Annotated in this window: 53 protein-coding genes and 1 tRNA gene (2 of these 54 cut by a window edge); 37 read left to right on the top strand and 17 right to left on the bottom strand. The window is 69.6% G+C overall.

The window, feature by feature from the left end; all coding sequences use genetic code 11:
* A protein-coding gene (locus P0Y60_16975; GenBank protein WEK60972.1) for a hypothetical protein crosses the window boundary here: on the top strand, positions 1-587 show its 3' portion. The gene continues 400 nt to the left of window position 1, outside the view; 587 of the gene's 987 nt are visible here — the last part of the coding sequence; the start codon falls outside the window, past its left edge; the stop codon is at positions 585-587.
* A 234-nt stretch (positions 588-821) separates the two neighbouring features.
* Here P0Y60_16975 and P0Y60_16970 read toward each other — a convergent pair whose 3' ends face one another.
* Genes P0Y60_16970 through P0Y60_16960 form a run of 3 tightly spaced genes read right to left on the bottom strand, consistent with a single transcriptional unit; the run spans position 822 to position 3,065 of the window.
* Positions 822-1,169 carry a cupin domain-containing protein gene (locus P0Y60_16970; GenBank protein WEK60971.1) on the bottom strand — a complete coding sequence of 116 codons (348 nt, stop codon included), beginning with the start codon at positions 1,167-1,169 and terminating at the stop codon, positions 822-824.
* The gene (locus tag P0Y60_16965; GenBank protein WEK60970.1) at positions 1,166-2,569 is read right to left on the bottom strand and encodes an FAD-binding oxidoreductase; all 1,404 of its coding nucleotides are present in this window, start codon (positions 2,567-2,569) and stop codon (positions 1,166-1,168) included. Before P0Y60_16965 ends, P0Y60_16970 begins: the two co-directional genes overlap by 4 nt.
* A gap of 28 nt (positions 2,570-2,597) precedes the next feature.
* Positions 2,598-3,065 (bottom strand): Lrp/AsnC family transcriptional regulator, encoded by a 468-nt coding sequence (locus tag P0Y60_16960; GenBank protein WEK60969.1) that lies wholly within the window; start codon positions 3,063-3,065, stop codon positions 2,598-2,600.
* Positions 3,066-3,164: 99 nt separating this feature from the next.
* On the opposite strand from P0Y60_16960, the gene P0Y60_16955 reads away from it, so the two are divergent.
* The 4 genes from P0Y60_16955 to P0Y60_16940 all read left to right on the top strand — a co-directional run bounded on the left by P0Y60_16955 (position 3,165) and on the right by P0Y60_16940 (position 8,115).
* Positions 3,165-4,598 (top strand): gamma-aminobutyraldehyde dehydrogenase, encoded by a 1,434-nt coding sequence (locus P0Y60_16955; GenBank protein ID WEK60968.1) that lies wholly within the window; start codon positions 3,165-3,167, stop codon positions 4,596-4,598.
* 85 nt (positions 4,599-4,683) lie between these two features.
* Positions 4,684-5,850, top strand: a complete 1,167-nt coding sequence (locus tag P0Y60_16950; protein WEK60967.1) for an ROK family transcriptional regulator — start codon at positions 4,684-4,686, stop codon at positions 5,848-5,850.
* Between the two features lie 22 nt (positions 5,851-5,872).
* Positions 5,873-6,784: a polysaccharide deacetylase family protein gene (locus tag P0Y60_16945; protein WEK60966.1), complete on the top strand. Its 912-nt coding sequence runs from the start codon at positions 5,873-5,875 to the stop codon at positions 6,782-6,784.
* Entirely contained in the window at positions 6,781-8,115 is a 1,335-nt protein-coding gene (locus P0Y60_16940) for an MFS transporter (GenBank protein ID WEK60965.1), read from the top strand. The genes P0Y60_16945 and P0Y60_16940 overlap by 4 nt, the downstream gene beginning before the upstream one ends.
* Positions 8,116-8,124: 9 nt before the next feature.
* Here the strand turns inward: P0Y60_16940 and galE are convergent, their stop codons facing one another.
* The 3 genes from galE to galT form a co-directional block, all read right to left on the bottom strand.
* A complete protein-coding gene (gene galE, locus P0Y60_16935) occupies positions 8,125-9,102 on the bottom strand; it encodes a UDP-glucose 4-epimerase GalE (protein ID WEK60964.1) in 978 nt (325 codons plus the stop codon).
* A gap of 165 nt (positions 9,103-9,267) precedes the next feature.
* A complete protein-coding gene (galK, locus tag P0Y60_16930; protein WEK60963.1) occupies positions 9,268-10,446 on the bottom strand; it encodes a galactokinase in 1,179 nt (392 codons plus the stop codon).
* Entirely contained in the window at positions 10,443-11,627 is a 1,185-nt protein-coding gene (gene galT, locus P0Y60_16925) for a galactose-1-phosphate uridylyltransferase (GenBank protein ID WEK60962.1), read from the bottom strand. Before galT ends, galK begins: the two co-directional genes overlap by 4 nt.
* A 193-nt stretch (positions 11,628-11,820) precedes the next feature.
* Here galT and P0Y60_16920 point away from each other — a divergent pair, with 193 nt between their 5' ends.
* From P0Y60_16920 to P0Y60_16895, 6 genes are all read left to right on the top strand, one after another.
* A complete protein-coding gene (locus P0Y60_16920) occupies positions 11,821-12,783 on the top strand; it encodes a LacI family DNA-binding transcriptional regulator (GenBank protein WEK62937.1) in 963 nt (320 codons plus the stop codon).
* A gap of 131 nt (positions 12,784-12,914) precedes the next feature.
* Positions 12,915-14,078 (top strand): Gfo/Idh/MocA family oxidoreductase, encoded by a 1,164-nt coding sequence (locus P0Y60_16915; GenBank protein ID WEK60961.1) that lies wholly within the window; start codon positions 12,915-12,917, stop codon positions 14,076-14,078.
* Positions 14,079-14,085: 7 nt separating this feature from the next.
* Positions 14,086-15,273 carry a dihydrodipicolinate synthase family protein gene (locus P0Y60_16910; GenBank protein WEK60960.1) on the top strand — a complete coding sequence of 396 codons (1,188 nt, stop codon included), beginning with the start codon at positions 14,086-14,088 and terminating at the stop codon, positions 15,271-15,273.
* Positions 15,270-16,163: a sugar phosphate isomerase/epimerase gene (locus P0Y60_16905; protein ID WEK60959.1), complete on the top strand. Its 894-nt coding sequence runs from the start codon at positions 15,270-15,272 to the stop codon at positions 16,161-16,163. The genes P0Y60_16910 and P0Y60_16905 overlap by 4 nt, the downstream gene beginning before the upstream one ends.
* A 9-nt stretch (positions 16,164-16,172) precedes the next feature.
* Positions 16,173-17,237: a LacI family DNA-binding transcriptional regulator gene (locus P0Y60_16900; GenBank protein ID WEK60958.1), complete on the top strand. Its 1,065-nt coding sequence runs from the start codon at positions 16,173-16,175 to the stop codon at positions 17,235-17,237.
* Positions 17,234-18,334: a glycerate kinase gene (locus tag P0Y60_16895; GenBank protein WEK60957.1), complete on the top strand. Its 1,101-nt coding sequence runs from the start codon at positions 17,234-17,236 to the stop codon at positions 18,332-18,334. Before P0Y60_16900 ends, P0Y60_16895 begins: the two co-directional genes overlap by 4 nt.
* Before the next feature lie 25 nt (positions 18,335-18,359).
* Here P0Y60_16895 and P0Y60_16890 read toward each other — a convergent pair whose 3' ends face one another.
* Positions 18,360-19,082 carry an AraC family transcriptional regulator gene (locus tag P0Y60_16890; GenBank protein WEK60956.1) on the bottom strand — a complete coding sequence of 241 codons (723 nt, stop codon included), beginning with the start codon at positions 19,080-19,082 and terminating at the stop codon, positions 18,360-18,362.
* Positions 19,083-19,140: 58 nt separating this feature from the next.
* Here P0Y60_16890 and P0Y60_16885 point away from each other — a divergent pair, with 58 nt between their 5' ends.
* Genes P0Y60_16885 through P0Y60_16865 form a run of 5 tightly spaced genes read left to right on the top strand, consistent with a single transcriptional unit; the run spans position 19,141 to position 24,930 of the window.
* Positions 19,141-20,220, top strand: coding sequence for an iron ABC transporter permease (locus P0Y60_16885; GenBank protein WEK60955.1), 1,080 nt, complete (start codon positions 19,141-19,143; stop codon positions 20,218-20,220).
* Between the two features lie 59 nt (positions 20,221-20,279).
* Positions 20,280-21,251: an iron ABC transporter permease gene (locus P0Y60_16880; protein WEK60954.1), complete on the top strand. Its 972-nt coding sequence runs from the start codon at positions 20,280-20,282 to the stop codon at positions 21,249-21,251.
* Positions 21,248-22,102 (top strand): ABC transporter ATP-binding protein, encoded by an 855-nt coding sequence (locus P0Y60_16875; GenBank protein ID WEK60953.1) that lies wholly within the window; start codon positions 21,248-21,250, stop codon positions 22,100-22,102. Before P0Y60_16880 ends, P0Y60_16875 begins: the two co-directional genes overlap by 4 nt.
* The gene (locus P0Y60_16870; GenBank protein ID WEK60952.1) at positions 22,099-23,079 is read left to right on the top strand and encodes an ABC transporter substrate-binding protein; all 981 of its coding nucleotides are present in this window, start codon (positions 22,099-22,101) and stop codon (positions 23,077-23,079) included. The genes P0Y60_16875 and P0Y60_16870 overlap by 4 nt, the downstream gene beginning before the upstream one ends.
* A 12-nt stretch (positions 23,080-23,091) precedes the next feature.
* Positions 23,092-24,930 carry a siderophore-interacting protein gene (locus P0Y60_16865; protein WEK60951.1) on the top strand — a complete coding sequence of 613 codons (1,839 nt, stop codon included), beginning with the start codon at positions 23,092-23,094 and terminating at the stop codon, positions 24,928-24,930.
* Between the two features lie 18 nt (positions 24,931-24,948).
* Here the strand turns inward: P0Y60_16865 and pgm are convergent, their stop codons facing one another.
* Positions 24,949-26,592 carry a phosphoglucomutase (alpha-D-glucose-1,6-bisphosphate-dependent) gene (pgm, locus tag P0Y60_16860; protein WEK60950.1) on the bottom strand — a complete coding sequence of 548 codons (1,644 nt, stop codon included), beginning with the start codon at positions 26,590-26,592 and terminating at the stop codon, positions 24,949-24,951.
* A 67-nt stretch (positions 26,593-26,659) separates the two neighbouring features.
* On the opposite strand from pgm, the gene pheA reads away from it, so the two are divergent.
* Positions 26,660-27,610, top strand: a complete 951-nt coding sequence (gene pheA / locus P0Y60_16855; GenBank protein WEK60949.1) for a prephenate dehydratase — start codon at positions 26,660-26,662, stop codon at positions 27,608-27,610.
* A 22-nt stretch (positions 27,611-27,632) separates the two neighbouring features.
* Here pheA and P0Y60_16850 read toward each other — a convergent pair whose 3' ends face one another.
* On the bottom strand, positions 27,633-27,842 hold the full coding sequence (locus tag P0Y60_16850) for a methyltransferase (GenBank protein WEK60948.1): 210 nt from the start codon (positions 27,840-27,842) through the stop codon (positions 27,633-27,635).
* Positions 27,843-27,937: 95 nt separating this feature from the next.
* Positions 27,938-28,987 (bottom strand): LLM class flavin-dependent oxidoreductase, encoded by a 1,050-nt coding sequence (locus tag P0Y60_16845; GenBank protein WEK60947.1) that lies wholly within the window; start codon positions 28,985-28,987, stop codon positions 27,938-27,940.
* 54 nt (positions 28,988-29,041) lie between these two features.
* On the opposite strand from P0Y60_16845, the gene P0Y60_16840 reads away from it, so the two are divergent.
* Both P0Y60_16840 and P0Y60_16835 read left to right on the top strand, forming a co-directional pair.
* Complete coding sequence (locus P0Y60_16840) at positions 29,042-30,775, top strand: sodium:proton antiporter (GenBank protein ID WEK60946.1); 1,734 nt, start codon at positions 29,042-29,044, stop codon at positions 30,773-30,775.
* A gap of 196 nt (positions 30,776-30,971) precedes the next feature.
* The gene (locus P0Y60_16835; protein ID WEK60945.1) at positions 30,972-31,328 is read left to right on the top strand and encodes a YbjQ family protein; all 357 of its coding nucleotides are present in this window, start codon (positions 30,972-30,974) and stop codon (positions 31,326-31,328) included.
* Between the two features lie 13 nt (positions 31,329-31,341).
* Here the strand turns inward: P0Y60_16835 and P0Y60_16830 are convergent, their stop codons facing one another.
* The 3 genes from P0Y60_16830 to P0Y60_16820 are packed head-to-tail and all read right to left on the bottom strand — an operon-like array spanning position 31,342 to position 32,944.
* Positions 31,342-31,578, bottom strand: coding sequence for a helix-turn-helix transcriptional regulator (locus tag P0Y60_16830; protein WEK60944.1), 237 nt, complete (start codon positions 31,576-31,578; stop codon positions 31,342-31,344).
* A complete protein-coding gene (locus P0Y60_16825; GenBank protein WEK60943.1) occupies positions 31,575-32,324 on the bottom strand; it encodes a hypothetical protein in 750 nt (249 codons plus the stop codon). The genes P0Y60_16830 and P0Y60_16825 overlap by 4 nt, the downstream gene beginning before the upstream one ends.
* Positions 32,324-32,944, bottom strand: coding sequence for a hypothetical protein (locus tag P0Y60_16820; protein WEK60942.1), 621 nt, complete (start codon positions 32,942-32,944; stop codon positions 32,324-32,326). The genes P0Y60_16825 and P0Y60_16820 overlap by 1 nt, the downstream gene beginning before the upstream one ends.
* A gap of 206 nt (positions 32,945-33,150) precedes the next feature.
* On the opposite strand from P0Y60_16820, the gene P0Y60_16815 reads away from it, so the two are divergent.
* The 4 genes from P0Y60_16815 (at position 33,151) to P0Y60_16800 (ending at position 37,671) form a co-directional block, all read left to right on the top strand.
* Complete coding sequence (locus P0Y60_16815) at positions 33,151-35,679, top strand: ATP-dependent Clp protease ATP-binding subunit (protein ID WEK60941.1); 2,529 nt, start codon at positions 33,151-33,153, stop codon at positions 35,677-35,679.
* A gap of 80 nt (positions 35,680-35,759) precedes the next feature.
* A complete protein-coding gene (locus P0Y60_16810) occupies positions 35,760-36,263 on the top strand; it encodes an amino-acid N-acetyltransferase (protein WEK60940.1) in 504 nt (167 codons plus the stop codon).
* Positions 36,264-36,272: 9 nt separating this feature from the next.
* Entirely contained in the window at positions 36,273-36,917 is a 645-nt protein-coding gene (locus P0Y60_16805) for a hypothetical protein (protein WEK60939.1), read from the top strand.
* A gap of 346 nt (positions 36,918-37,263) precedes the next feature.
* Complete coding sequence (locus tag P0Y60_16800) at positions 37,264-37,671, top strand: dehydrogenase (protein ID WEK60938.1); 408 nt, start codon at positions 37,264-37,266, stop codon at positions 37,669-37,671.
* Between the two features lie 36 nt (positions 37,672-37,707).
* Here P0Y60_16800 and radA read toward each other — a convergent pair whose 3' ends face one another.
* Positions 37,708-39,075, bottom strand: a complete 1,368-nt coding sequence (gene radA / locus P0Y60_16795; GenBank protein ID WEK60937.1) for a DNA repair protein RadA — start codon at positions 39,073-39,075, stop codon at positions 37,708-37,710.
* Between the two features lie 100 nt (positions 39,076-39,175).
* On the opposite strand from radA, the gene P0Y60_16790 reads away from it, so the two are divergent.
* The 5 genes from P0Y60_16790 to cydC all read left to right on the top strand — a co-directional run bounded on the left by P0Y60_16790 (position 39,176) and on the right by cydC (position 45,750).
* Positions 39,176-39,802 carry an ArsR family transcriptional regulator gene (locus P0Y60_16790; protein WEK60936.1) on the top strand — a complete coding sequence of 209 codons (627 nt, stop codon included), beginning with the start codon at positions 39,176-39,178 and terminating at the stop codon, positions 39,800-39,802.
* A 107-nt stretch (positions 39,803-39,909) separates the two neighbouring features.
* Positions 39,910-41,325: a cytochrome ubiquinol oxidase subunit I gene (locus tag P0Y60_16785; protein WEK60935.1), complete on the top strand. Its 1,416-nt coding sequence runs from the start codon at positions 39,910-39,912 to the stop codon at positions 41,323-41,325.
* A gap of 14 nt (positions 41,326-41,339) precedes the next feature.
* Complete coding sequence (gene cydB / locus P0Y60_16780; protein WEK60934.1) at positions 41,340-42,368, top strand: cytochrome d ubiquinol oxidase subunit II; 1,029 nt, start codon at positions 41,340-41,342, stop codon at positions 42,366-42,368.
* A complete protein-coding gene (gene cydD, locus P0Y60_16775) occupies positions 42,365-44,074 on the top strand; it encodes a thiol reductant ABC exporter subunit CydD (protein WEK60933.1) in 1,710 nt (569 codons plus the stop codon). The genes cydB and cydD overlap by 4 nt, the downstream gene beginning before the upstream one ends.
* Positions 44,071-45,750 carry a thiol reductant ABC exporter subunit CydC gene (gene cydC / locus P0Y60_16770; protein ID WEK60932.1) on the top strand — a complete coding sequence of 560 codons (1,680 nt, stop codon included), beginning with the start codon at positions 44,071-44,073 and terminating at the stop codon, positions 45,748-45,750. The genes cydD and cydC overlap by 4 nt, the downstream gene beginning before the upstream one ends.
* 187 nt (positions 45,751-45,937) lie before the next feature.
* Here the strand turns inward: cydC and P0Y60_16765 are convergent, their stop codons facing one another.
* A complete protein-coding gene (locus tag P0Y60_16765; GenBank protein WEK60931.1) occupies positions 45,938-46,714 on the bottom strand; it encodes a hypothetical protein in 777 nt (258 codons plus the stop codon).
* Between the two features lie 153 nt (positions 46,715-46,867).
* On the opposite strand from P0Y60_16765, the gene P0Y60_16760 reads away from it, so the two are divergent.
* From P0Y60_16760 to P0Y60_16740, 5 genes are all read left to right on the top strand, one after another.
* Positions 46,868-46,958 (top strand) — tRNA-Ser (locus P0Y60_16760).
* Between the two features lie 128 nt (positions 46,959-47,086).
* Complete coding sequence (locus P0Y60_16755; GenBank protein WEK60930.1) at positions 47,087-47,305, top strand: type II toxin-antitoxin system VapB family antitoxin; 219 nt, start codon at positions 47,087-47,089, stop codon at positions 47,303-47,305.
* On the top strand, positions 47,302-47,706 hold the full coding sequence (locus tag P0Y60_16750; protein ID WEK60929.1) for a VapC toxin family PIN domain ribonuclease: 405 nt from the start codon (positions 47,302-47,304) through the stop codon (positions 47,704-47,706). The genes P0Y60_16755 and P0Y60_16750 overlap by 4 nt, the downstream gene beginning before the upstream one ends.
* A gap of 71 nt (positions 47,707-47,777) precedes the next feature.
* Entirely contained in the window at positions 47,778-49,076 is a 1,299-nt protein-coding gene (locus P0Y60_16745; protein ID WEK60928.1) for an MFS transporter, read from the top strand.
* A 34-nt stretch (positions 49,077-49,110) separates the two neighbouring features.
* On the top strand, positions 49,111-49,617 hold the full coding sequence (locus P0Y60_16740) for a hypothetical protein (protein WEK60927.1): 507 nt from the start codon (positions 49,111-49,113) through the stop codon (positions 49,615-49,617).
* Positions 49,618-49,637: 20 nt separating this feature from the next.
* Here P0Y60_16740 and P0Y60_16735 read toward each other — a convergent pair whose 3' ends face one another.
* The gene (locus P0Y60_16735; GenBank protein WEK60926.1) at positions 49,638-50,531 is read right to left on the bottom strand and encodes a hypothetical protein; all 894 of its coding nucleotides are present in this window, start codon (positions 50,529-50,531) and stop codon (positions 49,638-49,640) included.
* Between the two features lie 103 nt (positions 50,532-50,634).
* On the opposite strand from P0Y60_16735, the gene arr reads away from it, so the two are divergent.
* The gene (gene arr / locus P0Y60_16730) at positions 50,635-51,045 is read left to right on the top strand and encodes an NAD(+)--rifampin ADP-ribosyltransferase (protein WEK60925.1); all 411 of its coding nucleotides are present in this window, start codon (positions 50,635-50,637) and stop codon (positions 51,043-51,045) included.
* A gap of 12 nt (positions 51,046-51,057) precedes the next feature.
* On the opposite strand, the gene P0Y60_16725 is transcribed toward arr, so the two are convergent.
* Complete coding sequence (locus P0Y60_16725; GenBank protein WEK60924.1) at positions 51,058-52,458, bottom strand: threonine/serine exporter family protein; 1,401 nt, start codon at positions 52,456-52,458, stop codon at positions 51,058-51,060.
* A 213-nt stretch (positions 52,459-52,671) separates the two neighbouring features.
* Between P0Y60_16725 and P0Y60_16720 the strand changes: the two genes are divergently transcribed.
* From P0Y60_16720 to P0Y60_16710, 3 genes are all read left to right on the top strand, one after another.
* A complete protein-coding gene (locus P0Y60_16720) occupies positions 52,672-54,774 on the top strand; it encodes a hypothetical protein (protein WEK60923.1) in 2,103 nt (700 codons plus the stop codon).
* Positions 54,775-54,879: 105 nt separating this feature from the next.
* Positions 54,880-55,368, top strand: a complete 489-nt coding sequence (locus P0Y60_16715; protein ID WEK60922.1) for a pyridoxamine 5'-phosphate oxidase family protein — start codon at positions 54,880-54,882, stop codon at positions 55,366-55,368.
* 52 nt (positions 55,369-55,420) lie between these two features.
* Positions 55,421-56,145: the 5' portion of an alkene reductase gene (locus P0Y60_16710; GenBank protein ID WEK60921.1), read on the top strand. It continues 364 nt past the right edge of the window; the window shows 725 of its 1,089 coding nt (coding positions 1-725); the start codon lies at positions 55,421-55,423; the stop codon falls past the right edge of the window.

Genomic DNA, 56,145 nt, shown 5'->3' with positions numbered 1-56,145 from the left:
TCACCGTGCGCGACAGGGACGGGCTCCGGCTGGCGAGTCCTGCATCGACGTGGGCGACTCTGGGCGATGAGCTGTCGGTTCGCGAGCTCGTCGTCGTGGGAGATGCCGCGGTGCACATCCCTCGTGATGCGAGCGCTCGCCGTCGACCCGATCGAGCGCTTGCGACGATCGAACAGCTGCAATCCGCTGCGGCGGCGGGAACCCGGCGCGGTGTGCACAGACTCCGCGCCGCGGTCGCGCAGGTGTGCACCGCGAGTGCCTCACCCTTGGAGACGGAATTCCGATTGGATGCTGCCGCCGCGGGACTCCCGATGCCGACGCTGGACATGGTGGTCCGCGATCGTCGAGGCGAGCTGATCGGTGTGACCGAAGTCGCCTACCCGGAGTGGAAGGTGCTCGTGGAGATCGAGGGCGACCACCACCGCACGTCACGCCGTCAATGGAACCGCGACATCGAGAAATATGCGGCGTATGTTGCGGAAGGGTACGAGGTCGTCCGACTCACTTCTGCGCATGTCCGCGGTGCTCGGCCCGTCGCGGTACGTGTGGTGAGAGAGGCTCTCGCGCGACACGGTTGGAGGGCCTGAGGGCTGGAGGGCCTGAGGGTCTGAGGGCCTGAGGACGTGAGGGCCCCAGGACGTGCGTGCGTGCGTGCGGATGTGGCACCTCATGTCGCTATCGGAGCTGCATAGCGGCAACAGGTGTCAACTCCGGGGATCAGTTGCGCGAGAAGTTGGCCCCTCATGTCGCCATCCGAGCGCCATAGCGGCAACAGGTGTCAACTTCACTGGGCCGCGGCGAGCTGGGGAGGCGAGTACGCCTCAGGCGATGTAGATCTTGCGCAGCGTCTCGGTGACCGTCCATGCGGTGCGCTGCCCCTCGGCCAGGCGTACGACCGAGCCGGGTCCGACTGTGAGTGCGGGCAGGGCCGGGTCGTCGAAGGCGATCGTGGCGTGCCCTGAGAGCACGACGAACACCTCGTCGACCTCGGTGTCGGTGGCCGTGCCTGGCGTCATCTCCCAGATGCCGATCTCGACCCCGCCCAGCGCCGCAAGCGCCTGCGTGCCCGTCGTCGGGTTGCCCTGACGCACTTCCTCGGCCGGGAGAGGTTCATGGGTGAGTGTGACGCCAGCGGCATCCACACCGGTGCCCGCGGCGAGTGCGCTCATGAGTCGAATCCCATGCCGAGGGCGTCGAGCGTCTTGAGGAACAGGTTGCGCTTGCCGTCGCGGTGGTCGGCCTGATTCATCGCCGCGCGCACCAGATTGATGCCGATCGCGGCGGCGGGCTCCGGCGGGAACGGCACCGGGCGTTCGCGCACCATCTTCAGCGCGGTGCGCTCGGTCTCGACCCCCGACAGCTTGTCGAGCATCACGTCGGCGGCGAACCGGGCCGCCCCGACGCCGAGCCCGGTGAAGCCGGTCGCGTACGCCACGCGCCCCTTGCGGGCGGTGCCGAAGAACGCGCAGAAGCGGCTCGACGAGTCGATCGCGCCCGCCCAACGGTGCGTGAAGGAGAGCCCTGCGAGCTGCGGGAACGTCGTGAAGAAGTGCGAGGCCAGGCGGCGGTGGCTCTCCATCCGATCCTCGTACTCCGGGCGCACCTTGCCGCCGTAGTGGTAGATCGCGTCGTATCCGCCGAACAGGATGCGGTTGTCGGCGGTGAGGCGGTAGTAGTGGAACTGGTTCGCGCTGTCGGCGAGGCCCTGGCGGTTCGACCAGCCGATGGATGCCAGTTGCGCGGTCGACAGCGGCTCGGTCATGAGCACGTAGTCGTAGACCGGCACGGTCATCAGGCGGTTTCTCTTGAGCAACGAGGGGAAAACGTTCGTGCCCAGTGCCACGGCATCCGCTGTCACGCGTCCGCCGTCGGTCACCAGGCTGATCGCCGAGCTGCCGTCGCCCTCGACGAATCGCACCATCGTGCGCTCGTGGATCTCGACACCGAGCTCGGTGGCGACGCGAGCGAGCTCCAGCCCGAGCTTGGCGGGGTGCACCATGGCGCACCCGTCGCGGTCCCAGGATCCGGCCAAGAAGGTCTCGGAGTGCACTTCGGCCTGCACGGCGGCGGCATCGAGGAACCCGTCCTCCTCGCGCAGCCAGTCGATCTGGTGGGGCTCGACGGCCACGGCCAGCTGGCCGGTCCGCTCGAAGTCGGTGTCCATGCCGTAGCGCGCGATCGTCTGCTCGATGCCGTCGAGGTTCTCGTGGCCGAGCTCCTCGAGCCGGTCGATCTCCTCGGGCCAGCGGTTCACCCCGTTCTCGTGCCCGTGCGTGAGGCTGGATTCGCAGAAGCCGCCGTTGCGACCAGACGCCGCCCACGCCACGCGCGAGGCCTCCAGCAGCACGACCCGCTGCTCGGGGTTGCGCTCCTTGGCGCGGATCGCCGTCCACAGCCCGGTGTACCCGCCGCCGACGATCACGAGGTCGGCGTGCACCGACCCCGACAGCGACGGATAGGTGGGCCGCTCCACATCATCGAGCCAGAACACCCCGAAGGTGGTGTCGCGCAGGGCCTCGTCGATGACGGACTGTGCGGGCTGCTGACGCTCGAAGACGGTGGTTCCCATGATCACTCCGATGTGCGAGAGGGCGCGCTCAGCGCGTGCCCCAGTTGTAGAGGTCTTTGTAGAGGCCGGCGTACAGCAGGCTCTCGGTGTGTGCGATGCCCGGGATCGTGCGGATGCGGGTCGCGATCAGCTCGATCAGGTGCTCATCGCTCTCGCACACCGCCTCGACGAGGATGTCGAAGGTGCCGAGGGTGACGACGACGTAGGCGAGTTCGGTGATCTTGGTGAGTTCCTCGGCGATCGCGCGCGGATCGCTGGACACGCGGATGCCGATCATCGACATGCGGTGGAAGCCGAGCTGCATCGGGTCGGTCACGGCGACGATCTGGATGATGCCCGCTTCGGTCATCCGCTGCACGCGCTGACGGGCCGCGGCCTCGCTGAGTCCGACCTCGCGACCGATCTCCGCGTAGGGGCGGCGACCGTCCTCTTGGAGCAGTTCGACGATCCGCTTGGAGATGTCGTCCAGGGCGGGCTGCTTCGGCGTGGTGCTCATGTGTCGATATTGACAGGTTGAGCATGCTCTGGCAACTGATTCAGTTGTTTGGAATGGAAAGTGCTTCAGAATTCGAAAGCACATCGCTACCATGAGGGCATGCCTTCAGAGACGTTGCAGAACTTCATCGGCGGTCGCTACGTTCCCGTGGCCGGATCGGGCGCTCTGCCGCTCGTCGATCCGTCCACCGAAGAGGAGTACGGATCACTCCCCGTGTCCGACGCCGGCGACGTCGACGCCGCCTACGCCGCGGCATCCGCAGCCTTCCCTCTGTGGCGCGACACCACGCCCGCCGACCGCCAGCTGGCGCTGTTCCGCATCGCCGACGAGATGCTCGCGCGGGCCGAGGAGTTCGCCGATCTGGAGTCGCGCGATACCGGCAAGCCGCGCGCGAGCCTGGTCGACGACGAGATCATGCAGTCCATCGACCAGCTGCGGTTCTTCGCCGGTGCGGCCCGCAGCCTGGAGGGACGCGCCGCGGGGGAGTACCTCGCCGGGCACACCTCGTTCGTGCGCCGCGAGCCGATCGGCGTGATCGGTCAGGTGACCCCCTGGAACTACCCGCTCAACATGGCCGTGTGGAAGATCGGCCCCGCGCTCGCCGCCGGCAACACCGTCGTGTTGAAGCCGGCGGAGTCCACGCCGCTGACGACGCTGTTGCTCGCCGAGATCGTCGCGCTGCACACGCCGGCCGGCACACTCAACGTCGTGCTCGGCGATCGCGACACCGGCGTGGCGCTGGTGGAGCATCCGACGCCGCAGATGGTGGCGATCACCGGTTCCGTGCGGGCGGGCATGGCTGTGGCACGGTCCGCCGCGAACGACGTCAAGCGCGTGCACCTGGAGCTGGGCGGCAAGGCGCCGGCGATCGTGTTCCCGGATGCCTCGATCGACAAGGCCGTGGAGGGCATCATCACGGGCGCCTTCTTCAATGCGGGCCAGGACTGCACCGCCGCGACCCGGGTGCTCGTGCACTCCTCGGTGCACGACGAGCTGGTGGCGGCGCTGGTCGCCCGGGCGCGCACTCATGCCCGCACCGGCGGGCCGCAGGAGGAGGGCGTGCTGTACGGGCCGTTGAGCAGCGCGGCGCAGCTCGCACAGGTCGCCGGATTCGTGGAGCGTCTTCCCGCCCACGCCACGATCGAGACCGGCGGAAAGCGCCAGGGCGACCGCGGCTACTTCTGGGAGGCCACGATCGTGTCGGGCCTGCACCAGGACGACGAGGCCGTGCAGGGCGAGATCTTCGGCCCCGTGCTCACGGTGCAGTCGTTCGAGACCGAGGAGCAGGCGCTCGAGATGGCGAACGACGTGCCGTATGCGCTGGCATCGTCGGTATGGACGACCGATCACGCCCGTGCGATGCGCTTCTCGCGCGACCTCGACTTCGGATGTGTGTGGATCAACACCCACATCCCGTTCGTGTCGGACATGCCCCACGGCGGATTCAAGCACTCCGGCTACGGCAAGGACCTCTCTCAGTACGGCTTCGACGACTACACCCGCATCAAGCACGTGATGACGGCCCTGGACTGAACCAGGCGGGTCCTAATCCGCCGGAACGGGCCCCCGGTGCGACGCGATGTGGCAAGCTGAGCGGAGCCGATCCCGGGGGACCTCCATGACCAGGCCACTCGCAGGGCCTCAGACTCTGCTCCGCACGCTCAACGGTCGAGCGATCCTCGAAGCGCTCGCCCGCAGCGGCCCGCACACCCGGGCGGAGCTGATGGCCGACACCGGTCTGTCCCGCACGGCGGTGACCCAGGTGCTCCGGATGCTGGAGGGCGCGGGTGCTGTCGCACCCGCCGGCGTCGACCGCGACACCCGGGGGCCTGCGGCCGGCCGGGTCGCGCTGCATCCACAGCTCGGATTCGCCGCGGCCGTCCATGCCGACCATCACACCGCCCACGTCGTGCTGGTCGATCCCTCCGGCGCGGTGCGTGCAGAGGCGCACGAGGACTTTCCCCGTGCCGACGACCGCGTCGGGCACATCGTGCGGCTGGTCGAGGGCTGTCGCCGCGTGCTCAAAGGTCCCGTGTACGCGGCCGTGGTCGGAGTGCCCGGCGTCGTGACAGCGGACGGCGGCATCCGCAATGATGAGGGTCCGGATGGCGGGGCCTTCCGCTCCGCGCTCGCCGCCGCCCTCGGTTGCGAGGTGCGCATCGAGAACGACGTGAACCTGGCCGCTCTCGCCGAGCTCACCGACGCGGCCGTCGCAGGACTCTCCAGCTTCGCCCTGTTGATGCTGGTCGACGACGGGCTCGGCGCGGGCATCGTGATCGACGGCGCCCTGCACCGCGGATCATCCGGCGTGGCCGGCGAGATCATGTACCTGCCGCAGAGCCCGCTGCCGATCGGCGCCCCGGTCGTGAACGACGCCGTGGTGAGCGATCTCGCGCTCACGCTCGGCGGCGACCCCGACGCCCTGCTCGGCGATCATCTCGACGCAGCCGCCGGTGGCGACGAGGTGGCCGCACAGATCGTCACCGAGGTCGCGCGCCGGCTCGTGCTGATCGCCGGCACGATCACGCTCGTGCTCGATCCCGAGGCCTTCGTGCTGAGCGGCAGTGCGTCCCACCCGGTGATGGTGGATGCCGTGGACCGCATCGCCGAGGAGTACTCCGCGCAGCTGCCCGTGCGGTTCGTGACGGCGTCCTTCGGCATCGAGGCCCCGCTGATCGGCGCGGTGGGCGAGGCGGCATCCGCGCTGCGCGCCGCACTGTTCACCCGCATCCTCTCGCCCGCACACAAGCTCGCACACAAGCCCGCCGGCAAGACCCTCCGCTGACCTGCCCCGACAGGAGTCGACGATGACTGCACCCTCCGATCTCACCGACCGCCTCGGGCTCGCCCCGGGTGCGAGGGCGATCATCCTCAACGCCGACGACTTCGGCATGTGCCACGCGGCCAACACCGCGATCGTGGAGCTGCTGGGCGCGGGGGCCATCGACTCCACGACCCTGATGGTGCCGTGCTCCTGGGCGCCGGAGGCGCTGGCGTTCGCGGCATCCCGCACCGATCTCGACGTCGGCGTGCATCTCGTGCTCACGAGCGAGTGGTCGCGCTATCGCTGGCGTCCGCTCACCGGGACCGGCACCACTCTGGTCGATGCGGACGGCTTCTTCCCCACCGAGGTCGTGGCGGTCGAGAGCCAGGCATCGACGGAGGATGTCGCGGCCGAGCTCGCCGCGCAGCTGCAGACCGCCCTCGACGCGGGTGTCGACGTCACCCATCTCGACAACCACATGGGCTCGGTCTACGGTCTCGCGACCGGACGCGACTTCCTCGGCGAGGTGTTCGCGCTCGCCGCCCGCCACGGCCTTCCGTTCCGGTTGCCGCGCAGCATGGACGGCGTGAGCGAGGCCACGCTCGCGCACGCCACCTCGGCCGCTGATGCGCTGGGTGTCGAGATCATCGACCGCCTGTGGTCGCATCCGTTCGAACTCGTCGGCGAGGGTACAGACGCCGTCGAGGACTACGAGCGCGTGCGTGACGGATTCATCGCCCTGTTGCGCGCCGTCCCCGCCGGGGTCACCGAGATCTACCTGCATCCGATGACCGACACCGAGGAGCTGCGGGCCGCCGTCGACTACGCCGCCACCAAACGCGGGTACGAAGCGCGACTGCTGGCCGATCCGCTGGTGGCACAGGCCATCGCCGACGAGGGCCTCGTGCGCATCGGCTGGCGGGCGCTCCGCGATCTGCAGCGGAGCACCCGATGACGTCCCTCGCCACGCGCCTGCGTGATCGGCGCCTCGACGCCGCCCCGACCGGGGCGCAGTCGATCGCGTTCGGTGCATCCGGGTTCCCCACCCAGCTCATGGCGCAGACGTTTTCGGCGTTCGTCGTCTACTTCTACGTCTCGCACCTCGCTGTTCCGGCCGGATGGGTGGCAGCGGCGATGATCGCCCACGGCATCATCAACGCCGTGCTGAACCCGGTGATCGGGGCCCTGTCGGACCGCATCCGCACCCCGTGGGGCCGTCGCATCCCCTGGATCGGCTTCGGCATCGTGCCACTGGTCGTCGGATTCGTGCTGATCTGGATGCCGCCCGCGCTGCCGACGGTGGGACTGATCGTCTGGTTCCTCATCGTCGTCGCGGTCTACGACATCGCCTTCGTGGTGGTGGTCCTGAACATCTCCGCGCTGTTCCCCGAGATCTTCCGCACCACCGACGAACGCGCCCGCGGCAACGTGCCGCGACAGATCTTCGCGATCCTCGGCATGGTGCTGGGTACGGCGGGGGCGCCGTTGCTGTACGAGTCGATCGGCTGGCCGGGCATGGCGCTCGTGCTTGGAGCGGTGTGCCTGGTGCTGCTGGTGTGGTCCTTCGCCGGGGGCATGATCGAGCGGCGGGTGCCGGAGGCATCCGAGACGGCCACCGAGACCATGCGCTTCCGCGACCAGCTGACCTACACCTTCGCGAACAGGGCCTTCGTGCCGTACGTGCTCGGGTCGCTGTTCGTGCAGACCTCGATCGCCGTCATCCTCGCCTCGGTGCCGTTCTACGTGCGGTACTCGCTGCACGCCGCCGAGGGGGAGAGCAGCCTGCTGCTGGGGGCGATCTTCGTCACCGCGATCCCCTCGATCGTGCTGTGGAGCGCGGTCGTGCGTCGTACCAGTCCACGCACCGCCGTGCTGTGGAGCGTCGCGGTGTTCGGCGTCGCCGTGCTCGGCTACCTGATCCCCACGTCCGTGCTCGGCGCGGCGCTGGTCGGGATCGGCGTGGGCGTGGGGGTGGGCGGTCTGCTGCAGCTGCTCGAGGTGATGCTCGCGCAGATCATCGATGAGGATGCCGTGCGCACCGGGCTCCGCCGCGAGGGGGCCTACTTCGGCGTGAACGGCTTCGTCGTGCGCGGATCCGTCATCCTGCAGGCGATCGTCGCGGCCGTGGTGCTCACCTCATCCGGGTTCGACGCCACGCTCGACGACGCCCAGCCCGACACGGTCGAGGGCGCGATCAGGGTCATGCTCGCGGTGATCCCGCTCGGGTTCACCGCTCTGGCGTGGGTGTGCTTCTGGCTTTACCCGATCCGCGCGCGCGACCTCTGAGTATCGGCATCAGCCGGCGTTGCGTCGGGCCTCCCAGCCCGTGCGCACCATCTCGTCGACGGTGTAGCGCATGGTCCAGTCGAGGTCGCGGGCGGCGAGCTCTCCGGTCGCGACGATCCGGTCAGGGTCGCCGGGACGACGCGGACCGATCTCGGGCGTGAAGTCGATGCCGGTCACGCGGGCGACGGCATCCATGATCTGCTTCACGCTCAGCCCGTCGCCCGAGCCGAGGTTGTATGCGGGCTCGATGGGCTCGCCCGCCGACAGGCGCTTCGCGGCGGCGACGTGGGCCGCGGCGATGTCGCCGACGTGCACGTAGTCGCGCACGTTCGTGCCGTCGTCGGTGGCGTAGTCGTCACCGAAGATCTTGGGCGTCTTGTCGGCGATCAGGGCCTCGAACACGATCGGGAAGAGGTTGTGCGGGCTGACGTCGTAGACCGTGGGGTCGGCGGATCCGACGACGTTGAAGTAGCGCAGCGAGGTGTGCCGCAGCGGGGTCTCGGAATCGGCGGTCGCGATCGCCTGGTCGCGCAGCAGCCACTCGCCGATGAGCTTCGACTCGCCGTAGGGGCTGGCCGGCTTCTTCGCGGTGTCTTCGACCACGAGCGCGACATCCGGGGTGCCGAACACCGCGGCGGAGGACGAGAACACGATGTTCGCGACGCCCGCGGCCTGCATGGCCTCGAGGATCACGCGGGTGCCCTCGACGTTCTGCGCGTAGGTGTGCAGCGGGCGCTGCATCGAGACGCCGGCGTACTTGTAGCCGGCGACGTGGATCACGCCCTCGGCGTCGTGATCGCGGAGGGTCTTCTCCACGAGCTCGCGATCGAGGATGCTGCCCTGCACGAACGCCACGCCCTCCGGCACGAACGACGCGACACCGCTGGAGAGGTCATCGAGCACGACGGGGGTGAGTCCGGCATCCGCGAGAGCACGTACGACGTGTGCTCCGATGTAACCGGCGCCGCCGGTGACGATCCAGGACATTGCGTTCCTCTCCTGCCGCTCGTGCGGCGGTTCTCATGGTGTCAGCTCGGGGATTGGTGGGGCCCCGGTGCGGAGTTGACACCTGGTGTCGGTGTCGCGGGCGAATTCCGACGTGAGGTGTCAAGTTCTTGGGCGGGGTGCCCCGAACGGGGCCCGTCTATTGTCTCAGGCGTCGCGGTGCGCGCCCGCGGACGGGACGACCGTGAACAGGTGCGGGGCGGCGAAGCCGGCGTCGGCGAAGGCCGCGTCGACCGCGGCCGAGACCGACTCCACGGCATCCTGCTCGATCAGCGCGATCGCGGCTCCGCCGAAGCCTCCGCCGGTCATGCGGGCGCCGATCGCACCCGCGGCCAGTGCGGCTTCGACCGCGGTGTCGAGCTCGGGCACCGAGATCTCGAAGTCGTCGCGCATCGAGGCGTGCGAGGCGACGAGGAGCTCGCCGATCGCCCGGGCGTCCTGTTCGCGCATGACCTGCACGGTGTCGAGCACCCGCTGATTCTCGGTGACGACGTGCCGCACACGGCGGAACGTGACGTCGTCCATGAGCTCCTCGGCCCGCGGGAGGTCGGCCACCGATACGTCGCGCAGGCTCGAGACGCCCATGATCGCGGCGCCCCGCTCGCACGCCGCCCGGCGCTCGCCGTAACCGCCGGTGGAGTGCGCGTGCTTGACGCGGGTGTCCATCACGAGGATCGCGAGCCCCGCAGCTGCGGCGCCCACCGGCACCGGGAGCGCTTCCAACGACCGGCAGTCGAGGAAGATCGCGGAATCGGGCTCGCCGAGCATCGACGCCATCTGGTCCATGATCCCGGTCGGGGCCCCGACGGCCTCGTTCTCGGCGCGGCGGCCGATGCGGGCCAGGGCGACGCGGTCGAACCCGGCATCCCACAGGTCGTTCAGGGCGGATGCCGCGGCCCCCTCGATCGCGGCCGACGACGAGAGCCCGGCGCCCACCGGCACATCGGAGGCGATGGCGATGTCGACGCCGACCCCGGCGACCCCGGCCTGCCGGAGCGCCCAGGCGACGCCCAGCGGGTACGCGGCCCATTCGGGCACGGCCGGCTCGGCGCCGGACGGTGTCGGGAAGATCGTGTCGAGCTCGTCGAGTGCGACCTCCACAGGGTCGTCGGCGAACGTCGAGGCCACGCGGATGCGGCTGTCATCGCGCGTGCCGACCGCCGCGACCGTGCGGTGCGGGATCGCGAACGGGAGCACGAAGCCCTCGTTGTAGTCGGTGTGCTCGCCGATCAGGTTGACGCGGCCGGGGGCGGACCAGATGCCGGCGGGCTCCCGCCCGGTGAGTTCGGTGAAGAGCGCGCGGGCGGTGTTCTGGGCGGCGGTCATGCGGAGGCCTCCTCGGCGCGGGCGATGGCCTCGCGGATGCGGGCGGCGCCCTGCTCCGGTGGCACTTCGGCGGCCCACGCCCACATCGCGGCCTCGGAGCCGGCGAGGAACTTGAGCTTGTCGGCGGCGCGGCGCGGGCTCGTGAGCTGCAGGTGCAGGCGCACGGTGTCACGGCCCACGTTGACCGGAGCCTGATGCCATGCCGCGATGTAGGGCGTCGGGGTGTCGTAGAGCGCGTCGACCCCGCGCAGCAGGCGCAGGTAGAGCGGCGCGAGCTCGTCGCGCTCGGCCTGGCTGGTGGCGGCGAAGTCGGGCACGTGACGGTGCGGCATCAGGTGCACCTCCAGGGGCCAGCGGGCGGCGAAGGGCACGAAGGCGGTCCAGTGCTCGCCGCGGAACACGACGCGCTCGGAGGCCTGCTCGAACTCCAGCACGCGCGCGAAGAGATCCGGCGCCGTGCGATCGATCGACTCGAGCAGGCGGGCGGTGCGCGGGGTCACGTAGGGGTACGCGTAGAGCTGGCCGTGCGGATGCGGCAGCGTGACGCCGATCGCCTCGCCGCGGTTCTCGAACGGGAACACCTGCTCGATGCCGGGCAGCTGCGACAGCGCGGCGGTGCGGTCGGCCCACGCCTCGATCACGGTGCGCGCGCGGGTGACGCTCTGCGTGCCGAACGAGCCGGAGTGCTCGGGGCTGAAGCACACGACCTCGCAGCGTCCGACCGAGGTGCGGGTGCGTCCGAGTCCGAGGGCGGCGAGATCGTCGAGGCCGCGCGGGGGATTGGTGGCCTGCGGGGCGGTGCCCAGGGCCTCGGCCAGTGCGGGGCCGAACGCCGGCGAGCGGTTCTCGAACACGGCGACGTCGTACAGCGACGGCACCTCCGAGGGGTTGGTCTGCGTCTGCGGAGCGAGTGGATCGGCGTCGGCGCCGGGCATCATCACGCGGTTCTGGCGGTTCGCGGCGACCGTGATCCAGTCGCCCGTCAGCACGTCGAGCCGCATCGTCGCGGTGTCGGGTCGGGGGTCGAGGGTGCGCGCATCGACCGCGCGCTCCGGTCCGAGCGTCGTGTCGGGGTCGTCGTAGTAGATGATGTCGCGGCCATCGGCCAGCACGGTCGCGCGCTTCACGACGCCGGCACCGAGGTTCTCGGTCCGCAACTCAGGAGATTCATGCGTGTTCACGTAAACATGGTACGACGGAGGTCGTGGTAACGTCAACATTCCGGAGTTGTGAACGGCGGAGTTTCTGAACGTCGGAGTTTGTGAACAGCGGAGTTGTGAACGGGGGATGCCGGTGACCGACGACAGTGTCGACAGGGAGCTCGGCCTCGCCCGCGCGCCACGCCGCCGCCGCGCCTCGACCGGACGCGTCTCGATGGCCTCGGTCGCGGCTCGGGCCGGGGTGTCGGGTCAGACCGTCTCGCGGGTGGTGAACGACAGCCCGCGGGTCGATCCCGCCACGCGCGCCCGCGTCGAACAGGCCATGGCCGAGCTCGGCTACCGCCCGCACCGCGCGGCGCGAGCCCTGCGCACCGGCCGTTCGCAGACGATCGGACTGGTCGTCACCACTCTCGCCACGGTCGGCAACTCCCGCATGCTCCAGGCGACGGCCGAGGCTGCAGCCGAACGCGGCTACGCACTGACCCTCGTCACCGCGGGGGCGAGTGTGGCGGAGGCGTTCGGGCGGCTCGCCGAGCAGGAGGTCGACGGGGCCATCGTGCTCAACGAGGCGTCGGCGTTGGTGCCAGCAGCGGATCGCCCCGACGGGCTGCGTCTGGTCGTCGTCGATGCGCTGGCCGACGCCGGCTTCCAGGCCGTGCACAGCGACCATGCCGGCGGCGCGGCTGCGGCGACCGCGCACCTCCTCGCGCGCGGCCATGAGGTCGTTCATCATCTCGCCGGCCCCGCCGGGTCGTTCGCCGCGGCCGAGCGGGAGCGCGGGTGGCGCGACGCTCTCGCCGACGCCGGGATCGCCGCCCCCGAGGTGGTGCGAGGCGACTGGAGTGCGAGCTCGGGGTTCGCCGCGGCATCCGATCTCTCCGACGTGTCGGCGGTCTTCTGCGCGAACGACCAGATGGCGCTCGGACTGCTGCGGGCGCTCGCGGAGAGCGGTCGCCGCGTGCCGGACGACGTGAGCGTGATCGGTTTCGACGACGTTCCGGATGCCGCGAACTACCGCCCGCCGCTCACCACGATCCGTCAGGACTTCACCGCTCTCGCGCACCGTGCCGTCGAGGCGCTCGTCGCCGACATCGAGGGGCGCGACCGCGGTGCCGAGGCTTCGGCATCCATCGTCTCCACCGCGCTGATCGAGCGCGCCAGCACCGCCCGCAGCTAGCCGCCCGCTGCTGTCGGCTGCCCGCCGCCCAGGCGATGCGCGCTGTTGCGGAACCGCCCTGCCTCGTGTCATGATCTCGGAAAGCGCTTACCCACGAAGGGCGCGGCGACTTCACAGAGAACGGACGATCGATGTCACAGGCGAGCACCCGCGAGATCGGGATCATCATGAACGGCGTCTCCGGGCGCATGGGCTACCGGCAGCACCTCGTGCGGTCGATCCTCGCGATCCGCGAGCAGGGCGGCATCGAGCTGCCCGACGGCACCCGTGTCACGGTCAAGCCGATCCTCGTCGGCCGCAGCGAGCAGAAGCTCGCCGAGCTCGCAGCTCTCCACGGCATCGATGACTGGACGACCGACCTCGATGCCGCCCTCGCCGACCCGCAGTGGGAGGTCTACGCCGACTTCCTCGTGTCGAAGGCCCGCGCCACCGCCATCCGCAAGGCCATCGCGGCCGGCAAGGCGATCTACACCGAGAAGCCCACCGCCGAGAGCCTCGACGAGGCGCTCGAGCTCGCGCGCCTCGCGCAAAGCGCCGGGGTCAAGACGGGCGTGGTGCACGACAAGCTGTACCTGCCCGGCCTCCAGAAGCTCAAGCGCCTGATCGACTCTGGCTTCTTCGGTCGCATCCTGTCGGTGCGCGGCGAGTTCGGCTACTGGGTGTTCGAGGGCGACTGGCAGCCCGCTCAGCGTCCGAGCTGGAACTACCGTACGGAAGACGGCGGCGGCATCATCTCCGACATGTTCCCGCACTGGAACTACGTGCTGGAGAACCTGTTCGGCGAGGTCACCAGCGTCTATGCACAGGCGGCGACGCACATTCCCGAGAGGTGGGACGAGAACGGCGATAAGTACACCGCGACCGCGGAGGACGCCGCCTACGGCATCTTCGAGATCGCGGGCGGGATCGTCGCCGAGATCAACTCGAGCTGGACCGTGCGGGTCAACCGTGACGAGCTCGTGGAGTTCCAGGTCGACGGCACTCACGGGTCGGCCGTGGTCGGGCTCTTCGGTGCGAAGATCCAGCCCCGCAACGCCACGCCGAAGCCGGTGTGGAACCCCGACCTGGAAGACACCCGCGACTACGACGCGGACTGGCAGAACGTGCCGACCAACGACGTGTTCCTCAACGGCTTCCGCCAGCAGTGGGAGGAGTACCTCACCTCCTACGTGCTGGGCACGCACTACCCGTTCGATCTGCTCGCGGGAGCCCGCGGCGTGCAGTTCGCCGAGGCCGGTCTCACCTCGAGCGCCGAGGGTCGCAAGATCGCCCTCGAGCCGCTGACCCTGGGTTGAGGCGCGCATGAGCACCCTCCGCCTGCTGGACGCCTCGGGTGAGACCCGCGACGTCGCGCTGAACGACTCGGGCGCCTCTGCGCGCCCGGCATCGCCCCTGCGCAGCCGCATCGCGTACGCCGCCGCCCACGTGGTGCCGCGCGTCTCGGCCGACAACACCCCGGGGCAGCCCGCCGACATCGACTGGGATGCGACGCTCGCGTTCCGTCGACACGTGTACTCGTGGGGGCTCGGCGTCGCCGACGCCATGGACACCGCCCAGCGGAACATGGGCCTCGACGCCGCGGCGACGCGCGAGCTGATCGCGCGCAGCGCCGAGGTCGCCCGGGAAGAGGGCGGCTCGGTCGTGGTCGGGGTCAACACCGACCACGTCGGCGAATCCCACCTCTCGCTCGACCAGGTGATCGACGCGTACAAGGAGCAGCTGCACTTCACCGAGGAGCAGGGTGCGGGCCCGGTCCTCATGGCCTCCCGGCATCTGGCCCGGGTCGCGACGAGTGCTGACGACTATCGGCGCGTGTACCGCGAGGTGCTCGCGTCGGCCACGACTCCGGTCGTGCTGCACTGGCTCGGCACGGCCTTCGATCCGGAGCTCGCCGGATACTTCGGTGCCTCGGATTGGCAGACCGCGTCCGCCGTGCTGCTGGAGATCATCGCCGAGAACCCCGGAGCGGTCGCGGGTGTGAAGATGAGCCTGCTCGACGCCGCATCCGAGATCTCGGTGCGCGAGCGCCTGCACTCGCTCGAATCGACCCGCGGCGTGCGCATGTTCACCGGTGACGACTTCAACTACGTCGGCCTGATCGGCGGCGACGAGGTCGGTCAGGGCGACGGCCACTCCGACGCCCTGCTCGGCGCCTTCGCCGCGATCGCCCCCGTGGCGTCGGTGGCGATCCAGGCACTCGACGCCGGAGACGCCCAGGGGTACCTGCGCATCCTCGGGCCGACCGAGGAGCTCAGCCGTCAGGTGTTCGCCGCACCGACGTTCTTCTACAAGACGGGTGTCGCGTTCCTCGCCTGGCTGAACGGGCACCAGCCCGCTTTCCAGATGGTCGCCGGCCTCCACTCCGCTCGGAGCCTGCCGCACCTGAGCCGGATCGTCGAGCTGGCGAACACGGCACTCGCACTCGAGCAGCCGGAACTCGCGCGCGAGCGCTGGCACGGGATGCTGCGACTGAACGGCATCGACGCATGACCGCCGTGGATCCGCGCCTGTCGATCAATCAGGCCACGATCAAGCACGCGAGTCTGGCCGAGGCACTGCGCGTCACGGCCGAGGCCGGGGTGTCGTCGATCGGGCTCTGGCGCGAGCCCGTCGGCGAGGTCGGACTCGACGTGGCCGCGCGCATGCTGAACGACTCCGGCCTGCGTTTCTCGACGCACTGCCGCGGAGGCTTCTTCACGCTCCCCGCGGGCCCGGAACGCGCTGCGGCGCTGGATGACAACCGGAGGGCGATCGAGGAGACCGCGACGCTCGCCGCCGCCGGTGCCGCGGGTTCGACAGCTGTGCTGGTGCTGGTCGCCGGCGGGCTGCCGGCCGGATCACGCGACCTCATCGGGGCGCGGGAGCGCGTGCGCGATGCGATCGGCGCGCTCGCCTCCGACGCCGAGGCCGCAGGGGTGACACTCGCGATCGAGCCGCTGCATCCGATGTACGCCGCCGATCGTGCCGTGGTGTCGACTCTCGGCCAGGCGCTCGACATCGCCGCGGACTTCGAGCCGCACGTGGTCGGAGCCGCGGTCGACACGTTCCACATCTGGTGGGACCCGCAGGTGTCGGAGCAGATCGCGCGCGCGGGTCGCGAGGGGCGCATCGCGACGTACCAGGTGTGCGACTGGAAGACCCCGCTGGCCGCCGATGTGCTGCTGTCGCGTCACTATCCCGGCGAGGGCGTGATCGATTTCGAGGCGCTCACCCGTGCTGTGATCGCCACGGGCTATGACCGCGACATCGAGGTGGAGATCTTCCACGCCGACGTCTGGGCGGATGACCCCGCCCACGTCGTGCGCCGAACGGTCGAGAGCTTCGCGGCGGCGGTGTCCCCGCATCTGCCCTCCGCGGGCCGGACGCGTGCTCCCCGATAGGCTCTGGGCATGGAAACGCCCGCGTCGCGCACGGATGGCCCTTCCCGACGCTCGCCCCGGTCTGCACGCAGTGCCGCGGCCACGCTGCATGACGTGGCGCATGCCGCCGGTGTCTCGCTCGCGACCGCGTCGCGGGTGCTGAACGGCTCGGAGCGCACGGTGGCCGAATCGTTCCGCGAGCGCGTGGAGCGTGCGGCATCCGAACTCGGCTACACGGCCAACGTCTCGGCGCAGGCGACGGCCCGCGGATCGTCACCCGTGATCGCCCTGCTGGTCGCCGACATCGCCGACCCCTACTTCGGCCTGATCGCCTCCGGGGTCGCCCGCGGCGCCGACGAGCAGGGCCTGGTCGTCACGATCGCGGTGACCGAACGCGACCCCGCCCGCGAGGCGCGCATCGTGCGCGCGCTGCGCGGACAGCGACCACGTGGACTCATTCTCGCCGCATCCCCGGTGCAGGCTCCGGCCGACGGCGACACCGCCAAGGAGCTCGCCGAGTTCGCCCGCGTGGGCGGTCGTATCGTCGACTTCGGCGCCACGGGGAACGGGCGCCACGTCGAGATCGACAACCGCGCGGGAGCCACGGACCTCGGCCGACGGATGGCCGCGCTCGGGTATCGGTCGGCGATCGCCCTCTGCGCGGCCGAGGGTGTGCGCACCTCGGATGAGCGTCTGGCCGGATTCCGCAGCGGGTTCGAAGCCGGCGGCGGGACGGTCGATCAGGTTCGCCGGGGCGACTTCCGCCGCGAGTCGGGGGATGCCGAGATGACCGACGCGCTCCGCGACGGCGTGCCGGCGGGAACCCTCGTCTTCGGCATCAGCGATGTCGTCGCTATCGGTGCGATGTCGGCGATCCGGGAGGCGGGCCGCGAGGTCGGCGCCGACATCGCGGTGTGCGGCTTCGACGACGTGCCCAGCGCCCGCGACGTGTCGCCCGCGCTGAGCACGGTGCGGGTGCCGCTGAGTGAGGTCGGCTACCAGGCCTTCCGCGCCACGGTCGATGCCGACTGGGCCCAGACTCCGCTGCCGCTCGACGTCATCGTGCGGGAGAGCACGCCGGGGGTGCGGTCATGACCCGCGTGGTGTTGGCGCCCGACAGCTTCAAGGGAACGATCACAGCCGCCGATGCGGCCGCCGCGCTCGCGCAGGGCTGGGCCTCGGTGGAACCGGAGGCGGAGTTCGTGCACCGCCCGATGGCAGACGGCGGAGAGGGGACCGTCGCGGCATTCGCGGCGGCCGTGCCCGGAGCCCGCCGCATGCCCGTGACCGTCGACGGACCCGCCGGAAGGCCGATCGAGTCGGCCTGGCTGCTGCTGCCGCCCACCGACGATGCGCCGCAGGGCACCGCGGTCGTCGACCTGGGTTCGACCTCGGGCATCGAGTTGCTGGACGAGCTGCGCCCCTGGGATGCCGACACGACCGGGTTCGGCCAGGCCATCGCCGCCGCTCTCGACCACGGCGTCTCGCGTCTCGTGGTCGGCATCGGCTCGAGCGCCTCGACCGACGGGGGCACCGGGATGCTCACCGCCCTCGGCGCACGATTCCTCGATCAGGCGGGCCGGCCCGTGCCGCGCGGAGCACGCGGACTCGACCACATCGCGTCGGTCGATCTGAGCGCTCTGCGCCCGGCGCCAGAGGTGCGCGTGCTCACCGATGTGACGAACCCGGTGACCGGGCCGCGGGGTGCCGCCGCCGTGTTCGGTCCGCAGAAGGGGCTCGTCGCCGAGGCGGACATCACGCGCGTCGACAGTGCTCTCGCCCGGCTCGCCGAACTGCTCGGGCTCGATGCCGCGCTTCCCGGCAGTGGCGCGGCCGGAGCGACCGGAGGCGCGCTCGTGGTCTGGGGTGGGGTGCTCGCGCCCGGAGCGGCCGAGGTCGCCGCACTCATCGGACTGGCCGAAGCGATCGCCGGGGCTGATGTCGTCATCACGGGGGAGGGCTCGTACGACGGTCAGTCCGGCGACGGCAAGGTGCCTTCATTCCTGGCGTCGCTCGCCGCGGAGTCCGGGGCCGTCGCCCTGCTCGCAGCCGGGCGCATCACCGCGGATGCCGACACGGCGCTGTTCGCGGCATCCGCCTCGCTCACCGACCTCGCAGGATCTTCTGCCGCCGCGCTCGCGGAGCCCGCGCGCTGGTTGCGCGACGCCGGCGCTGCGCTGGCACGCCGCTGACCTGAGATCGGCGCCGCGTGGCGGGTCAGCGACCGAGGGTCGCGCGGTACTCCGAGGGCGTCTGGCCGGTCCACCGGCGGAAGGCGAGTGTATAGCCGTTCGAGCTGAAGCCCATCGATCGCGCGACGGCGGCCACCGGCTCTCCTGCGCGCAGGGGCACGATCGACAACTCCAGTCGGAACAGCGTGGTCCACTCCGAGTACGGTGAGCCGGTCTCCGAGAGGAAGGCTCGGCGGATCGTGGCCACCGAGGCATGCAGCCGGCGTGACCACTCCGCGAGCGGGGGGACGACGGCGGGGGTGAGGCGAAGGTGTTCCATCACCGGTCGGGTCAATGACCCGGTGGGCAGTCGCAGGGGCCGGCGCAGCGCCGGGGAACTCCGCAGTGCGGTGGCGATCCGGGTCTCGCGGTCGCGGTTGCGTGCGCTGTCGTGATCGCGTGCCCAGGCCAACAGCAGCGATCGCAGATCGGCATCGATGGTGACCAGCCGCGTTTCCTGTGGCAGGGACGCGTCGTCGAGGTCGATGGCGAGCGGCAGCAGATCGGCGGCGAACTCGCCCGAGTGCAGCACGCGTGGCGGTACCCAGATCGCGGTCGCCGTGTCGAAGGTGCAGTCCTGCTCATCGATGCGCAGCACGCCGGAGCCGGTGATGGCCGTCACGAGCTGTCCGCACATGTGCAGATGCGGAGGATGACCCCAGTGCTCCACGTCGTCGAGATCAGGCGCGACGACGGGTGAGCGCTCCATGGGACTCCTCGATCGCTGAGTGGGAGAGGGGGTTGTTAGGTAAGCCTACGCTCATCACGTGCCCTCTGCTGCTGCCCGGATCTCGATGGATCCGACCGCTCTCGATGATCGGCTGCATGTGCTGGTCGCGACGCGCGGTCGCCGCCGGCTGTGGGGTCTGCTCGGCCTGATCGCGCTCACACTGGTGGGCGTCGTGCTGAGCCTCGCACTGGGTGCGCGCGACATCGCGCCGACAACCGTCGTCGAGACACTCCTCGGGGTGCGCCCTGCGGACGACTACGAGGCGCTCGTGATCACCACCGAACGGATGCCGCGCGCGATCCTCGCGCTGCTCGTCGGAGCGAGCCTCGGCGCGTCCGGTGTCATCATGCAGGCGCTCACGCGCAACCCGCTCGCCGATCCGGGTGTTCTCGGCATCGAGCTCGGCGCAGCCTTCGCCGTGCTGATCGGCATCCTGTTCTTCGGCGTGCGTGGCGCGTCGTCGTACTTCTGGTGGGCCCTGGCTGGGTCAGCCGTCACGGCCGCCGCCGTCGTGCTCGCGATCGCCCGGCTGGCGAGCCTCGCCGCTAGCACCACGATCAGTCTGGTGATCGCGGGTGCGGCGATGTCGGCGATCCTGGGGTCTCTGATCACGCTGCTCATCGTGCGCGACACCGCCGTGTACGCGCACTACAACTACTGGTCGGTAGGGCAGCTGAACGGGCGTGGGGGAGTCATCGACGAGATCTGGCCGTTCGCCCTGTGCGGCCTGCTCCTCGCGGTGCCGCTCGGTCGCCCGCTCAATGCGCTCGCGCTCGGTGAGGAGGTAGCGGAGGGGCTCGGCCTCGCCGTGAGACGCTGGCAGCTGGGTGGAGCGCTGGTCGCCGTGGTGCTGTGCGCGACGGCGACGTCCGCGGTCGGCCCCGTGGCGTTCGTCGGCCTGATCGGCGCGCACACGGCCCGGCTACTGGTCGGTGGCGACCATCGCTGGCTGCTGCCGTACGGTGCGCTGTGCGGTGCGGCCCTGCTGCTCATCGCCGACGTGGCCTGCCGGTTGGTGCCGGGCAACGGCGAACTGCAGGTCGCGATCGCGACCGCGGTGATCGGGGCGCCCGTCTTCGTCGCCCTCGCACGCGGACGGCGGGTGGTGCCGGCATGAGCGACTCGGCGGTTCTCCTGTCGCTCCTGCACCGCGACAGACGGCAGCAACGCAGGCGCATGCTTTTGGTCTGCGTCGGCCTGGGGGCCGCAATCCTGATGCTCGCCGCCGCTGAGGTGCTGATCGCGGGCTCGGCAGAGATCCTGCTCGCCGACATGATCCCGGCGGCGTTCGGACGGGGAGACGGGCTCGCCGCCTACGTCGTGTTCGAGACGCGCGTCCCGCGCGCCCTCGTGGCACTGCTCGCGGGTGCGCTGTTCGGACTCGCCGGGCACCTGTACCAACGGCTGGTGGGCAACGTGCTGGCCACCCCTGACATCCTCGGCATCTCTGCGGGCGCTTCTGCGGCGGCCACTGCCGTGCTCACCCTCGGCGTCGTCGGGGTGGGCGTGCAGGTGAGCGCCGTCGTCGGGGCCGTCGGCGTCGCTGCCCTCGTGTTCCTGCTCAGCTGGCACCGTGGGGTGAGCCCGTATCGGCTCGTGCTCGTGGGAATCGGTATCGGGGCGTGCGCGAGCGCGGTCACGACCTACCTGGTGACCCGCGCCGACGAGATGAGTGTGGAGCGCGCCCTGCGCTGGATGATCGGATCGCTCGGCGGTGCCGACTGGCCGGGTGTCTGGGCGCTTGCGCTCACGCTCATGATCGGCGGCGCCGGGTTGGCAGCCGCGTCGCGGGGGCTGCGAACGTTCGCGCTCGGCGACGATCTCGCGGCGGCGCTCGGTACCCGTGTCTCCCGACTGCGCTTCGCCAGCCTGCTGCTGGGTGCCGGGTTGGCGGCGATCGCGACGAGCATCACCGGCCCGATCGGCTTCGTCGCGCTGGTGTCGGGCCCTCTCGCCGCACGACTGGTCCGGCGCGCGGATGCGGCGGTCGCCGCCGCGCTCGTCGGAGCCGTGATCGTGCTGGCCGCCGACCTGATCGCGCAGACCGCGCCGTTCATCTCGCCGGTGCCCACCGGGAGCATCACGGCCGTGATCGGTGCCCCCGCGCTGATCTACCTGCTCGTCCACGGTCGGAGGAGACCATCATGACCGGCACACCGCACATCATCGCCGGCATGACGCCGCCTGCCGAGATTCTCCGGGCCGAGGGCATCAGCGTCGGATACGACTCCCGTCTCGTGATCGACGGCCTCGACGTCGCCTTTCCCGAGGGCTCGATCACGGCGCTCGTCGGTCCCAACGCGAGCGGCAAGTCGACGCTGCTCAAAGCTCTCGCCCGGCTGCTCCCGGTGCAGAGCGGGCGGGTGCTGCTCGACGGCACGGCCCTGAACACGCTGTCCAGCAGAGCCATCGCACAGCGTTTGGGTGTGCTGCCGCAGAGTCCACTCGCGCCCGAGGGCATCACGGTCGCGGACCTCGTCTCGCGCGGACGCCACCCGCATGGCCGGGCGTTCCGACGCTCGCTCGATCAGGACCTCCGCGTCGTCGCGCACGCCCTCCAGGTGACGGGTACGGCGGCCCTGGCCGACCGCCCGGTCGATGCGCTCTCCGGCGGCCAGCGCCAGCGTGTCTGGATCGCGATGGCGCTCGCGCAGGAGACCTCTCTGCTGCTGCTCGACGAGCCGACCACCTACCTCGACATCGCGCACCAGATCGAGGTGCTCGACCTTCTCATCGATCTGCGACGCTCCTCGGCGAAGAGCATCGTGATGGTGTTGCACGACCTCGAGCAGGCCGCGGCCTACGCCGATCGTCTCCTTGTGCTGAGCGAGGGCCGGCTGGTCGCCGAGGGGGCGCCCGGCGACGTGTTGACCGAGCAGCTCGTGCAGGACGTCTTCGGTCTGCGTTCCCGCATCATTCCCGACCCCGATACCGGATCCCCGTTGATCCTTCCGCGCGGGCGGCACTCGTCCGCGCCGACCACCCAGGAGAAATCATGAGAAACCACCGTCGTCTGATCGCGGCGAGCGCCGTCGCCGTGGTGTCCGTCGCCGCCCTGGCGGGTTGCACAGGCACCGAGCAGACCGTGGCGTCGGGCGTGTGCGGGACCTTCCCGTACACGCTCACGCACGCGTTCGGCAGCAGCACGTTCGACGAGGCGCCGACGCGGGTCGCCGTCGTCACGGATGTCGACCTCGACATCGCGCTCGCCCTTGACGTCGAACCGGTGATCTACCCCGGTTACGAGCTCGGCGCCTGGCAGCAGGAGACGATCGACGAGCGCGGACTCGAGCTCGACTCGTACGACCCGGCCGACGGCATCGACTTCGAGGCGATCGCGGCAGCCGCTCCCGACGCGATCCTCGCGACGAGCGGGTGGAGCCTCGACGAGGACTACACGAAGCTCGCCGCTATCGCGCCCGTGATCGCTTACACCAGCGAGGACGGACTCGACGCCATGACGTGGTCGGACCGCACCGAGCTCGCGGGCTGCGCGCTCGGACTGGCCGACGAGGCGGATGCCGCGATCGCCGAGGTTGGTGCGTCCTTCGCCGACGCTGCGGCGGCGAATCCGGAGTTCGCCGGGAAGACGATCACGTACGCGGTCATCCATCCCGACCAGATCACGTACTCCTCGTATGAGGGGAGCGACGTGTCGTTCTTCACCGATCTCGGCTTCACGCTGCCCGACATCGCGGCAGAGTTCACGGGAGACAACGCCGGGCTCAGCAAGGAGAACATCGACAAGCTCGAGGCCGACGTACTCGTGATCGGCTACCCCTTCGGCGGCGAGGGGTTGCTGACGCGTGCCGAACTCGAATCCGATCCGCTCTTCCAGAGCCTCGACGTCGTGAAGCGCGGGGCCTACGGGGTGATCGGCGACGATGTCGCATCGCCCATCGCCTACCCCTCGCCGCTGGGCTTGCCCTGGGCGCTCGAGAAGGTCGTGCCCGTTCTCGCCGACGCGGCGAACTGAGAGGCGGCGACGATGGCGCGCAGCATCCGTCCCTCCGTGATCGAGCCGATCACGCTCCGCGAGCTGTCGGTGATCGACGCCTTCGACATCTCGGGGAGCATGCGTCGCATCGTGCTCGGCGGGCCTCAGCTTGCCGGCTTCCATGACGGCGAGCACGAGCTGCCCCCGCTGGTGACCGAGGGGTTCGATGACGAGATCAAGGTCTTCTTCGCCGATCCGCTCACGGGTGAACTGCATCTGCCGGTCCAGCGCGACCGGGTGATCGAGTGGCCGCGTGATCCACGTCCCGTGGCGCGCACCTACACGGTGCGCTCCTTCGACGCCGAGCTCGGGCGCCTCGAACTCGACTTCGTGCTGCACGGCACGGGGGTCGCATCCACCTGGGCGCGCTCGTGCGAGGTCGGAGACCGCGTGCACATCGCCGGCCCGAAGATGTCGTTGCTGCAACCCGTCGGCGCGGACTGGCTGCTCATCGCCGGTGACGACACGGCGATCCCGGCGATCGCGCGCTGGCTGGAGGAGGTGCCGGATGGGACGCCGACCGAGGTGTTCATCGAGGTCGGGGGGCCGAGCGATGAGCAGGCGATCGAGATGAAGGAGGGCACCACGGTCACCTGGGTGCATCGCGGACCCGTTCCGGCCGGCACCACCACGCATCTCGCGGATGCCGTGCAGGCGATGACCTGGCGCGACGGTGATCCGTTCGCCTGGGTGGCCGGCGAGACGCTGTCGATCAAACCTCTGCGTCGGTGGCTGCGCGAAGAGCGCGGGCTCGCAGCGGATCGCGTCGAGGTGACCGGCTATTGGCGTCGCACCGAGGTCGACGAGCTCGAGGGCACCGGGGGGCTGCCCGATCCTGACAGCGAGGTCGATCTCATCGACCGCATGCACGAGCTCGTCGATCCGTTGCCCTCCCGGGCGATCCGGGTGGCCGTCACCCTCGGCGTCGTTCCGCTGATCCGTGCAGGGCGCGTGTCGGTCGAGGCGTTGAGCGCGGCGACGAGTGCGGATGCTGCGGGCCTCGGCAAACTGCTGCGCTACCTCTCCACGATCGACGTGCTCGACGACCAGGGCGACGGGGTGTTCGCCGTGACGGAGTTCGGCGCCGTGCTCGATGACGAGGAGGTGGCGGAGGAACTCGACCTGCGGCATCCAGTCGGCGGTCTCGTGCGTGTGTTCGACGGCCTACTCGAAGCGGTCGAGCAGGGGTCGTCCGTGTCGCGACGCACGCTGGGCGGAACGCCCGATGAGCTCGCCGACACCTCGGAGAAGGTTGCTCAAGGATTCGAGGATGCCGCCGCCGAGGAACTCGAGTGGTTGCGCCCGGCCTTCGCACGTGAATACTCCTTCGCCGCGGGGGAGCGCGTGACCGCGGGAGGGGCAGGGGCCGCGACGCTTCTCGCCGACGCACTCTCCTCAGCATCGGCACCGGAGGTGACGCTGATCGTGCGGGCATCGCGAACGGATGCCGCGCTCGCCGCACTGCCCGAGGCAGCCCGAGCGCACGTTCACCCGCACGAGGGCTCGGCGACCGAGGCGTGGCCGGAGGGTGACACCGTGGTGCTCGGAGGAGTGCTGACTGCTCTGCCCGACGATGATGCGGTGCGGGCGCTGCAGCAGGCGCACGCCGCTGTCGGCGACGGAGGACGCATGCTCGTGGTCGAGCACCTGCTCGTTCCCGAGGAGATCGACGATCACGATGCCGCAGAGGATCTGCAGCTGTTTTGCCTACACGGTTCCGGGTTCCGCACTCGCGGCGAGGTGCTCACACTGATCGCCGCCGCGGGCATCGAGGTCGCCAGGGAGCGGACGATCGGCTGGGGCGAGCCCGTCTTCGAGATCGACGGCTAGGCAGGTCCCGCCGTGGTGTCAGCCGCCGAGGGCCGCCGCGACCACCGCGCGCGCCTCGGACTGCACCTCGGCGAGGTGCTCGGGTCCGAGCAGGCTCTCGGCGTAGAGCTTGTACACGTCTTCGGTGCCCGAGGGGCGGGCCGCGAACCAGGCGTGCTCGGTCTGCACCTTGAGCCCGCCGATCGCCGCGCCGTTGCCCGGAGCGTGCGAGAGCTTGGCGATGATCTCCTCGCCGGCCAGGGTCGTCGCCGACACCGACTCGGGTGCCAGCTTGCCCAGCGTCGCCTTCTGCTCGGGCGTCGCCGGAGCATCCACGCGCTGATACGCCGACGAGCCGAACGCGGCCTCGAGCTCGGCGTACCGCTCCGAGGGGGTCTTGCCCGTGACCGCGATGATCTCGGCGGCGAGCAGGCAGAGCAGGATGCCGTCCTTGTCGGTCGACCAGACCGAGCCGTCCTTGCGCAGGAACGATGCGCCGGCCGACTCCTCGCCGCCGAACGCGACGGAGCCGTCGAGCAGCCCGGGGACGAACCACTTGAACCCGACGGGAACCTCGAGCAGGCGGCGGCCGAGCGACTCGGCGACGCGGTCGATGATCATCGACGACACGAGCGTCTTGCCGATCGCGGCATCCCGCGGCCATTCGGCGCGGTGCGAGAACAGGTAGTCGATCGCGACGGCCAGGTAGTGGTTGGGGTTCATGAGCCCGGCATCCGGGGTCACGATGCCGTGGCGATCCGCATCCGCGTCGTTGCCGGTGAGCACGTCGAAGTCGCCCTTCTTCGCGACCAGCGAGGCCATCGCCGAAGGGGAGGACGGATCCATGCGGATCTTCTCGTCCCAGTCGAGCGTCATGAAGCGCCAGGTCGGGTCGACCTCGGGGTTCACGACGGTCAGGTCCAGGTCGTGCATCTCCTTGATGAGCGCCCAGTACTCCACGGATGCTCCGCCCAGGGGATCCGCGCCGATGCGCACGCCCGCGCGACGGATCGCGTCGATGTCGATGATCGTGGGCAGATCGCGCACGTAGGCGTCGCGGAAGTCGTAGCCCGTGATCGAGTCCCAGTCGACATCGCCGAAGCGTCGGCGGTTCACGCCCTCGAGCCCGTTCGCGATGAGCTCGTTCGCGCGATCCGCGATCCAGCCGGTCGCGTCGGTGTCGGCGGGACCGCCGTGGGGCGGGTTGTACTTGAAACCGCCGTCGCGCGGCGGGTTGTGCGACGGCGTCACGACGATGCCGTCGGCACGGCTCGGGGAGTCGGTGGGCAGGTCGCGGTTGTAGGTGAGGATCGCGTGGCTGAGCGCCGGGGTCGGCACCCACGCGTCACGGGAGTCGACGCGCACATCGACGCGGTTCGCCAGCAGCACCTCGATCGCCGTGCGTTCGGCCGGCAACGAGAGCGCGTGCGTGTCGCGGCCGAGGAACAGCGGGCCGGTGATGCCCTGAGCCGCCCGGTAGTCGACGATCGCCTGGGTCGTCGCGAGGATGTGGTTCTCGTTGAAGCTGCCCGACAGCGAGGAGCCGCGGTGACCGCTCGTGCCGAACGCGACGCGCTCGGCGGCGACATCGGGCTTCGGGATGCGGTCGTAGTAGGCGGCGATCAGCTCGTCGACATCGATGAGGTCACTTTCCTCCGCGGGGAGGCCGGCACGGCTCGTCATGCACACAGTCTGCCCCGATTCCGCCGCAGGTGAAACTTCGGTTTCCTCCTAGAGGAGGAGGGCTAAGGTGAAACGCGTGACTGAACGCCGCACCTACAGCTATCTCGGCCCGGCCGGAACCTTCACGGAGGCGGCACTCGATCAGGTGGCGGAGGCCCGGGGCCAGAACTGGCGGCCCGTGCACAACGTCGGTGAGGCGCTCGCCGACGTGCTCGAGGGACGCAGCGACGCGGCGATGATCGCCATCGAGAACTCGATCGAGGGCGGCGTCTCCACCACGCAGGATGCTCTCGCGACGCTGCCCGGTCTGCGCATCATCGGCGAGTACCTGGTGCCGGTGAACTTCGTGCTCGTCGCCCCGCGCGGCACCACCCTCGACCAGGTGCACGTGATCGCCGCCCACCCCGTCGCCTACGCGCAGTGCCACGGCTGGCTGGGTGCGCACGTGGCCTCGCACTCGCACGTGCCGGCGGCGAGCAACGTCGCCTCGGCCATCGGCGTGCTCGACGGCACGCTTCCGGCACAGGCCGCGATCGCCGCCCCCGGCATCGTCAACCACTACGACGTCGAGGTGCTGGCATCCGACATCGGCGACAACGCGCAGGCGGTCACGCGCTTCGTGCTGGTCACCCGCACCACCACGCCGCCCGCGCCGACCGGTGCCGACAAGACCTCGCTGATCGTCGAACTGCCCCACGATCACCCGGGCTCGCTGCTCGAGATGCTCGAGCAGTTCTCGACCCGCGGCATCAACCTGTCGCTGATCGAATCACGGCCCATCGGCGACGAGCTCGGACGCTACCGGTTCGTGATCGACGCCGACGGGCACATCGAGCACGAGCGGATGGCCGACGCCCTGCTCGGCATCCGCCGGTTCAGCCCGCGCGTGGTGTTCCTCGGCTCGTACCCGCGCGCCGACCGTCAGATCGTGCATTATCCGGAGCGCTACGCCGACGACATCTTCGTCGAGGCCCGCGACTGGTTGCGCGGCATCCTCAGCGGCGAGCCCGCGGAGTAACTGACGCTCGGTTCTCGCGCGCTCAGTGCTCCTGGAACGTCGGCCGCGCGCTGCCCGGCGTCATCCGCGCGTGCAGAGCGCCCTTCGCCGCGGCGAGGTTCGGGAACGTGCCGGCTGCGGCATCCGCCCCCGCCATCGTGACCTGATATCCCTCGTCGTCGTGCCGGATGCTGCCGACAACGCCGTTCGTTCCGTAGGCGACCCAGAGTGCGAGTGTCTTGGTGGTGCTCATCGTCGAACCCCTCTCTGCTGCCGAGGCTACGCCCGTCCGCGGCGGATGACCAGCCTCACTCGGCGCCGCGACGGCGGCGCGCACCGGGGGAGTGGCTAGAGCGCTGCGGACACCAGCTGCAGGGTCTGGGCTCGGCCCTCGGCCGACGCCATCGGCTCGGCGTCGTACGCCCCGGCGACCGGAGAGAGCATGACCTCGTCGACACCCCACCGGGCGGCGAACTCGCGCACCTCGGCGGCGACCGAGTCGCCGGTGCCGACGAACCAGCGCGACCGAGCATCCTTCACGACCTGATCGGTGGCGGCATCGGCCTCGGCGATCCCGGCGGCGATCGCCTCCTCGACGGTCTCGAGCGCGGTCAGCGGCTTGTTCAGACGCAGGCGCGACATCATCCGCAGCTGGGGCAGGGCGCGGGCCTCGGCCTCCTCGACGGTCGGCGCCGCCACCGCATTCACGGTGAGGAAGGTGCGCGGTGTGGGGTGCTCCGCGCTGGGCTGGTACCCCGCGCGGTACAGGTCGAGCGCCCGTTCGAGCCCCTGCCCGGAGAAGTGGTTCGCGAACACGTAGGGCAGGCCGTGGGATGCCGCGAGCTGAGCCGAGTAGTCGCTCGAGCCCAGCAGCCACACCTCGGGAGCGCCGGTCGCCGCGGGGGTCGCGCGCACCGTGTACTCGCCGCCGGAGGTGAAGCGCACGGTCGCGCCCTCGCCCGAGACGAGTGCCGCGATGTCCTGCACGTTGCGCGGGAACTGCTCCACATCGCTCGTCGTGCCCGATCCGCGCAGCAGCTGCGTGATGACCGGGTCGCTTCCGGGCGCGCGGCCGAGGCCCAGATCGATGCGCCCCGGAGCGATGGCCTCGAGGGCGGCGAACTGCTCCGCCACGATGAGGGGCGCGTGGTTGGGCAGCATGACGCCGCCGGAGCCCAGACGGATGCGCTCGGTGCGCGATGCGGCGGCCGCGATCAGCACCGGCGGCGTCGTGGATGCCACCGCGGGCATGTTGTGGTGCTCCGCGAACCAGTAGCGACGGTAGCCGAGACGGTCAGCGGCGGCGGCGAGTGACAGGGAGGCGGCAACCGCCTCGGCACTGGTCTGGCCGGTGCGCACCGGGACGAGATCGAGGACGGAGAGTGCTGTATCGGACATCCCTGCGTGCAACGCCCGTCCGCCTGTCGGCATTCCCCCGCTACCGTGGGACTCATGGAAGCCGGGATCTTCTACGTCCTCGTCGGAGCAGTAGCCGTCGCCGCGTTCGCGCGCTGGCGAGGTTGGCCCGCGCCCCTGCTGGTCACGGTTGTCGCGCTCGCGGCATCCTTCCTGCCCGTGATCCCCGATCTCGACATCGACGGCCATGTGCTGTTGAGTCTCGTCCTGCCTCCGCTGCTCTACTCGGCGGCGCTGGACGTGTCGTTCGTGGGCTTCAAGCGCAGCCTGCCGCAGATCCGCCGCCTGGGCATCTGGCTGGTGCTGATCACGACACTCGCGGTCGGCTTCCTCGCGTGGTGGATCATGCCGTCGCTGACGCTGCCGGGCGCGCTGCTGCTCGGCGCGATCGTCGCCCCGCCCGACGCCGTCTCCGCCGCCGCGATCGGACGCCGGTTGGGGCTTCCTCGCCGCATCATGACGGTGCTCTCGGGGGAGAGCCTGATCAACGACGCCACCTCGCTCACGCTGTATCGGGTGTTCGCATCGCTGACGATCGCGGGTGCCACGCTCACGGTCTGGGACGGCGTGTGGCAGTTCCTGCTGGCGGTCGTGATCGGCGTCGTGATCGGTCTGCTCTTCGGCATCGTGCTGCATCAGCTGCGCATGCGCATCAGCGATCCGGTCGTGAACGGCACCTTCGGACTGCTCGCCCCGTTCGGCGCCTATGCGATCGCGGAGCACCTGCTCGGCTCGGGCGTGCTCGCGGTCGTCGCGATGGGCCTGTACGTCGGGTTCAACTCCCCGCGCACCGACTACACGACCCGCCAGCAGGAGAAGCCCCTGTGGCTCTCGGCCGACCTGCTGTTGGAGAGCTTCGTGTTCGCCTACATCGGCTTGCAGTTCCCGCGTGTGCTGCGCGACCTCGGCAGCGAATCCGTCGAGCAGATCCTGTTGCTCGCCGGCGCCGTGCTGCTGGTCGTGCTCATCGTGCGACCGCTGTACATCTACCCCACGAGCGCGTGGGCGAACTTCCAGGACCGCAAGCGGCTCGAACGTTGGGATCGCGGTGTCGAGTCGGGCGAGTTCGAGAAGCGGCATCGTCGATCGCGTCGCTGGGGGGAGCGCACGGCCGATGAGCTGCGCACCCAGATCGTGCGCGAGCAGATGGCCGGGCTGAAGCTCAGCTGGAAGGACAGCGCCGTGATCTCGTGGGCGGGCATGCGCGGCGTGGTCACGCTCGCGGTCGCGCTCGCCGCGGCCGACCTCGCGACCCTCAACACCGAGGCGTCGCACGCGATCGTCGTCGTCGCCTTCATCGTGACGGTCGGCACGCTGCTGCTCCAGGGCCTCACGCTGCCGCTGCTCATCCGCCGCCTGGGCATCGAGGGCGACGTCGATCATGACGACGACGAGCGGGCGCTCGCCGCGGTCAAGGAGAAGAGCCGCGAGGCGGGCAAGGCGTACCTGGCCGAGAAACGCGTGGAGTGGGAGGCGAAGTACGGTGAGGTCGACCTGAGCGTGTTCGATGCCTTCACGAAACGCATGACGAGGGTCGAGAAGGACACGGATGCCGCGCAGGCGGTGGAGGACGCCGTGACCCGGCCGTCGTACGACGACCTCGTCGCGCTGTCCCGCGGCTGGCTGCAGGTGCGCCGCGAGATCCTGCTGCAGGAGCGCGACGCCGGTGACCTCGACGAGGAGCTCATGCGCGAGCTCATCGCCGCGATGGATGCCGAGGAGCTCGCGCTCGACACCCGAGGCGCGACCCGTCAGTCCGGTCGCGCCTGACGCCGGGCTCGTCCGGCTCGCCCGTCGCCGGCATCCCGACCCGATCTGCCGCGCCGAGACCCCTCCTGAGCGCCGAGGCCCCCGCCTGCTGACGCCGCTCGGCGGGGGCGTGGACGCTCAGCGGGGGCGTGGGCGGATGCCGCGCGGCGCGCACGCGGGGCTGCCGCATCGGGCATCGCTCTGCCACCATGTCCTCATGTTCATCGTGACGACCAACGACGTGCCCGGCTACCGCATCACTCAGGTCCTGGGTGAGGTGATGGGGCTCACCGTGCGCTCCACCGACTTCGGCCAGGGGTTCACCGCGGGTTTCCGCTCGCTCGGCGGCGGCGAGATCCCGGAGTACACGCAGGTCATGTACGAGGCGCGGCAGGTCGTGATGGGGCGCATGTGGGATCAGGCGCAGCAGCGCGGCGGGAACGCGATCGTCGCGATGCGCTTCGACGCCGGATCCATCGCGAACTTCACGGAGATCTGCGCCTACGGCACCGCGGTGGTCGTGGAGCCGCTGGCCCCGGCATCCGCCGCGCCGACGCCCCCGCCCGCCACCTGAGATTCCGCCCGAGTCAGCGGGGAGCGAGCACGAGGAGGTCGCCGACCTCGCACTCCAGCGCCTCGCAGATCGCGCGGAGCGTGGAGTAGCGGATGGCGCGGGCTCGGTCGTTCTTCAGCACCGACAGGTTGACGATGCTGACCCCGACCCGCGCGCTGAGCTCGGTCAGGGTCATCCCGCGGTCGACGAGCAGCTCATCGAGTCGGCAGTGGATGCCGGTGAGCTCGTCGTCGTTGTCGGCGGGAGTCACACCAGCCCCTCCGTGTCCTTGAGCAGCGCTTCCTTCTCCTGTTGCAGGCGGAGGCCCTGACGGAACACGGCGGCGAGGGCGATGAGGCCGAGGGCCGCGGCGAACGGGAGCGGTGTGACGTTGAGGGAGAAGGTCATCGGATACCACTGGCTGTCCGGCGGGAAGACCTCGCGGAGCGCGGCCGTCGCGGCGATCGCGCCCAGCAGGTCGGACGCGACCCCGAACACGAGCACGCCGACCGCACCGATCGTGAGAGCACGCGACACGGTGTGAGAGAACGTGCGGCCCCGGAGAGTCTGGAAGCAGATGACCATGAGCATCGCGGCCGGCATCGTGGTGAACGCGAGGTTGGAGAGCTGCGCGGCGCCCGCGAGCGCCCGCAACCCGAGCGACGCACCGCCCACGGTGATGTTCGAGATCGTCCCGCCCCCGCAGTTGAGCACCGCGCCGACGGGCTCGAACTCATCCGAGCACGGCAGATCTTGCGGCCACGGCACCCAGATGGACGTGGAGGCGATCTCGGCGAAGTCGGCCGTGAACACCTTCAGCACGATGACGATCGCCCCCAGCGCCGACAGGGTGACCCACCATCCGGAGACCGTGAGGGCGGCGTCGATGGCGAGAGTGCGGCTGCCGCGCCGCTTCCCTCGCCAGACCACGATTCCGACGATGACAGCGACGACGGCGAGCCCCGCGGCGATGAAGAGGAGCGAGGGCCAGAGCTCGTTCGAGGAGTAGCCGAACATCAGACGAGTCCTTCCGTGTCGCGCTGCAGGCGATCGCCGATCACGAACACCGTGGTGATGAGGGCGACCACGAACGCCGCGAGGATGAACGTGAACGGCTCGACGCTGATGACGGCGTTCGCATCGGCGGTATCGGTGACGGCGGCAACGGTGGCGTTGGCCAGCATGTTCTCGAAGAAGCGCACCATCGCGAATCCGACGAGTCCGGTGATTCCGGCCGTGGCGACGAGCGTCGTGCGTCCGCGACCGAAGATGCGCCCGCTCAGCATGCTGCGCGCCAGCAGGATCAGGCTCCCGATCACGACGATGATGGTGATGATCTGGATGATCTGCCCGAGGATGCCGGGAACGGTCGCCATCATCGGCAGCTCGGGCGCCGTGATCGTGGCGCGATCGAGTTCGACGGGCACCACACCGGTGCCGCCGGCGCCGAGCGGGATCTCGACGCGCTGGCCGACGAACTCGACGAGCACCGGTACGTCGGTGCCCCTGGCGAGTTCCGCGATGCGCACGCCGGAGAGGATCGTGATGGTGGTGGCGATCGCGACTCCCGCGCCGCAGAACGCGATGAGGGCGCCCGTGTCACCGCGGGACAGTGGGTTCTGCTTGGTCGGGTTCATGATCGCTCCTTATCGATAGTCGTTATTAGCGATAAGCGTTAACATAACGACTGTCGATAACGCCCGTCAACCCCGCCGCTTCTCCGGCAGGGCGACCCCCTCACTCCGCCGACGGCGAACACGGGCATACCCGCCGCGCGCGGTGGTTACTCTCGATGTACAGGCGCGAGAAGCGTCTTCGCCCCGTGCGAATAAGGAGTCACAGCATGTTCGAGAGATTCACGGACCGAGCCCGTCGTGTGGTCGTCCTCGCCCAAGAAGAGGCGAAGATGCTCAACCACAACTACATCGGAACCGAGCACATCCTGCTCGGCCTCATCCACGAAGGTGAGGGCGTCGCCGCCAAGGCACTGGAGTCCCTGGGCATCTCCCTCGACGCCGTGCGCGAGCAGGTGCAGGACATCATCGGCCAGGGTCAGCAGCAGCCGACCGGCCACATCCCCTTCACCCCGCGCGCCAAGAAGGTCCTCGAGCTCAGCCTCCGCGAGGCCCTGCAGCTCGGCCACAACTACATCGGCACCGAGCACATCCTGCTCGGCCTCATCCGCGAGGGTGAGGGCGTCGCCGCGCAGGTGCTCGTCAAGCTCGGCGCCGACCTCAACAAGGTCCGCCAGCAGGTCATCCAGCTGCTCTCCGGCGCTCCCGGACGCGAGCCCGCAGCCGTCGGCGCGCAGAGCAACGACTCGCCCGCCGGTGCGCAGGGCGGCTCCGCCGTGCTCGACCAGTTCGGGCGCAACCTGACGCAGGCCGCGCGTGACAACAAGCTCGACCCGGTCATCGGTCGCGAGAAGGAGATCGAGCGGGTCATGCAGATCCTGTCTCGCCGCTCCAAGAACAACCCGGTCCTGATCGGTGAGCCCGGCGTCGGCAAGACCGCGGTCGTCGAGGGCCTCGCCCAGGCGATCGTCAAGGGCGATGTGCCCGAGACGCTGAAGGACAAGCAGCTGTACTCGCTCGACCTCGGCTCGCTCATCGCCGGTTCCCGCTACCGCGGTGACTTCGAGGAGCGCCTCAAGAAGGTCACCAAGGAGATCCGCACGCGCGGCGACATCATCGTCTTCATCGACGAGATCCACACCCTGGTGGGTGCGGGTGCCGCCGAGGGCGCGATCGACGCCGCCAGCATCCTGAAGCCGCTCCTCGCCCGTGGCGAGCTGCAGACGATCGGTGCCACGACGCTCGACGAGTACCGCAAGCACTTCGAGAAGGATGCTGCGCTCGAGCGCCGCTTCCAGCCGATCCAGGTCGCCGAGCCGAGCCTGCCCCACGCGATCAACATCCTCAAGGGGCTGCGCGACCGCTACGAGGCGCACCACAAGGTGCAGATCACCGACGGCGCGATCGTCGCGGCGGCGAACCTCGCCGACCGTTACGTCTCCGACCGCTTCCTGCCCGACAAGGCCATCGACCTGATCGACGAGGCCGGCGCACGCCTGCGTCTGTCGATCCTCTCGAGCCCGCCGGAGCTGCGCGAGTTCGACGAGAAGATCGCCAAGGTGCGCGAGCAGAAGGAGATCGCCTCCGAGGAGCAGGACTTCGAGAAGGCCGCATCGCTGCGCGATGAGGAGAAGAACCTCCTCGCCGAGCGCCTGCGTCTCGAGAAGCAGTGGCGTTCGGGTGACGTCTCGACCCCCGCGGTCGTCGACGAGGGGCTGATCGCCGAGGTGCTCGCCCAGGCGACCGGCATCCCGGTCTTCAAGCTCACGGAGGAGGAGTCCAGCCGACTCGTCTTCATGGAGAAGGCACTGCACCAGCGCGTCATCGGCCAGGAAGAGGCCATCGCCGCACTGTCCAAGACGATCCGTCGTCAGCGCGCCGGCCTCAAGGACCCGAAGCGTCCCTCTGGTTCGTTCATCTTCGCCGGCCCCACGGGTGTCGGAAAGACCGAGCTCGCCAAGGCGCTCGCCGAGTTCCTGTTCGACGACGAAGCCGCTCTCATCTCGCTCGACATGAGCGAGTTCGGTGAGAAGCACACGGTCTCGCGTCTGTTCGGCGCCCCTCCCGGATTCGTCGGATTCGAAGAGGGCGGCCAGCTCACCGAGAAGGTGCGCCGCAAGCCGTTCAGCGTGGTGCTCTTCGACGAGATCGAGAAGGCCCACCCCGACATCTTCAACTCGCTCCTGCAGATCCTGGAAGAGGGTCGTCTGACCGACGGCCAGGGTCGCATGATCGACTTCAAGAACACCGTCATCATCATGACCACCAACCTCGGTGCGCGTGACATCGCCGGTGGACCCGTCGGATTCCAGGCTGAGGGCGTCAACGCGACCAACTACGAGCGGATGAAGGGCAAGGTCAACGAGGAGCTCAAGCGCAACTTCAAGCCCGAGTTCCTCAACCGTGTCGATGACATCATCGTGTTCCCGCAGCTCTCCAAGAGCGAGCTCGTGCAGATCGTCGACCTGTTCACCAAGCGCCTGAGCGAGCGTCTGCTGGACCGCGACATGACGATCGAGTTGTCGCAGCCCGCGAAGGAGCGTCTGATCGAGATCGGCTTCGACCCGGCTCTCGGTGCTCGTCCGCTGCGTCGTGCGATGCAGCGTGAGATCGAGGACCGCCTGTCCGAGAAGATCCTGCACGGTGAACTCTCCGCGGGCGACCACGTGAAGGTCGACGTGAAGGACGGCGAGTTCCAGTTCGAGCACGGCCCGCGCGGCGAGAAGATCTCGGTCGGCGTCAACACCGGCGGCGAGATCGCGGCCACTCCCGACCTGGCCATCGCCAGCGGCGAGTAATCTCCGGATCACGAAGGGGCGGATGCTGCGGCATCCGCCCCTTCGTCGTTCTCCCAGCGCGTGGGTTCTAGGCTTGTGGTGTGAGCGAGTACATCGTCCGACCGGCGCGCAGCGCCGACGTCGTCGGCATCCGGAGTCTGCTGCAGCCCATGGTCGAGCAGCGCATCCTTCTCGGCAAGGATCTCGCCGTGCTCTACGGTTCGGTGCAGGAGTTCGTGGTGGCCGAGGCCGACGGCGAGCTGATCGGCTGCGGAGCCCTGCACGTGATCTGGGAGGATCTCGGCGAGGTGCGTACTCTGCTCGTGCGCGACGACTGGCTGCACCGAGGCGTCGGACGCGGCATCGTCGACCGGCTCGAGGCCAACGCCACCGCGCTCGGTCTGTCGCGACTGTTCTGCCTGACGTTCGAGGTGGACTTCTTCGGACGCCGCGGCTACACGCCCATCGGTGAACAGGTCGTCGACCCCGATGTGTACTCCCAACTGCTGCGCAGCGGTGACGCCGGAGTCGAGGAGTTCCTCGACTTGGCGCATGTGAAGCCGAACACGCTCGGCAACACGCGGATGATCAGGGTGCTCAACTAACCTGGAGGAATGGTCCGCCCCTCTGCTGCTGTCTACCGTCGGCGTCGGGTGGTCCTCTTCGGCGGGCTGATCCTGCTGCTCGCGGCCATCGGGATCGGCATCTGGCTCGTGATCGCGCAACCCTGGGCCCAGGCCGGCACCGCACCGGCGTCCACGCCGCCGACGAGTGAGACGCCGTCATCGACGCCCACGACGGATGCCGCGTCGCCCTCGGCCGACCCGTCGGCGCCCGCGACGCCGGCGATCGTGGCGTGCGCCGCCGCGGACATCGAGGTGAACGCGGTGACCGACGCCGACACGTACGCCGCGGGTGTGCTGCCGAAGGTGTCGATCTCGTTGACGAACACGAGCGCGACAGACTGCACGATGGATGTCGGGTCGACGACACAGGTGTTCACGGTGATGAGCGGATCCGACGTGTGGTGGCGTTCGACGGACTGCCAGGAGAACCCGAGCAGCATGATCGCCACCCTCACCGCGGGCGCGACGGTGACCAGCAAGGACCCTGTCACGTGGGATCGCACGCGCTCGAGCGTCGAGACCTGCGACCAGGAGAACCGGCAGCGGGCGCCCGGTGGCGGGGCCTCGTACCACGTGGAAGTCTCGATCGGCGGGTTCACGAGCGTCAGTTCGAAGCAGATCCTGCTGTACTGATACTTCGGAATCGTCCGCACTTCGAAGCGAAATCGGCGTGAGAGCTTCGAAACACGGCGAATATTCCGACTTTGTGTGCGGAAGTGTCTGATTTCATTCCCAATGCTCGTCGAGGGGCTGACAGGGGCCGTTCTTTGGGATACCATTGAGATCGGCTCTCGGGATCATGCGGCATATGCCATCCCCAGTGGCGTCGAACTACAGCGTCCCCAGCGCTTCGACATCGCCGCTCGAGAGCTCGAGGGCCCTCTCGAGTACCCCAGTCCCCAATGTGGGACTCGAGAGGGCCCCAATCGTCTCCCCTCCGCGTTCTGCGTACGGCTGTCGGCCTGCATAAGCTGGAGTCATGGCAGCGAAGAAGGCGAAGTCCGGCAAGAAGCCCGCCCCCGAGGAGTTCCGCTCCGAAGCGCTCGCGCTTGCGCTCGAGAAGCAGGACATCGCCGCCGTCGCACTGGCCCTGCGCAACGGCACGACGGTCGTGCCCTTGATCTCGCCCGGAGCCCGCGACAATCCACTCGACAGCGGCGAGGTGTGGACCTACCGCGACCGTGCGACCGGTGACCTGGCGCTGCTGCTGTTCAGCGACGCGAAGAACAAGCCGTCGAACCTGCCCCCCGGCGTCGGCATCTACGACGCCGCCTGGTTGCGGAAGTTCCTCGCGGCGCATCCGATCACGACCGTGTTCCTCGACATCGCGGGCCCCCACCCGATGCAGGCCCTGCCCGAGGAACTGCTCAAGGCACTCGACGCCTGAGGCTCATCGCCGACCTCGCACGCAGGAGGTCAGCGGTCAGAATGGCGGGATGTCGCGATCGGGGCGCCGACCGGTGTTGCGCGCCCGCACGTCGCTGAGCGCCGCGCGGAGGGTCTTCGACCGGTCGTCGACGACCTGTTCGTAGCCGAGACGCGCGGCCTCGGATCGGCGCTGCGCCGCCTGCGTGACCGGACGGATCTCTCCCGCCAGGCTGAGCTCGCCGACCACGGCGACCGTGCGCGGCACGGCGTTGTTCTGGATCGATCCCGCGACCGCGATCGCGATGGCGAGGTCGGCCGCCGGCTCGGTGAAGCGCACGCCGCCGACCGTCGACACATACACGTCGAGCTCGCCGGTGGGGATGCCTGCACGTTTCTCGAGGATCGCGAGCACCATCGCCACCCGCGAGGAGTCGACGCCGTGCACGATCCGCCGCGGGTTGGGCGCCTTGCTCGGCACGGTCAGCGCCTGCACCTCGACGGGCAGCGCGCGGCGGCCCTCGAGCGAGATCGCGACGCAGGTGCCCGGTTCGGTCGCGCCCTGCGACAGGAAGAGTCCGGAAGGATCGGGCACTTCGGCGATGCCGTCGCCCGTCATCTCGAAGCAGCCGACCTCGTCGGTCGGGCCGAAGCGGTTCTTGAGCGCGCGAATGAAGCGCAATGACGTCTGACGATCTCCCTCGAAGTGGCAGACCACATCGACCAGGTGCTCGAGCACACGGGGCCCTGCGACCTGACCGTCTTTCGTCACGTGCCCCACGATGATGATCGGCAGATCGCGGTCCTTCGCGATGCGGATCAGCGTCGAGGCGACCTCACGCACCTGGCTGGGCTGGCCGGCGGCACCGTCGATCATCGACGACGACACGGTCTGCACGGAGTCGACGATCACGAGCTGCGGCTGCACCTCGTCGATGTGACCCAGGATCGTGGCGAGGTCGGTCTCGCTCGCCAGGTACAGCTCATCGTGCAGGGCTCCGGTGCGCTCGGCCCGCAGCCGCACCTGGCCGGGCGACTCCTCGGCGCTCGCGTACAGCACGCGTCGTCCGCCACGCGCCGCCCGCGCGGCGACCTCGAGCAGCAGCGTCGACTTGCCCACGCCGGGCTCGCCGCTGAGCAGGATCGCCGCACCCGGCACGACGCCCCCACCGAGCACCCGGTCGAACTCGCCGACGCCGCTCGATCGGCGCGGAGCATCCTGCGTGGTGATCTGCGTGATCGGTCGCGCGGCGCGATCGGCCGTGGGCGCGATCGCGGTCACGCGCTTCAGGATGCCGGTCTGTGCGGCCTGCTCCTGCACGGTTCCCCACTGCTGGCACTCGCCGCAGCGGCCGACCCATTTCGCGGTCGTCCACCCGCATTCCGTGCAGACATACGCCGGGGGAGCGGGTTTTCGGGTGGCCATGCTCCCAGGCTATCGCCGGCATCTGACATCCCTATCGGCGGGGCCATTATTCACGGCCGGATCGCCGGGCCGGCGTCGGTGGCCTGGTCATAATGGAGACATGGCCAACGCCGGGCCCGTCTGCGGGCCGATCTCGACCTTCTCCCGGGTGCAGCTCCTGCACCTGCTGCAGTCGCGCCCCGAGCGCGCGATCGGCGAGCTGTGCGAGGCCACGGGGCTGCACCCCAACACGGTGCGCGAGCACCTGCAACGGCTGATCGAGGGTGGCTACGTCATCCAGGCCACCGAGCACCGCACGACCCGCGGTCGTCCCCGCACGCTCTACAGTGCCGCGACCGGCGCCCCCGACGCATCCAGCCCCATCGCGCGGAACAAGGCGAAGGCGGCCGCCGAACGCGGCGACCTGCTGCGCCGCGTGCTCCCGGCATCCGCATCCGTCCTCGGTCGCGACGCGACCTACCAACTGGACGCCCTGATCGAACACTTGGAGGAGAGCGGCTTCGAGCCCGTCGTCGATGACGAGCAGCTCACAGTCGATCTCAGCCCGTGCCCGCACGCTGCGGGTCGCGCCGAAGACCGTCCGATGCTGTGCACCGTGCACCTCGGCCTCATGCAGGGGGTGCTCACCGAAGCCGGTGGGCCGCTCGGCGCCGAGGCCGTGCGCCCCTCCGCCCTCCCGGCGGAGTGCACCGTACAGCTGCGTCTGACGGAGATGACCGCCGCCTAGGCGAGCATCTGTCTTATTCACGGCCGGCAGCCCCACGAGGGCCGCAGGCCCGTCGTTAGCGTGGCAGCAGCGCCGATCAGTGCACGGCGGAGAAAGAGGAGTGGCCCATGGAATGGCTCGACCCGCTGGTCCTGTCCCGATGGCAGTTCGGGCTCACGACCGTGTACCACTACCTGTTCGTGCCGCTCACGATCGGCATGGCACTGGTCTCCGCGATCTTCCAGACCGCGTGGGTGCGCACCGGCAAGGTGCAGTACCTCCACCTGACGCGATTCTTCGGCAAGATCTTCCTGATCAACTTCGCCATGGGCGTCGTGACCGGCATCGTGCAGGAGTTCCAGTTCGGCATGAACTGGTCGGACTACTCGCGCTTCGTCGGCGACGTGTTCGGCGCACCGCTCGCGTTCGAGGGACTGCTCGCCTTCTTCTTCGAGGCCACCTTCATCGGACTCTGGATCTTCGGATGGGACAAGCTGCCGCAGAAGCTGCACCTGGCCACGATCTGGTGCGTCTCGATCGGCAGCATCCTCTCGGCGTACTTCATCATCGCCGCGAACGCGTTCATGCAGAACCCGGTCGGCTACGTGTTCAACCCCGAGACGAACCGCGCCGAGCTCACCGACTTCTGGGCGCTGCTGACCAATCCGGTCGCGCTCGCCGCCTTCCCGCACACGATCTTCGGCGCGCTCATGTTCGCCGCCGGTGTCGTCATCTCGGTCTCGGCCTGGCACCTCGCGCGGGGCCAGCACTTCGAGACCATGCGCATCTCGCTCAAGTTCGGACTGTGGGCGATGATCTTCTCGACGGCCGGCGTGGTGCTCACGGGTGACCAGCTCGGACTCGCGATGTACGCCGCGCAGCCGATGAAGATGGCCGCGGCCGAGGCGACGTTCAACACGGTGTGCGGACCGGATGCGTCGTTCAGCCTGTTCACGCTCGGCACACCGGACGGCAGCTCCGAGCTGTTCTCGATCCGCGTGCCCTATCTGCTCTCGCTGCTGTCGACGCACACCTTCGACGCCTGCGTGCACGGGATCAACGATCTCAACGCCGAGTACGCCACCACCTACGCCGACACCGGCCTGACCGACTTCGCCCCGATCCTCTGGGTCACCTACTGGGCGTTCCGCTGGATGATCGGCCTGGGCATGGCCGCGGCCCTCGTCGCCGTGATCGGCCTGTGGCTCACGCGCAAGAGCGCGAAGAAGCCGCCGGCACCGTGGATGTGGAAGCTCGCGATCTGGTCGTTCCCGCTCGCGCTCGTCGCCAACATCATGGGCTGGGTCTTCACCGAGATGGGCAGACAGCCCTGGATCGTGTTCGGACTCATGACCACACAGGACGGCGTCTCGCCGGGGGTGAGCGGCGTTGAAGTGTTGATCTCGCTGATCGCCTTCACCGCGATCTACGCCGCCCTGGCCGTGGTCGAGATCCGCCTCATCATCCGGGCCGCGCAGAAGGGTCCCGACACCACCGAGCAACCCCATGACGAGACGGCCCAGCTGCCGTCGGTCGTGTACTGAGAGGAAGGGACATCATGGATCTCGCAACACTCTGGTTCTGGATCGTCGCCTTCCTCTTCGTCGGGTATTTCGTGCTCGACGGCTTCGACTTCGGCGTCGGGATGTCGCTGCCGTTCCTCGGCAAGAACGACGTCTCGCGCCGCCAGGTCATCAACACCATCGGCCCGGTCTGGGACCTCAACGAGACCTGGGTCATCGTCGCCGGCGCCTGCCTGTTCGCGTCGTTCCCCGAGTGGTACGCGACGCTCTTCAGCGGGTTCTACCTGCCGTTGCTGCTGATCCTGCTCGCGCTGATCCTGCGCGGTGTCTCATTCGAGTACCGCCACCAGCGCGAATCGGCGAAGTGGAAAGCGGGCTTCGACCGCATGATCGTGATCGGCTCCGCCGTGCCGGCGCTGCTGTGGGGCGTCGCCTTCGGCAACATCGTGCAGGGTGTCGCGCTGGACGAGAACCACATCTACGTCGGCGGATTCTTCGCGCTGCTGAACCCCTACGCGCTGCTCGTCGGGGTCACCACGCTGCTGATCTTCTTCCTGCACGGCGTGCTGTTCGTGGCGCTGAAGACCGACGGTCAGGTGCACGAGGATGCGCGCAAGCTCGCACTTCGGGCCGCGGCGCCGACCGTGCTCGCGGCCGCGGGAACCGTGATCTGGACGATCGCGCTCGCCGCCGGACGCGAAGCACCGCTGCTGTGGCTCGTGATCGGCACCGGGGCGGTCGCCGCGGTCGCTCTGCTCAGCGCGGTCGTGTTCTCGCTGCGGCGGCTCGACGGATGGGCGTTCTTCGCCGGCATCCTCACCGTGCTGTTCGCCGTGGTGATGCTGTTCGCCGCACTGTTCCCCTACGTGATGCCGTCGACGATCGACCCCGCCTACAGCCTCACGATCGCGAACGCCTCGAGCACGCCGTATACGCTGACGATCATGAGTTGGACCGCGCTGATCGCCCTGCCGCTCGTGATCGCGTACCAGACCTGGACATACTGGGTCTTCCGCAAACGCGTCACCCGGAGCTCGATCGAGGGGGCCGCGGTCCACGCGTGAAACCCGTCGACCCGAGACTGCTGCGCTACGCGGGTGCCGCGAGGGGTTTCCTCGCGGCATCCGCGCTGATCGGCGTGGTGCAGACCGCGGTCACGGTCGTGTTCGCCTGGCTGCTGACGGATGCCGTCACCGGAGCGATCGCGGGGCGTGATGTCACGGCATCCCTGCTGTGGCTGCTCGCGACCGCCCTGCTGCGCGGACTGCTGATCGCGGCATCCGATGCGGCCGGCACCCGCGCCGCGGCGAAGACCGGGATGCAATTGCGCGCGGCGCTGATCCGCGCGATCGGGGCGCTCGGGCCCGGGTGGCTCGCACAGCGCAACCGCACCGCGCTCGCCGTGACCGCGGGACACGGGCTCGAGGCGCTCGACTCGTACTTCGCGCGCTACATCCCGCAGCTGGTGCTCACCGTGATCGCGACGCCGGTGCTGCTCGCGGTGATGTGGTGGCAGGACTGGCCGAGCGGGCTCACCGCCGCGATCACGCTGCCGCTGATCCCGCTCTTCCTGATCCTGATCGGCATCGCGACCCGCACCGTGCAGACCAGGCAGTGGCAGACGCTGCAGCGGCTCGCCGTGCGCTTCGCCGACACCGTGCAGGGGCTGTCGACGCTGCGGCTGTTCGGCCGGGAGCAGCGCGCCGCCGACCGGATCGAGCAGACCGCCGACGACTACCGCCGCGAGACCATGAAGGTGCTGCGCTTCTCGTTCCTCTCGGGCTTCGCGATGGAGCTGCTCGCCTCGCTCGCGGTCGCGCTCATCGCGGTGTCGGTGGGGTTTCGGTTGCTGTCGGGCGATCTGACGCTCGAGGTCGGATTGTTCGTTCTGCTGCTCGCGCCCGAGGCCTTCCTGCCGATCCGTCAGGTGGGGGTGCAGTTCCACGCCGCCGCCGAGGGGGTCGCGGCGACCGAGGACATCTTCGCCGTGCTGGACGAGGCCGCGGGGGCGGGTGCTGCGGGGGCGGCGGTGGCGGCGGGGGCGGCGGGCGTGGCGGGCGTGGCGGTTCATAACTCCTCAAGAACGGGCGGGGTAACCGTCGACACGCCGCTCGGCCGACCGGATGCGTCGATTCTTGAGGAGTTGCGAACCGCGACACCGGGGCTCCGCGTCGAAGACCTGCAGGTTCGCGACCTCCCGCCGGTGTCGTTCGCCGCAGGACCGGGCACGATCACCCTGATCGAGGGGCCGAGCGGGGCGGGGAAGTCGTCGCTGCTGGCCGCGTTGCGCGGAGCGGCGGACTTCTCGGGCTCCGCGTCGGTCGGAGCAGCCGACGTGCAGGAGCTCGACCCCGCCCGCTGGCTCGCCTGGGCAGGTCAAGCGCCGGGGCTGATGCGGGGGACGGTGGCCCAGAACATCGCGCTCGGCGACCCGGAGCCCGACGCCGCGGGCATCCGTGCGGCGCTCGACGACGCATGCGCCGAGGGCATCGACCCGCACCTCGAGCTCGGCGTGCAGGGCGCGGGGCTCTCGGGCGGACAGGCGCAGCGCGTCGCGGTCGCCCGGGCGCTGTATCGGCACGCCCAGGATCCGCACCGGGTGCTCGCGCTCGACGAACCCTCCAGCGCGCTCGACCCGGAGACCGAAGCGCGGCTGTGGCGGTCGCTGCGCCGTCGGGCGGATGCCGGTGCGCTGATCCTGCTCGTCTCCCACCGGCGCAGTGCGCGCGACATCGCCGACCGGGTCGTCGTGCTGGGGGTCTCCGCATGAGTCTTCAGACGTCGCGGCGCGCGCGGGTGCGCGAGGTGCTGCAGTTGGCCCAGCCGCCGGTGCGCCGGTTCCTGCCCGGACTTCTGTGGGGTGCCGTCTCGGCGGGAGCGGCGGTCAGTCTGCTGGCCGTGAGCGGATGGCTCATCGTCAGCGCATCCATCGTCGACTCCCTCGTTCCCCTCTCGATCGCGGTCGTGGGGGTGCGTTTCTTCGCGGTCTCGCGTGCCGTCTTCCGGTACCTCGAACGGTTGAGCGGGCACGACGCGGCGCTGCGCCAGTTGGCCACCACGCGGGCCGATCTGGTGCGCAGTCTCATCCCGCTCTCCCCGGCCGGCCTCGGCGCCACCGACCGCGGTCACGTGCTCTCCGCGCTGGTCGATGACGTGGACAACCTGCAGAACCTGCCGCTGCGTGTCGTGCAGCCGCTCGCGGTGTCGGGTCTCGTCGCGATCGGTGCCGTCGGATTCATCGCGATCGTCGCGCCTCCTGCCGCCCTCACGCTCGCCGCCTGTCTGCTGATCGCCGCGGCTGTGGCGATCGGTATGGGGTGGCTGTTCGGTTCCCGGGCCGAGGCGCTCGTCTCCGCTCGACGCGCGGAGCTGTCGGCATCCCTCGTCGACTACATCGGCAGCCTCGACGTGCTGCTCGCCTTCGGGGCGGAAGAGCAGGCGCGCGCACGGGTGACGGATGCGGATGCCGCGCTGCGCCGTGTCGTGAGCAGGGCGTCGCTCGCGCAGGCGGTCGCGGCGGGAGTGGTGTCGGCGGTGGCCGGCGCCGCGTCGGTCTGGGCGATCGCCGCAGCGTCTCCGGGACTCGCGACCGGGGCGATCGACGGGCCGTGGCTCGCCGTCGCCGTGCTCGTGCCGATGGTCGTGTTCGAAGTGTTCGGCGCCGTGCCGATCGCCGCCGCATCGTGGCGGAGCGTGCGGGTGAGCGCTGAACGCATCGTCGACGTGCTGCCCGAGCGCATGCCGGAGGAGCTCCGCGCCGACGATGGCAGCGACACGCTCGCGTCGGGCGAGGGCACGACTCCCGCGCTCCGGTTGCGGGGCGTGCGGGCGACATGGCCGGGGGGAGTCGCCGGGCTGCGCGGCATCGATCTCGACGTGGCGCCGGGTGAACGCGTGCTCGTGTCGGGCCCGAGCGGCGCGGGCAAGAGCTCGCTCGCGGCGGCACTGGTCGGGTTCCTGCGGGTCGAGGGCGAGTACACGATCGGCGGCACCCAGGCTGCGGCGCTCTCGGGGCCGGCGCTGCGCCGTGTGGTCGGTCTGTGCGAGCAGACTCCGCAGCTGTTCGACGAGGACATCCGGCAGAACCTGCTGTTCGCCCGCGACACCGCGACCGATGACGAGCTTGTCGAGGTGCTCGGTCGGGTCGGGCTGGGGGACTGGGTGCGCGAACGCGGCGGGCTCGATGCGCGCGTCGGTGACCGCGGGGCACTCGTGTCGGGCGGTCAGGCGCAGCGCATCGCTCTGGCGCGGGCGCTGCTGCGCGGCTTCCCGGTGCTGGTGCTCGATGAGCCGACCGCCGGGGTGGACCCCGCAGCATCCGATGCCCTGCTCAACGACCTGCTGGGGGCGACGCGTGGCCAGTCGGTGCTGCTGATCTCGCACGTCGATCCGCCCGCGGGCACGGTCGACCGCGTGGTGCGCATCGAGGCCGGTCGCACGGTCTGACGGGCCGCTCGGGGCGAGGTTGGCTGGAGGTGGTCGGTCCCGCTCCCTCTCGAGCGACGGTCGCGAATGGTCGCTTCGCCCGCGTGGATGCGGCTGGAGGCGGTCGCGATCTGCCGCTTCAGCTCGGAGATCGCGACAATCTGCGACTGGTGTGGGATGCAGTGGGGGCGTAGGAGCGGGGTGGGGCTCAGCCGTAGAGCGGGGTGGGAGGCTGCATCACGATGCCCTGGGCCTCGAACGCGCGGCGGCGCTCCTCGATCCGTCGATGCATCTCGACCTGAGCGGCGTCGACGAACGCGGCGTCGAGCGTCACGGTCGGCGGATGCGGATCGCCGTGGTTCGCGGCGATGTAGGCGTCGAGCTGCGGGCCGGAGGTCCACGACGTGATGAGCGCGTAGCGCGGGGAGGTGCCGCGGTGCCAGACCGCATGCCAGAAGCGCTGCGTGTCGACGATGATGCGGGATCCGCTGCGCAGCGGAAGGCGCACCTCGGTCGCGGGGTCGAAGCGGTCGGAGCGGAGGATCAGCAGCGACTCGCGGTCATCCGTCAGGTTGAAGAACCCGCGCACGACCCATCCGGTGCCCTCGTCGTTGAGGCGGTTGTTGTCGTCCTGATGCAGGTTGTAGATCGCATCGGCGTACTCGTTGGGCTGCAGCTCGATCACGCGGCAGCGGCCGATGCCGACGCCGGGTTCCTGCGCGCGGCGCTGCAGCACGGGAGCGAGTGCGACCTGCGACGCCACCCAGACGCCCTCTTTGTCGGCGCGCGGCGGCGTGTGGTTCCAGAACCCGTTGCACTCGACATCGCCCGCATAGCTCGCCAGTGGGGCGAAGCGGGTGATGCCGGACGAGCGCCAGCCGACGTACTCGACATCGAGCCATTCGGCGGGGTCGGCGGACTGGTCGTGGTCGTCGAGGACGACGTAGCCGGTCTCGGCCAACGCCTCGGAGATGATGAAGCCCATGCGCGCATCCTTCCGTCGGGTGCTTAGGCCAGCCTAACCGGGATGCCGTCCACGCGCCCGGGGCCGTGCCGTGCATAACCCGCGAGAGTATGGCGCCGCGCGGGGCCTCGTCTCGATTCGCGCACTCGCCCCGTGTCGCGTAAGCTGTTCCGCGGTGACGTGTCCGAGCGGCCGAAGGTGCAACTCTCGAAAAGTTGTGTAGGGTAACCCCCTACCGTGGGTTCAAATCCCACCGTCACCGCCATGGAAACCCCCTCTTCGCGAGGGGGTTTTTCCGTATCCGGGGTGGGGCGCATTCTTGGTGCATGTTTAGCACGGCCCGACGAAGCCATCTTGTATAGTGGCTTATACAAGAACCTCGGAGGGGGCGCCATGACCGTCACGTCGATCGACATCAATCCTGCCGAGCTGAAGCAGGCCAAGGAGCTGGCGGGTACCACGTCCAACCGGGAGACCGTTGACCTCGCGCTTCGCACTCTCATCGCCGTGCGACGCCAGCCGGCGGCTGTCGAGCGCATCATCGGACGCCGGTTCACGCCTGATCAGATCGACGCACCGACGATCGCCCCGGTTACGAGTGCCACCACGTGACGACGTACCTCGTCGACAACAGCATCTGGCAGAAAGCCGGTACGAGTGCCGGGATCGCCGACCGGCTCCGTGCGCTGTCCCCGAACCACCTCATCATCACCTGCCCACCGCAGGTTCTGGAGTACTGCCATTCCGCGCGGGATCCGCGCGAATACGCCGAGCTGCGTGAAGACATGGACGAGTTGCTTCCGGCGTGGGCACACCCCGATGAGCAGGTATCCCTCGACATCCAGCAGGCACTGTGGGATTCAGGACTCGTTCGCGCCGCCGGCGCCTTCGACTGTCTGATTGCCGCGTACGCGATCGCCAACGACGCCGTGATCCTGAACTCCGACCACGACTTCTCGCACATCGAACTGGCGACCGAAGGCCGCGTGCGGCAGGAGTACGTCGCAGCCTGATCCGGAATCAGTCCACCGGTCCTTCTTGGTATCATGTGGTTTCCCCACCCCTGCAAGCGAGGATGTTCCGCGTGACGGCTGCGCACTCCGAGACCGGCGAGCCCGCGGTCCCACCGATCTCCGCCTCGCACTACATCCTGCGCTCGCGGTTGCTGCGCGGGGCCTTCGTCAGCCTCGTCATCTCGGGTATCGGCATCTCGGTGACGATCCCGCAGATCACGCTGTTCCTCGTCGGCGAGCTCCACCTCACCCCGGCCCAGGCGGGGCTGTACTTCCTGACCAACCTGGCCGCCCCGATCGCCGGCTTCATCGTGGGGTCGCTCTCCGATCGGGCCGGTTCGCGACTGCTGGTGTTCCAGATCTGTGCGCTCCTGGGCTTCGCCGGGTGGGTGCTCATGGCGTTCGCGATGCAGCCGTGGATGCCGTTCGTCATCAACATGCTGCTGCTGAGCACGGCCGGCGCAGGTGCCGCACAGCTGCAGGCCGCCGTGCGGGACGAACTCACCCGCTCTCCCACGCCGGCCGACAACGAGGTCGTCGCGCTGATGCGCATGGCGATGGCCTTCGGATGGATCGTCGGACCGGTCATCGGCGCGGTGCTCGGAACCGTGATCGGACTGCGGCCCCTCCTGCTCGTGACCGGGATCAGCGTGCTGCTGTCGATCGTCCCTCTGCTCGGGGTGAAGTCGCCCACCGCCGAAGCGCGCGCGGCCGCCGTCGCGCACCTCGCGCCGACGCACGTGAGGAGGGCGCAGCGCTCACTGGTGCCGCTGATGATCTTCACCGGCATCTACGTGCTCATCATGTGCGGCGAGACGGTCAAGCTCGCCTATCTGCCGCTCTACATGGACGGCGAGCTGCGCATGGACCCCGGCATCCGCGGTGCGATCATCGGCCTGCAGCCCCTCATCGAGGTTCTCCTCATGCCGCTGGCCGCCCGGCTCGCCAGCAGATTCGGCGTCACCCGCGTGCTCATGGTCGGCGCGCTGATGGCGATCGCGGCGCACGCGTCGTACGCCTCGGCCGGGTGGGTCACCCCGCACATCGTCCCCCTCGTGCTCGGGCAACTGCTCATGGCGGGAGTGATCGCGACCTTCGGCGTGCTCGGGATCACGGTCGCGCAGCGGCTTGTGCCGACGCGGGTGGGCATGGCGACCAGTGTCTTCCTCAGCGCCTACGCGATCAATGCGGCGGTGGGAGGCTTCCTCGGCAGCGTGGGGTCGACCTGGCTCGGTCTCCCGCACCTCTTCTGGATCCCCGCAGTGATCGCGACGGTCGGTGCGATCGCGCTCGTCGTCTTGAACACCGTGGTGCCTCTCGATCGGGGAGTTCCGGCGGCCGTTCGCAGGGAGGACCCTCCCCAGGAGTGACCGGATGGGCACCCTCTGCATATAGGTTGAATGCGTGTTCAACCAAAATGAGTCACGGTCACTCTCGCGTCGCTCCGTCATCGCCTCCGCCGCATGGGCGGTGCCCGTCATCGCCGTGGCCGTCGCCGCGCCCCTCGCCGCCGCGAGCGCAGCCGCCGCGCCCATCGAGCTGTCCCTGCCGGTGAGCAGCACGGTCACACTCCCGCCGGCCAATGTCTTCCCCGGATTCGCCTACGTGACGGCCAGGAACGTCTCGTCGGTGCCCCTCACTTCACTCACGCTCAGCGTCTCGGGGATGTCGGCCGGCGGATTCGTGGTCGGACTGGCCGGCGCCGGAGCGTGGCAGTTGGTCTCGGGCGACAGCTCGACGCTCGTCGTGGTGTGGACAGGCAGCGCCGCGCCGGGGGAGAGCACCTCGACCCTGACCCTGACCGTGCAGTACCCGGGATCCACGCCGCCCCCGGTCACCGGCACGCTGACAGTGTCGGCGGTGGGGCGCCCCGGTGTCGCTCCCGCCGTGATCACGGCCGTCACGACCTGAGCCGCGGCCGGTCTGCGAGGCTACTCGCCGGCGGACTCGCTGCCGGGGGTGCTCTCGGGCGTGCTCGCGGGCTTGCTGTCGAGGAAGACGCCGATCCGGTCGCCGTCGAGCACGAACTGCAGCGCACGACCGGAGGGGAACTGCGCGCTCAGCTCTTCGGGGGAGTCGCCGTCGAACGGCACGGAGACCGCGGCGGGGAACACCCCGGTGCTGCACGCGGAATAGACCGGTCCCTCATATCCCCAGGAAGACGAGTCGAATTCCTCCGGGGCCGGAACCTGGTCGCTTCCCAGCACGACGAAGCAGCTCGACGTCGGGTCGCTCGACGCGCTGCCGTTGCCGAAGATTCCGTTGTTCACGTTCTGGAACAGGGTCAGTCCGTGGAACTCGAAGGCTTGGGTGTCGGCGGCCGCACCGAAGAACCCCTGAGGGATCGTGATCGACGAGTTCGCCTCCAACGTGGCGATCTGCGGAGCGCCCGATGACGTCGAGACGGGGAGCATGACGCCGACGGCCGCGGTGAGGCCCGCGCCGCCGACGGCAGCGGCGACGAGGGATGCGACCCACAGCAGTCGTCGACGGCGCGGCGTGCGGTCGGTGGCCGGGTGCGCGGCATCCGCGGAGTCCGTCGGCGCGGCGAGCACCTGACCGTGCATCGCGCCGGGTTCCGGGTTCGCCTCGGGCGCAGGCGCGAAGAGCGCGCGCACCTCCCTGTCGGTCTCGTCCCAGAGGTCGTCCTCCGGCAGCTCTCCGGCGTCGGCGGTGGGCGCGATCGGCGCCGTGATCCGTTCGCGCCGCAGCGTCTCCAGCTCGTCGAGACGGCGGAGTGCGGCGGCATCCTGCGAGATGTCCGCCTTCGGCCCGTAGGCGCGAGCACGGAGCGAGCGGAGTTCTTCTTCGAGCGCGATATCCATCCCGGGCATCGTCTCATGACGGCGCCTCATGACGGCGCCTCTCATGACGGCGCCTCTCATGACCGAGCCTCGCGCTGACGCCGCACCCGCCTAGGCTGTCGGGGTGAGTCAGACACTGGATGAGGGCCCGTTCTATCACGGCACCAAGGCGGACCTGCGGGGCGGCGATCTGCTGACCGCGGGGTTCAACTCGAACTACCGCCCCGAGGTCGTGATGAACCACGTGTACTTCACCGCGCTGCCCGGGGGAGCGGGGTTGGCGGCAGAGCTGGCGCCCGGAGACCGGGAGCCGCGCGTCTACCTCGTCGAGCCGACCGGCCCGTTCGAGAACGACCCGAACGTGACCGACAAGAAGTTCCCGGGCAATCCCACACGCTCCTACCGCAGTGCTGAGCCGTTGCGGGTCACGGGCGAGGTCACGGACTGGACCCGGTTGACGCCCGAGGCGCTCGCCGGCTGGCACGCGCGTCTGGCCGAGCTCCGGGCCGACGAGCGCGGCGAGATCATCAACTGACCTCCGGGCGCCTCAGCGCCGCACGCGGGCGCGGGTCTTCGTCACGCTGCCGAGGGTGGCGCGCACGGGGGTGCCGAGGTAGAGGCCCAGCGATGCGCCCGAGGCGAGGCCGACGCCGATCACCGCGGCGTAGATGAGCGAGCTGCCCGCACCGACGACGTCTGACGCGGAGCCGCCGGTGTGCACCATCTCGAGCAGCCCCTGGAACACCGCGACACCGGGCACGAGTGGCACGATCGCTGCCGTCGTCACCGCCACGGATGGAACGTGCAGATTGTGCGCGATCAGCACACCGATGAAGCTCGCAAGGAGCGCGCCGATCGCACTCGCAGCCGCCGGGTGCAGGTTCAGCGCCGTCCCGACGGTGTACCCGGCGATCGTGATCGCACTGAGCAGCGCGCTGACGAGGATGATCCGGATGCCGCCGCCGTTGAAGACCGCCACCGCGACGGCGATGATGATGGCGCCGGCGAACACGCTCAGCAACGGCCCGAACGGGGCGGGGTCGTCGGGCAGGTCCATCGTGAAGCCGAGCACCCCGCCGAGTTCGAGCCCGACGAGGATGCCGATCACCACGCCGAGCGTCTGCATCGTGAGGTCGAGGATGCGCCCACCCGCGGTGAGCGCGAAGCCGTCGATCGCGTCCTGCGCGGCGCCGACCACGGTGAGCCCCGCGAGCATGAGCACGATGCCGGAGGCCACGATGATGGAGGGGCGGATGCCGACGAACGGTTCGATCCCCGCGGCTCCCAGCGCCGACACGGCGACCGCGACCACGGTGGTCACGAAACCTCCGGCGATCTGACTGAAGAACAGGGGCACCCGCAGCCGCGCGAGTCCGGCCTGGGTGACGGCCGCCCCGAGGGCTGCGATGAAGGTGAGCCCGACGATGATCGGCGAGGCGCCGAGCAGGATGCTGACGCCGACGGCGAGCATCGCGCGGGCGACCACGACGACGGGCTGTTGGTAGCGGAAAGGCACCCGGCGGATCACCCGGAACGCGGTGCGGGCCGACTCCAGATCGAGCCCGCCGCGGATGTCGGAGACCAGCGCCTGCACCCGTTGGAGCTTCGCGTGATCGGGAGCCGCGACCCGCACGACGCGCACCAGGGTCTCGGGCCAGACCTCCCCGCTGAGGTGGAACGAGACGGTGATCGAGTTGTACGTCACGTCGACCTGCACCCCGCGCATGCCGTAGGCGTCGCAGACGCGCGTGATCGCGAGGGTGACCTCGTGTGCCGACGCTCCGACGGCGAACATCGCCTCACCGAGGCGGGTCGCGAGGTCGAGCACACGCGGCACCATGCGCTCGTCGATCACCGGCATCGCCTCGGTGGGCGCGACGGATGCGGGGTCGGTGTGCACGATCCTGCGGACGGAGGCGAGCAGTCGCCGCGGGGGCTTCGGGGACATGCATCCATTCTCTCCGGGACGCTCGGGTTCGCGCGACCCGGAGCCTTCGCGCGAATGACTCTGGACACAGCCCCCTGGCGGGTCTATCTTCTTGCTCACACGGCGTCATCACGATGTGCGCCGAACACTGGGGAAGAGATTCGCCTCGCTGTGGCCTGCCCGCTCCTGGGGGACGGAGGGCAGACCCTCCGTCCGAATCGGAAGAGGTGGGCGATGTACGTCGAGAATCGGGAAGAGTCCGTCGAGTCCGCCGCCGATCGGGAAGGCGTGCTCGAGATCCGCGTGCACGGGGTGAACCGGCAGAACGACTACTCGTCGCTGGGCAAGGGGGAGCGGCTGCCCTTGAAGGGGTCGTCGATGACCGACACCTTCGTGGTCGGCGGTGTGCCGGAGAAGACGACCCTGTGGCTCTTCAACTGGTCGCGCGCGAACCGCGGGCTCACCGGGCCGCTCTGGTATGGAGCCCTCCCGTTCACCTTCCTCAACGTCGCCGCCGAGATGGGATGGCGTCGGGGCGAGTCACGATCAGGTGCGTCGAGCGACGCGGAACCGAAGCGCGATACCACCGTGGTCGCCGTGTCCGCGATCCAGGGCGTCGCGATCTCGTGCATCGCGCTGGTGTGGTTGATCGCGATCCTCGAGACGATCGTGGGGCACGTGTCGCCGGTCGGCTATGACCCCGGACTCGCGTCGACCCTGATCGTCGGTGCCGCTGCGGCGGTGCTCGTGCTCACGATCCTCGCGCGCCAGTTCGGGCTGCGCGGGGTGGGGGCGGATCGCGGCCGGGGCGCCTATTCGCCACCGTGGGTGGGTGTCATCCACATCGTCGCGATCCTCGCCGTGGCCGCCGCGTTGCGCGTGTACCGCCCCGGGCAGACCCTGACGACGGAGGTCGACTTCGGCGCCTTCCTCACCGGGACCGGGCCCTTCGCGTACTGGAGCGCGGACAGCCGATGCCAGGTCGACGTGACCGAGGTGCCCGCGTGCTTCCGAGGCGAGGACAACTGGTCCGTGATCACGACGCATCCGGACGTCCTGTCGATCGTGCTCGTGTGCGGTCTCGCCCTCAGCGTGGTGCTCGGGTGCGTGCTGCTGATCCGCGCGGCGATCCTCGCCCGTTCTGCGAAGGGCCGGATGACTCGGGGACCGGCGAGTGCAGTGGGGGCGAGCATCCTCGTGACCGGGAGCTGGCTCCTGCTCTCGGGGTACGGGGCGGCGCTGCGGATGGGGATCGAATGGGTCTACTGGGCGCTGTACCCGCTGCTGGCGCTGAACCCGGACTGGCGATCGTCGATCCACCGGCTGGCCCCGCAGCCGCACCTCGTCGTCTCGTCGTACGACCTGAACCTGCGCACCTTCTCGCTCGCGAACCTGATGCCGGCGATCGCGATCGCCGGGCTGGTGCTCTTCGTGCTCGTGTTCGCGGTCTGCAGCGCGGGCAAGGGGTCGGCGAACGAGGCGTCGGCGGCGCGACCCTGGCTGCCCGATCTCACCGCGCCGACCCGGTGGACATGGCGGGGCTTCCGCTTCATCCACATCATGATCTCCCGACTTCCCGACCGGCTCTGGCTGATCGTTCCGGTCACCGGGGTGCTGTGGCTCGGCGTCATCGCCTCGCTGTGGCTCGTCGACAGTGAGCTCGACGATGTGAGTGTCGGCTTCACGAACGGCATCCCCCGGGTCGTCGACACCTCCACCTGGGACAACGGGCTGGCCACCTGGCTGCTCTCGATCGCGCTCGTGCTCGGCATCCTCGCGATCGTGTTCGCGCTGTTCGTCGGGCGCATCCGTGTCGTGCGCGAGTTCTTCGACTCGGTCGCCGACGTGCTCGGCTTCTTCCCGATCGCCTGGCATCCGCTCGCCGGTCTCAGCTACCGCGAGATCGTGGTGAGCGAGCTCGACAAGACGCTGACCGACTGGCAGGGGCCGATCATCTACTCCGGTCACTCGCAGGGCACCGTGATCGGCTACTGGTATCTGCGGCACGTCAACGACCTCGGCGGCCGGGTGCGCTTCGTGACCAGCGGTTCGCCGCTGCTCACGCTGTACTCGACGTTCTTCCCCCGTCACTTCAACGACGATCAGACCCGCGTGGTGCTGGGCAGGACGCACGTGTGGGCCAACGTCTGGCGCCTGACGGATCCGATCGGCAGTCCGCTCTGGCCCGAGGTGTGGAAGGCGAAGAAGCACATCCGCAACGTCGACGCGGTCGACCCGATCCGGCCGACGCAGCCGGTGCGGTGGCACCTCGACTACTGGACCGACCCGGCGCTGCGCGACCTCGTGCGGGAGCTGGCGGACGACGCGAACGGGTGACGCTAACGCCGCGGTGATCGGATGGCAAGCCCCTCGTGGGCGCCGCCGGTTCGATCGATGATGTGTGCGACGCCGCCACCCCGCGGCGCAGAAGGGACGATCGTCATGACCGACACCACACCCGTCCAGCGGGTCGCAGAACTCATCAAGGACTTCCGCTTCGCGATGCTCACCACCCGCAACGCGGAGGATCGCCTCGTGGCGCACCCGCTCACGGTGCAGGATGCCGAGTTCGACGGAGACCTCTGGTTCCTCGTCTCGAAGGGCGCCACCTTCGTCACCGACCTCCGCGCCGACAAGCGTGTGGGCGTCTCGCTGAGCTCCAACGATGCCTGGGTCTCCCTGTCGGGCACGGCCGGGCTCGTCGACGATCGGGCGAAGGTGCACGAGCTCTGGAGCCCGACGGTCGAGGCCTGGTTCACGAACGGGCCGGACGACCCGGATGTCGGGCTGCTGAAGTTCTCGGCGGAATCGGCCGAGTACTGGGACAGCCCCGGCGGCAGGATCGCGTCGATCTTCAGCTTCGTGAAGTCGAAGATCACGGGAGAGCCCCTGGATGCCGAGAACGAGACCGTGGAGCTGCCGAAGCGCTGAGACGACCGGGTGGGTGGGAATACCCCGCTCACCCGGAGGCTTACCTCCCACTGTGAGTCTTTACGAGCCCGCCACATTCGGTGCCCTGCAGCTGTCCAACCGTGTCGTCATGGCACCGACCACGCGCACGCGCGCGGACGACGACGGTGTGACCACCGCCCCGATGGTCGAGTACTACCGGCAGCGCGCGGGCATCGGGCTCATCATCACCGAGGGCGTCTGGCCGGTCGTCGAGGGCAAGTCGTACCCGGGCCAGCCCGGCATCGAGACCCCGGAGCAGATCGAGGGATGGCGACTCATAGCGGATGCCGTGCACGAGGCCGGCGGAACCATCGTGATGCAGCTCATGCACGGCGGTCGGGTGGGGCACCCGGCGATCTCGGGCGCACCCCGCGTCGTCGCGCCCAGCGCGCTGGCAGCGCCCGGTGAGACGCGCACGCCCGAGGGCAAGGCCGAACTCCCGGTCGCGCACGCCCTCACCGCCGACGAGATCCCCGTCGTGATCGAGCAGTTCGCACAGGCCGCGCGAAACGCGATCGCCGCGGGACTCGACGGCGTCGAGGTGCACGGCGCGAACGGCTATCTCGTGCACGAGTTCCTCTCGCCGGTGTCGAACATCCGCGAGGACCGGTACGGCGGATCCCCCGAGAACCGCGCGCGCCTCGCGATCGAGGTCACCACCGCCGTCGCGGCAGCGGTCGGGGCGGATCGCACCGGCATCCGCCTGTCTCCGCAGCACAACATCCAGGGTGTGCTGGAGGAGGACGACGCCGATGT

This window comes from Candidatus Microbacterium colombiense (assembly GCA_029203165.1).
Lineage (GTDB): Bacteria > Actinomycetota > Actinomycetes > Actinomycetales > Microbacteriaceae > Microbacterium > Microbacterium colombiense.
Note: the sequence above shows the minus strand (reverse complement) of the source record. Positions and strands in the feature narration are given on the sequence as shown.

Coding starts and splice junctions, on each gene's coding strand:
- P0Y60_16970 (WEK60971.1), bottom strand. CDS start 1,169: ATGAGCGCACTCGCCGCGGGCACCGGTGTGGATGCCGCTGGCGTCACA.
- P0Y60_16965 (WEK60970.1), bottom strand. CDS start 2,569: ATGGGAACCACCGTCTTCGAGCGTCAGCAGCCCGCACAGTCCGTCATC.
- P0Y60_16960 (WEK60969.1), bottom strand. CDS start 3,065: ATGAGCACCACGCCGAAGCAGCCCGCCCTGGACGACATCTCCAAGCGG.
- P0Y60_16955 (WEK60968.1), top strand. CDS start 3,165: ATGCCTTCAGAGACGTTGCAGAACTTCATCGGCGGTCGCTACGTTCCC.
- P0Y60_16950 (WEK60967.1), top strand. CDS start 4,684: ATGACCAGGCCACTCGCAGGGCCTCAGACTCTGCTCCGCACGCTCAAC.
- P0Y60_16945 (WEK60966.1), top strand. CDS start 5,873: ATGACTGCACCCTCCGATCTCACCGACCGCCTCGGGCTCGCCCCGGGT.
- P0Y60_16940 (WEK60965.1), top strand. CDS start 6,781: ATGACGTCCCTCGCCACGCGCCTGCGTGATCGGCGCCTCGACGCCGCC.
- galE (WEK60964.1), bottom strand. CDS start 9,102: ATGTCCTGGATCGTCACCGGCGGCGCCGGTTACATCGGAGCACACGTC.
- galK (WEK60963.1), bottom strand. CDS start 10,446: ATGACCGCCGCCCAGAACACCGCCCGCGCGCTCTTCACCGAACTCACC.
- P0Y60_16920 (WEK62937.1), top strand. CDS start 11,821: ATGGCCTCGGTCGCGGCTCGGGCCGGGGTGTCGGGTCAGACCGTCTCG.
- P0Y60_16915 (WEK60961.1), top strand. CDS start 12,915: ATGTCACAGGCGAGCACCCGCGAGATCGGGATCATCATGAACGGCGTC.
- P0Y60_16910 (WEK60960.1), top strand. CDS start 14,086: ATGAGCACCCTCCGCCTGCTGGACGCCTCGGGTGAGACCCGCGACGTC.
- P0Y60_16905 (WEK60959.1), top strand. CDS start 15,270: ATGACCGCCGTGGATCCGCGCCTGTCGATCAATCAGGCCACGATCAAG.
- P0Y60_16900 (WEK60958.1), top strand. CDS start 16,173: ATGGAAACGCCCGCGTCGCGCACGGATGGCCCTTCCCGACGCTCGCCC.
- P0Y60_16895 (WEK60957.1), top strand. CDS start 17,234: ATGACCCGCGTGGTGTTGGCGCCCGACAGCTTCAAGGGAACGATCACA.
- P0Y60_16890 (WEK60956.1), bottom strand. CDS start 19,082: ATGGAGCGCTCACCCGTCGTCGCGCCTGATCTCGACGACGTGGAGCAC.
- P0Y60_16880 (WEK60954.1), top strand. CDS start 20,280: ATGCTTTTGGTCTGCGTCGGCCTGGGGGCCGCAATCCTGATGCTCGCC.
- P0Y60_16875 (WEK60953.1), top strand. CDS start 21,248: ATGACCGGCACACCGCACATCATCGCCGGCATGACGCCGCCTGCCGAG.
- P0Y60_16870 (WEK60952.1), top strand. CDS start 22,099: ATGAGAAACCACCGTCGTCTGATCGCGGCGAGCGCCGTCGCCGTGGTG.
- P0Y60_16865 (WEK60951.1), top strand. CDS start 23,092: ATGGCGCGCAGCATCCGTCCCTCCGTGATCGAGCCGATCACGCTCCGC.
- pgm (WEK60950.1), bottom strand. CDS start 26,592: ATGACGAGCCGTGCCGGCCTCCCCGCGGAGGAAAGTGACCTCATCGAT.
- P0Y60_16850 (WEK60948.1), bottom strand. CDS start 27,842: ATGAGCACCACCAAGACACTCGCACTCTGGGTCGCCTACGGAACGAAC.
- P0Y60_16845 (WEK60947.1), bottom strand. CDS start 28,987: ATGTCCGATACAGCACTCTCCGTCCTCGATCTCGTCCCGGTGCGCACC.
- P0Y60_16840 (WEK60946.1), top strand. CDS start 29,042: ATGGAAGCCGGGATCTTCTACGTCCTCGTCGGAGCAGTAGCCGTCGCC.
- P0Y60_16835 (WEK60945.1), top strand. CDS start 30,972: ATGTTCATCGTGACGACCAACGACGTGCCCGGCTACCGCATCACTCAG.
- P0Y60_16825 (WEK60943.1), bottom strand. CDS start 32,324: ATGTTCGGCTACTCCTCGAACGAGCTCTGGCCCTCGCTCCTCTTCATC.
- P0Y60_16820 (WEK60942.1), bottom strand. CDS start 32,944: ATGAACCCGACCAAGCAGAACCCACTGTCCCGCGGTGACACGGGCGCC.
- P0Y60_16815 (WEK60941.1), top strand. CDS start 33,151: ATGTTCGAGAGATTCACGGACCGAGCCCGTCGTGTGGTCGTCCTCGCC.
- P0Y60_16805 (WEK60939.1), top strand. CDS start 36,273: ATGGTCCGCCCCTCTGCTGCTGTCTACCGTCGGCGTCGGGTGGTCCTC.
- P0Y60_16800 (WEK60938.1), top strand. CDS start 37,264: ATGGCAGCGAAGAAGGCGAAGTCCGGCAAGAAGCCCGCCCCCGAGGAG.
- radA (WEK60937.1), bottom strand. CDS start 39,075: ATGGCCACCCGAAAACCCGCTCCCCCGGCGTATGTCTGCACGGAATGC.
- P0Y60_16790 (WEK60936.1), top strand. CDS start 39,176: ATGGCCAACGCCGGGCCCGTCTGCGGGCCGATCTCGACCTTCTCCCGG.
- P0Y60_16785 (WEK60935.1), top strand. CDS start 39,910: ATGGAATGGCTCGACCCGCTGGTCCTGTCCCGATGGCAGTTCGGGCTC.
- cydB (WEK60934.1), top strand. CDS start 41,340: ATGGATCTCGCAACACTCTGGTTCTGGATCGTCGCCTTCCTCTTCGTC.
- cydC (WEK60932.1), top strand. CDS start 44,071: ATGAGTCTTCAGACGTCGCGGCGCGCGCGGGTGCGCGAGGTGCTGCAG.
- P0Y60_16765 (WEK60931.1), bottom strand. CDS start 46,714: ATGGGCTTCATCATCTCCGAGGCGTTGGCCGAGACCGGCTACGTCGTC.
- P0Y60_16755 (WEK60930.1), top strand. CDS start 47,087: ATGACCGTCACGTCGATCGACATCAATCCTGCCGAGCTGAAGCAGGCC.
- P0Y60_16735 (WEK60926.1), bottom strand. CDS start 50,531: ATGGATATCGCGCTCGAAGAAGAACTCCGCTCGCTCCGTGCTCGCGCC.
- P0Y60_16725 (WEK60924.1), bottom strand. CDS start 52,458: ATGTCCCCGAAGCCCCCGCGGCGACTGCTCGCCTCCGTCCGCAGGATC.
- P0Y60_16720 (WEK60923.1), top strand. CDS start 52,672: ATGTACGTCGAGAATCGGGAAGAGTCCGTCGAGTCCGCCGCCGATCGG.
- P0Y60_16715 (WEK60922.1), top strand. CDS start 54,880: ATGACCGACACCACACCCGTCCAGCGGGTCGCAGAACTCATCAAGGAC.